Raw genomic sequence first — 56,394 nt, 5'->3', positions numbered from 1 at the left:
ATCTTGTCAAGCTTTTGCGCCACCTTGAAACCGGGATTGTCCGTCTCGATTATGAAAGCGGAAATGCCCTTGGCACCCTTCGACTTGTCGGTTTTAGCGTAAAGCAGGATCACATCGGCAATCGGCCCGTTGGTGATATAGATCTTCGAGCCGTTGATGACGTAGTCATCGCCGTCGCGGCGCGCGGTGGTCGCCATGGACCCAAGCGCATCGGACCCCGCGCCCGGTTCGGTCAGGCCTAAAGCACCAACCAGCTCGCCCGAGCAAAGACCCGGCACGTATTTCTTCACATGCTCTTCGGATCCATTGCGCAGCAGGTTATTCAGGCACAGGTTGTCATGCGCCCCGTGTGAGAGGCCCACAGCCGGATTCCACTTCGAAATCACCTCGGACACCAGCGCCTGGGTGAACTCGTTCTGTCCCGATCCGCCCAGCTCTTCGGGTGCGGTAATCCCCAGCAGGCCCAGCCCGCCCATCTGCTTGAACAGATCATCGGGCCACCATTCCTCGTCATCCATACGCGCTTGCAGCGGGTGCAGCACCTCGCGCGATACCCGATCCACGTGATCGACAATCTGGCGTTGCTCATCAGTCAACGAATAGTTTGCCCTGATGGCCTCCAGATCAGCCGCGAGAGCCTCTCTTTGAGTGGTCATATCATCCTCCCGAAAAATGTCGTCTGCAGTGTTGACCAAAATCAAACATATGTTAGAAAATAGATCAAGCCAAGCTTTTGACGACCCGACGTATGAATGCGCGGTGCGCTGAATACAGGGGGGAGCTACGGAAATGACTGAGACCGCTGTTCAATCGCAGGCGCTCGGCCAGGAAGTGCGTATCACGATTCGACGTCCTGAAAACCGAAATGCCCTCAACCGTGAAGTCGCAGACGGGATCATTGCTGCCATTTGTGCTGCCGAGAGGGACAGCGATTGCCGCGTGATCGTTCTGACCGGCGAGGGTGAGCGCGCCTTCTGTGCCGGGGGCGACATCAAGGCGGGGGCGGATGGCGGCCCGTTTGTTCAGGATCCGGCAGATCCGGATCACTTTGCCGGAAGGTTGTTTGAAACGATACAGGCGTGCCGCAAGCCAACCATCGCGCGCATCAATGGAGCCGCGATGGGGGCGGGGGCTGGCATCATCTGTGCCTGCGATCTGGCTGTAATGGCAGAGCATGCCCGCATTGGGACGCCCGAAGTCAAGGTGGGCCTGTTTCCCATGACGATCGTACCACCCATGATGCGCGTGCTGCCCCGGCGCAGGCTGATGGAGATGTTCATCACCGGCGTTCCTCTGACGGCCTCGGAAGCCCTGCAATTCAATCTGGTCAACTATGTGACCGATGCCGCGGAACTGGACAACAAGGTTGCAGAACTGGTCGCCCAGATTGCTGCGCAGTCGCCGAGCGCGATCCGGCTGGGAAAATACGCCTGTCACGCGATGGAGGACATGACCTATCCGCAGCAGATGCGGTTTGCGGAAACACTTTTACCCCGCGTTGCGCAGACAGAAGACGCGCGCGAGGGCTTTGATGCCTTCATTGCGAAACGCAAACCTGAATGGACGGGCCGTTAATCAAGCGGGGAGGAGAAGAATATGTCAGATCGGAAACTGCGCATCGGATGCGCCTCGGGATTCTGGGGCGATACGCCCGAAGCGATCGGTCAACTGGTCTCAAAGGGCGAGATCGACTATCTGGTGTTTGACTATCTGGCAGAGGTGACAATGTCGCTGATGGCGCGGGCCCGCGCCAAAGCGCCCGAGTCGGGCTATGCGCCGGACTTCGTCAAGGCGCTGGCTCCCTGGTTGCCGGATATCAAGGCAAAAGGGATCAAGGTCGTTGCCAATGCCGGGGGCGTGAACCCGCGTGGCTGCAGCGATGCGCTTGCCAAAGCCGCCGCCCAAGCCGGGATCGATCTGTCCATCGGAGTCGTGCTGGGCGATGACCTGTTGCCTAGGGTCGATGAAATTCGCAAAAGCGGTCAGACGGAAATGTTCTCGGGTGTTGAGTTTCCAGACGATATCTGGAGCATGAATGCCTATCTGGGTGCCCGCCCCATCGCGGCCGCGCTGGATGCCGGGGCCGAGATCGTGATCACCGGGCGCTGCGCCGACAGTGCGGTGGCGCTCGGTCCCTTGATGCATGAATACGGCTGGGGCGATGACGACTGGGACAGGCTCAGCCAGGGGTCGCTGGCCGGGCACCTGATCGAATGCGGCCCTCAGGGGACGGGCGGCAATTTCACCGACTGGCAGGACGTGCCGGGTTGGGACGATATGGGGATGCCCATCGTCGAGGTGTCGGAAGACGGCAGTTTCGTCATGACCAAGACGCCGGATACCGGCGGGCTGGTCGTGCCCGGCGCGGTCGGCGAACAGATGCTTTATGAAATCGGCGATCCGCGCGCCTATCTGCTGCCTGATGTGATCTGCGACTGGTCGCAGGTCACGCTGGAACAGGTGGGCCCCGACCGGGTGCTGGTGAAGGGCGGCAAGGGGCTGGGGCGCACCGGCAGTTACAAGGTGTCGGCGACCCATGCCGATGGCTGGCGCGCCGTCACCACGCTGACCCTCGCCGCCATCGACGCGCCCGCCAAGGCCGAGCGCGTGGCCGAGGCCATCCTGACCCGTTGCCGCCGGATATTCCGCGAAAAGAACCTGGGCGATTTCCGGCAGGTCAGCGTCGAGGTGCTGGGCGCCGAGGCCGCCTATGGGGCCAATGCATGCGCCCAAACCCGCGAGGTCGTGCTCAAGATCGGCACGGTGCATGACGACCGCGCGGCGCTCAACATCTTTGCGGGCGAGATCGCGCCGATGGCGATTTCCACCGCGCAGGGCCTGACCGGGTTCTTTGCCGGGCGGCCCAAGGTGCAGCCGGTGGTCCGTCTATTTTCCTTCCTTCAGAGCAAGGCCGATACCCCCGTCGCGGTCGAGGTGGACGGCAAGGAGGTTCCAGTCACCATCGCTACGAATGCAGTGAAGCTCGACCCGCCCGCTGCACGGCCCGCAGATAGCCACGAGCCCGGTCCGGACGTTGTCAAGGTCCGCCTCGTCGATCTGGCCTGGGGCCGCTCGGGCGACAAGGGGGATATCGCCAATATCGGCATCCTCGCGCGCAAGCCGGACTACCTGCCTTATATCCGCTCGGCTCTTAGCGAAGAGGCGGTGAAAGACTATTTCGCCCACGTCTGCGAAGGCAAGGTCGAGCGGTTCGACCTGCCCGGAAGCCATTCGCTGAACTTCCTGCTGCATGAATCGCTTGGTGGTGGCGGCATCGCCTCGGTCCGCATCGACCCGCAAGGCAAAGGGTTCGCGCAGATGCTGCTTGATATTGAAATTCCTGTGCCGGTCGATCTGGCCGCCCGCGACGGGCTGAACGCCTCGGACCGGAACTAAAAGGACAATACCATGACCATTTCGAAACTCCTGGTCGCCAATCGGGGTGAAATCGCGGCGCGCGTGTTGCGCACCGCCAAGGCCCGCGGGCTTGCGACGGTCGTGTTGCGCCATGTCGCCGAGCAAGAGGGGCCGGCCCATCTGATCGCGGATGAGGTCGCGATGATCGACGGCCCGACGCCCGTGGCCGCCTATCTCGATATTTCGCAGATCGTCGCGGCTGCAAAGAAAATCGGCGCCGACGCGGTGCATCCCGGCTATGGTTTCCTGTCGGAAAATGCCGGGTTCGTCGCGGCGCTGGAAGAGGCCGGTGTGACATTTGTCGGCCCGACCTCCCAAGCCATCGACCTGATGGGCGACAAGGTGCGCGCGCGCGCCTTTGTCGAGGAGCGCGGCTTTCCCGTCGCGCCGTCGGCGATTGAGGATGACGACCCCGCCACCTTTGTGGACCGCGCCCGCGCCGTGGGCTACCCGCTGCTGATCAAGCCCTCAGCCGGCGGCGGCGGCAAGGGGATGCGCGTCGTGCGCGAGGACAGCGCCCTGGAGACCGAGATCGAGACCGCGCGCCGCGAGGGCGAGCGTTATTTCGGCGATGGCCGGCTGTTCGTCGAACGCTACATCGAGAGCCCGCGCCATATCGAGGTGCAGGTGATGGGCGACGGGCAGGGCAACGTGGTGCATTTCTGGGAACGCGAGTGCTCGATCCAGCGCCGGTTCCAGAAGATCATCGAGGAAACGCCGTCACCGGCGCTCTCGCCCGAGCAACGTCAGGAAATCTGCGAAACCGCCGCCGGGATCGCCCGCGCGGTCAAGTATCGCGGGGCCGGGACGGTCGAGTTCATCTATGCGCGGGACGGGGCGTTTTACTTCCTGGAAATGAACACCCGCCTTCAGGTCGAACATCCGGTGACCGAGATGGTGACAGGCTTCGATCTGGTCGCCGAACAGTTGCGCGTCGCGGCGGGCCAGGGGCTGAGCGCCGCGCAAGGTGATATTCCGCAAAACGGCCACTCGATCGAGTTGCGCATCTGCGCCGAGGATGCCGGGGCCGATTTCCGCCCCGCCATCGGCGACATCCTGCTGCTGGATGAGCCCACAGGCGAAGGCGTTCGCGTGGACAGTGGCATTCTGGACGACGGCAAGGTGACAACTGATTTCGACCCGATGCTGTCCAAGCTGATCGTGCATGGAGCCGATCGCGCAGAGGCCATCGCCCGTGCGCGCCAAGCGGTGCAAAACTATGTGGTTCTCGGGGTGACGACCAATACCGGTTACCTGGATGCAATCCTTGCACATCCCGATTTTGCCTCGGGCGAGGTTTCGACCGGCTTTCTGGCCGAACAGGCCGAGACACTGACCGCACCGGGCGCGGATATCTCGGACCTTCTGATGGCGGCGGCGGCCTTGTCGGACGCGCGAATGGTGGACGAGGTGATGCAGATACCGCAAATGCACCGCAAGATGGGTGGGTGGACAAACTGATGCGGCGGATTTTCCAGATCGACGGGGAAGAAAGCGAATGCTGGCTGGCACATGACGGCAGCCGGTTCGTGCTGACGACGCCCGATGGCGCGGTGCCCTGCCAGTTGGACCCGACGGGCCTGCCGGGCGGCCATATCTTGCGCGCGGGGGGGCGAGCGCATGAACTGCGTTTGGCGGTTGGGCCGGAAGCGACCTTTGTGCACATCAGCGGGCGAACCTACGAGGTCGGGCGCGTCGATCCCGCCGAACGCCTGGCCGGGCGCGATGCCGGTGCAAGCGGTGATCGGCTGGTGGCCCCGATGCCCGGCGTCGTGGTTACGGTCGCGGTCAGACCCGGCGATACGGTTGCGGAAGGCCAGCCGCTTCTGGTCATCGAAAGCATGAAGCTGGAAACCACGCTGACCGCGCCACGCGACGGGGTGATTGCCGAGATGCCGTTTGCCGAAGGCGACAGTTTCGGGCTGAAAGACGTGCTTGCCCAGCTGGCCCCGGAGGAATGAGAATGCGCAGGATTGAAAGTCTGATCGACACCAACGCCCCCGATTACAAGGCCAACCACGCCGCCATGACCGCGCGGCTGAAGGAGTTTCACGCCCGCCAGCACGCGGCGCGCCATGAGCGGCCCCAACGCGACATCGACCGGCTTGCGCGGCAGAACAAGCTGGGCGTGCGCGAGCGGCTGAAGCTGCTGCTGGATCCCGGCACGCCGTTTCTGGAGTTTTCGACCCTGGCCGCCTGCCGGGAATACGAAGGTGCGGTGCCGGGGGCTGCCGTGGTCACGGGGATCGGCATCGTGCAGGGACGCGAGGTGGCCATTCATGCCAATGACGCCAGCGTCAAGGGCGGTGCCTGGTATCCGCATACCGTGAAGAAGATCGTGCGCCTTCTGGATGTGGCGTTGGAGAACCACCTGCCGGTCATCCATATCTGCGACAGCGCCGGGGGCTTCCTGCCGCTGCAACACGGGGTGTTTCCAGACCGCTACCTGGGCGGGCGGGTGTTTCGCAACCAGGTCAAGCTGAGCCAGGCCAATATCCCGCAACTCGCCATTGTCGGCGGGCATTGCACGGCGGGCGGCGCCTATGTGCCGACACTGAGCGACTATAACATCATCATCGAGGGCACCGGGGCGATCTTTCTGGGCGGCCCGCCGCTGGTCAAGGCGGCCACCGGCGAAGAGGTCGGCGTGCAGGAACTGGGCGGGGCGGTCATGCACACCTCGATCTCGGGGACCGGCGACTACCGCGCCGCGAGCGAACAGCAAGCCTTTTCGCTGGCGCGCGAAATTGTCAGCCAGTGGAAGCGCAAGCCGAAAACCCTCATCGAGACCGCCGCTTTCGAAGACCCTTATTACGACCCGACCGAACTTTACGGGATCATCCCCAAGGACCGTAAGACCCAGTTCGACATGCGCGAAGTGCTGGCCCGGATCGTGGACGGTTCGCGGTTTCACGAATACCAGCCGGATTACGGCACCACGATGATTTGTGGCTTTGCCCATATCTGGGGCTACAAGGTCGGCATCCTTGCCAATAACGGGGTGCTGTTCAACGACAGCTCGCTCAAGGCGGCGCATTTCATGCAACTATGCAACCAGAACCGGACGCCCCTGGTGTTCTTCCAGAATATCACCGGCTACATGGTCGGCCGCGAATACGAGGAACGCGGCATCGCCAAGGACGGCGCCAAGATGCTGATGGCGCAGGGCGGCTCGGTCGTGCCGAAGTTTACCGTGATCGCCAATGCCTCTTACGGCGCAGGCAATTACGGCATGTGCGGACGGGCCTGGGATGCACGCACGCTGTTCATGTGGCCGCAGGCCGAGATCGGGGTGATGGGGGCGGATCAGGCCGCCAATACCATGGCGGACGTCAAGATCCGGCAGCTTCAGCGCGAAGGCAAGGAGTTGAGCGAAGAAGAGATCGCCGCGATCCGAGATCCGGTGCTGGAAAAATTCAAACGCGATGTCGAGGCCTATACCTCGACCTCGGAATTGTGGGATGACGGCATCCTCGACCCGGCGGACACGCGCAATGCGCTTGGCATGTCGATCTCTGCATCGTTGAACGCGCCGATAGACGAGCCGCATTACGGGATCTTCCGGCTGTGACGGCCTGAGGGGCAGGGCGGCACGCCGGTATTCCGCAGGGGCCGCCCCCGCGCCAAGACGATACCACCCGGCGCTTTCGGCACCGGGGAAGACCGCGAAGCTGTCAACTCAGGACGGCGTCTGCCGCGCTTCCTGTATGGAAACGACGTCAGAGGCCGACATTTCCGGGCGGTCCGGCTCGACCGCTTTCAGCGGCGTGACGGGCCTCAATCCGACCAGGCAGTCGCGCGCAAGTTGCTGATACTCGGCAGTGCCGCGTGTCTTCCACGCAACCTCTTTCTCGCTGACTTCTCGGATCACCTTCGCCGGCGATCCGACCACCATCGAACGCGGCCGTATCACCGTTTCGCCCCGCACGAAGGCCTGCGCCCCGACGATTGATTCCGCCCCAAGCTCCACGCCGTCCATGATGACGGCATTCATCCCGACAAGAGCGTTCCGGCCAACCGTGCAACCGTGCAGGATCGCGCCGTGACCGATATGACCATCGGTCTCCACCACCGCGTCGCGGCCGGGAAAGGAATGGATGATGCAGTTGTCCTGCACATTGGCGCCATCCCCGATCACGATTTTGCCGAAATCGCCCCGCAGACTTGCTCCGGGTCCGATATAGCATCCATGACCGAGGATGACGTTTCCGATCAGAACCGCCTGGGGATGGACATATGAATCCTCGGGCACGACAGGCACAAACCCTTTGAATTCGTAACAATAAGCCATTCTCGTTACCTTCTGTGGACTCTGTGTCGGCGGAACACGTATCAATCGTTCACCGCGCGTGTTGCCGGGCTCGCGTCCAGAACGTGTACCCGCCAGAATATGCGGTTAAAATTATCAAGCATATGTTAGAAAATAGCGCAAGCACCCAACGTCAAACAGTGACGATGTTGACAGTTTCCAATGCCGGAAGCTAAAATCTAACAAGCGGTAGAAAATGGACATGGCGCAGCATTCGAAACAGCCATTCCAAGCATGGGAGAGTGAGAAATGACAGACAAGGCTCATGTCGTCGGCGTCGGAATGGTCCCGTTCCAGAAGCCGGGAAAATCAGAAAGCTACGATGTGATGGCGACCGCGGCGACCAAGGCTGCCCTGGCCGACGCGGGGTTGGACTACGAGAGGGTCCAGCAGGCCTATGTGGGCTATGTCTATGGCGACAGCACCTGTGGCCAGCGGGCCTTGTACCAGGTCGGCATGACCGGCATCCCGGTTCTGAATGTGAACAACAACTGCTCAACCGGGTCGTCGGCCCTGTTCCTGGCCCGCCAGGCTGTCGAAAGCGGCGCGGTGGAATGTGCGCTGGCACTCGGGTTCGAACAGATGCAGCCCGGCGCAATCGGCGCGATGTTCCAAGATCGGGTCAGCCCGTTCGCGGCCTTCGACGAAGAAACCGACGATCTGGTCGGTAATTCGGAGATCCCGCTGGCGCTGCGCTATTTTGGCGGCGCGGGCAAGGCGCATATGGAAGAGTTCGGCACGACGCTGGATACCTTTGCAAAAATCCGCGCCAAGGCCAGCCGCCATGCGGCCAGGAATCCGGTTGCCCTGTTCCGGCAGGAAGTGACGGCGGACGACGTCATGGCCGCGCAGGTCGTCTGGCCCGGTGTCATGACCAGGCTGATGGCCTGCCCGCCAACCTGTGGCGCGGCGGCGGCGATCGTCTGTTCCAAGGAATTCGCCGACAAGCACGGACTGGACAGTTCCGTTCGGATCGCGGCGCAGGCCATGACAACGGACGGGCCGGAAACTTTCGAAGCCCATGACATGCGCGAGGTTGTCGGCTTCTCGATGGCCAAGCGCGCCGCCGATCAGGTCTACGAGGCGGCGGGCATCGGGCCTGAGGACGTGGATGTGGTCGAACTGCACGACTGTTTCGCCCACAACGAGCTGATCACCTATGAAGCGCTTGGTCTTTGCGGTCGCGGCGAAGCGGCGAAATTCGTTGATGATGGCGACAACACCTACGGCGGAAAATACGTGACCAACCCGTCGGGCGGTCTTTTGTCCAAAGGCCATCCGCTTGGGGCGACCGGCCTAGCGCAATGTACCGAGCTCGTTCAGCAGCTTCGCGGCCAGGCAGATGCGCGCCAGGTTGATGGCGCACGTCTGGCGCTTCAGCACAATCTGGGCCTCGGCGGGGCCTGTGTCACCACGCTTTACGAAAAAGCGTGAACAATACCTTTCAGGAGGAAACATCATGACAGGAAAACTCGACGGGCGCGTCGCCCTGGTTTCCGGTTCGGGCCGTGGCATTGGCCGCGAAATCGCGCTCAAGCTGGCCTCGGAAGGGGCCCGGCTGGTGATCAACGATCTGGATGCGGACCCGGCCAATGAAACCGCCGAAGCCATTCGCAACACCGGCGGCGAGGCCGTGGTCTGCGCCGGCAGCGTGACCGAAGACGGTTTTGCCGAACGGTTCGTCAAGACCGGCGTGGACAGCTTTGGCGGGCTCGACATCATCGTCAACAACGCCGGCTACACCTGGGACAGCGTTGTTCAGAAGATGACCGACGACCAGTGGCAGGCGATCATCGACGTTCACCTGACCGCGCCCTTCAAGATCATGCGCGCCGCCCAGCCGGTGATCAGCGCCAAGGCCAAGCAAGAGGCCGCCGCCGGGCAGGAAGTGTTCCGCAAGGTGGTGAATATCTCGTCCATCGCGGGGACCGGCGGCAATGCTGGCCAGATCAACTATTCCGCCGCTAAGGCCGGTATCCTAGGGGTCACCCGGACGATGGCCAAGGAATGGGGCCGCTATAAGGTCAACGTCAACGCCGTCGCCTTCGGCCCGATTCGCACCCGCCTGACCGAAGGCAGCGCGGATGGCGACAGCACGATCAAGGTCGAAGAAAAAGAGATCAAGGTCGGCGTGAATCCCGATCTCCTGTCCCAGATGGAGCGCATGATCCCGCTGGGCCGGGTCGGCACTCCGGAAGAAGCTGCCGGTGCCGTCTATCTGTTCTGTGCGCCGGAATCGAACTTCATTTCAGGCCAGCACATCATCTGCGGTGGCGGTTTCGTGATCTAACACTACGAGTCCTGGGTCCTGCAATTTGCACTCAAGCAGACGTGAGGTCACGAGGCATGTACCCCAAGCGAAAGCACTGGATGGCGGCAGTCAACCCGGAGCGGGCGAATAGTCGCCGGTCCTAAACTGAGAGAATTTTCCCGCCGCGCTGGCCTCGAATAAGGCGGATGCAGGGCAGAGTTTGTATTCGCTAGCTGATACCCTATTGGCCACCTCGACTGTTCGACGCAAGTGATTGAACTACATTATTTGCGCTGTCTCTCGATTAGTTCTCATGCGCGTTCAAAAAAAGAGCCCAGGACCAAAAAAGTTTGTCACGCTTTGCCTCCTCGCTTCCTCCTTACCTGTTGCAGACCGAATGATCGGGTGCCTAAATTCCAGGAGGAACCTATGAAAACCTTTGACGTCCAATCCGTGTCAATCGACAAAGCCGCCGCTGCCGTGTTCGATTTCGTCTCGAAGCCGGCCAACCTGCCGAAGTGGACAAATGCCTTTGAACGCGCAGACGATGAGACCGCCGACCTGGTCACTCCCAACGGCGTTGCGCCCATCAAGCTCAACACCGTCACCGATGCCGACCGGGGCACCGTTGATTGGTACATGACCTTTCCCGATGGGTCCGAGGGGGTTTCCTTCTCGCGCGTCACGCCGAACGGTGACAACGGGGCGGTCTATTCGTTTGTCCTCATGGCTCCGCCGGTTCCCCTTGAGGCCCTCGAGGGAACTCTGAGCGCGCAAATGGAACTCCTGGCAAACGAGCTCATCTCGTTGAAAGGCCAATTGGAAGCATGATCAAGCTTGATCCAAATGTGGTCCTGGCGGCGCGGGAGGGAAACCGCGCCGCCCTCGAGGAGATCGCGCGCTGCGCGCAACGGCCGGTTTTCAACCTCGCGATGCGAATGCTTGCGAACCGCTCTGACGCGGAAGATGCAACCCAGGAAATCCTGGTGAAGATCATAACCCACCTGGGAACGGTTCAGGATGTTGGCGCTGCTGGCGGCTGGGCGTTGAAGGTTGCCAGCCGACACCTTGTTCGCGAACGCCGTCGCGGGCAATTGGAATCGATGCGCTTGGAGTTCAACGATTTCGCCGAAGATCTTGCCGATGGCGCGGTTTCCAGCAACGAGAGCGGGCTAAGCGAACCGGAGTTCGCGCTAGCCGTAAACGAGGTCAAGATCGGCTGCACGCTTGCCATGCTGGTGTGCCTCAGTCGTGATCTCAGGATCGCCTATATTCTTGGTGAAATCTTCGAATTGTCCGACACTGAAGCTTCCTCCGCCCTCGAGATCTCTGCGGCCGCTTTCCGTCAGCGCCTGAGGCGTGCGCGGGACAAGGTCACGGGTTTTGTGTCTCAGACATGCGGGATCGCCGGAGCCATTGGTGCGTGCCATTGTGAACGCCGAGTTGTTCCTGCACTCAAGCAAGGGCGGATCGGCTGCCCCGAGGCCAAGAAACTCTCGGCCGCACGCGCCCCTGTCGATATCAATACCCTACGCAGGCAGGTTCAAAGTCTCGAAGGTAGCCGTCGTTCCGCTGGGTTGATGCGGACGAACCCGGATTTCTCGTCCGGCATGGGTGAACTGGTGGCGCGGGTTCTGGACGAACTGAGGGAACCCGGTCCGCAACGGCCCCGTGCTCAACACTGAAGACGACGACCAAATTTAGACCTAGATACATGTCGGGCCACGCCGGTGCCGGGTTTTCGTTTGGTTTTCGATGTTCTCTTTGTCCGTCACTGAAGCGGAGACCGATACGTTGCGCGGCACCTGATTACGCGGGCTCGCTACCCGCTTTTGCCGTGACCGGGTCGAATGACCACTGTCGCGAACCCGTCCAGTCTTAACGATTTCCGATCCAGCCCGCCGTGAACGATTGACTCATTGGCGCCAGCCACCTAACAGTTGTTAGATATTTGCGGAGGCGAATTGCGACCCCATGACAGAGACCACACCAAGCAAGCTTTGCGACACCCCGCGCAACGCGGTCGGGCGAGTCGGTGTGCTGGATATCTCCGCGCGGCTCTTCCGTGAACAGGGCTATGGGGCAGTGTCGCTCAGAAAGATCGCCGGGGCCGCGGGGATCAAGGCGGCCAGCATTTATTACCATTTCGGTTCCAAGGACGAAATCGTTGTGGCGGTTCTCGACAGGGGCATCCGGGTGGTGCATGACAGCATGCGCCAGGCCGTGTCCGCCTTGCCCGAAAACACCGGTGCCGAGGCGATCCTGAGGACTGCGATCCAGGCCCATCTGCGCGCGCTTCTTGACCTGAGCGATTACACCTCGGCCAATGTGCGTATCTTCGGGCAGGTGCCCCAACCCGTGCGGGATGCGAACCTGCCGCTACGGCGCGCCTATGAGGCCGAGTGGGACGCGCTTCTGACCCGGCTTCGAGATGACGGCGCGCTGAAACGCGATGTCGACATCCGCCGCCTGCGCCTGATGCTGATCGGCGCGCTCAACGCCACGCTCGACTGGTTCGACCCGGACCGCGGTAGCGCCGATGCGTTGTCACGCAGCTATGCCGATGTGTTCCTCAACGGGATACTCCAAAGACAGGATACCTGACTTCATGGCACGTCTTGAAACAGCGGTGCTGACCGCATCAGAGACCTACACCCGCAACCACGCCGCACAAAGCGAGCGCGTCGAAACGCTGCGCGCGCGGATCGCCGAAGCAACGGCTGGCGGCCGCCCCGACATGGTCGCGCGGCATCGCAAGCGCAGCAAGCTATTGGTCCGCGAACGGATCGACCTGCTGGTAGATCCGGGCACTGCGTTTCTTGAGCTGTCGTCGCTTGCCGCCTACGGTCAATACGGGGGCGAGGTGCCCGGTGCGGGGATTGTGACCGGTATCGGGATCGTCCACGGGCTGCCCTGCGTTGTGATCGCCAACGATGCTACAGTGAAGGGTGGGTCTTTCTATCACGAAACCGTGCAGAAACACATCCGCGCCCAGGAAATCGCAGCCGAGAACCGGCTGCCCTGCCTCTATCTGGTGGATTGCGGCGGTGCCTATCTGCCAGAGCAGGACAGGGTCTTCCCCGATGCCCGGCATTTCGGCAATTCTTTTTACCGCCAGACCAACATGTCGGCCAGCGGTCTGCCGCAGATCTCGGCCGTGTTCGGCGGCTGCACGGCGGGCGGGGCCTATATTCCCGCCCTGTCGGACGAGGTCATCATGGTGCGCGGCAACGCGCGCATCCATTTGGGCGGGCCGTCGATCGTCAAGGTGGCGATCAACGAAGAGGTTGATGGAGAAACATTGGGCGGGGCCGAGATGCATTCGCGTGTTTCGGGGGTGTCCGACCATCTGGCCGAGGACGAGTACCACGCATTGGCACTCATGCGCGACATCGTGGCCGAGCTGGGCCAGTCGCGCCCGATGGGTCCCGATGCAACCTGCGCGCCGCCGGCGCGCAACCCAGAGGAACTGCTTGGCGTCATCAGCGCCGATCGCAAACAGCCCTATGACATGCGCGAGGTTCTGCTGCGCATGATCGACGCCGGCGAATTCCGCGAATTCAAGCCCGGATGGGGTGAGACGCTGGTCTGCGGCACCGCGCGGATTCACGGCTATCGAGTGGGCATTCTCGCAAATAATGGGGCGCTTGTGTCCGACAGTTCGCTCAAGGGCGCGCAATTCGTGTCGATGTGCGATCAACGCAACATCCCGCTTTTTTTCCTCCACAACATCTCGGGCTTCATGGTCGGCACCGAAGCCGAGCGCGGCGGCATTGCCAAAGACAGTGCCAAGCTGGTCTATGCCATGTCGGTTGCCAAGGTGCCGCGCCTGTCGGTCCTCTTGGGCGGCTCATACGGGGCAGGCAACTACGGCATGTGCGGACGTGGTTTCGCCCCGAATTTTCTCTTTGCCTGGCCCACCGCGGAACTGGCCACCATGTCTGCCGACATCGCCACAAATGTGATGCTGGAACTGCGCCGCCAGAAAGGGGGCGACCCGGGCAAGATGGAGGCCGACATGAAGCTGATCGAGGAGCAGGTTCGGGCCCAGTATGGTGAACAGTCCGATCCCTATTATGCCACCTCGCGGCTTTGGGATGACGGGCTGATCGAACCCGCGCAAACCCGCGATATCCTTGGCCTGTGCCTGGCCATCGTGACATCGGTGCCCGAAGCCGGTCGCCATACGCCTGTATTCAGAATGTGAGGCTTCAAGTTGACCAATACCTACAACACGATCCTTGTCGAAACTGATGCGCGCGGCGTCGCCACGCTGACGCTCAACCGCCCCGACAAACACAACGCGCTGAATGGCGAATTGATCGCAGAGCTATACGATGCCGCAGAAAAGCTGGCTGCAGATGACGATGTGCGTATTGTGGTCCTGACCGGCGCGGGCAAGAGCTTCTGCGCGGGCGGCGATTTCAACTGGTTCGCCTCTAACGTCGAGAAAACCCGTAGTGAAAGGGTCGCACAAAGCGCCACGCTGGCGCGGCTGTTGCGCCGTCTTGACACGCTGCCTAAGCCCTTGATCGGGCGGATCAACGGCCCGGCCTACGGTGGCGGTGTCGGCATGATCTCCGTCTGCGACTACACCATCGGCGCCGAAGGCGCGCGCTTCGGTCTGACCGAGGTCAAACTGGGCCTTCTGCCCGCGAATATATCGCCTTATGTGGTGGCCCGCATCGGCAAGGTGCATTCGCGTGAAACCATGCTGTCGGGGGCGTTGTTCGACACGGCCCGCGCCGAGCGGATCGGTCTGTTGACCGAGGTTGTCGCGCCGGGCGACCTGGACGCCACGGTGAACCGGGTGGTGCATGATCACCTTCAGGCCGCGCCGGGTGCCGTGGCCGATACCAAGGCGCTGATCGCCTATGTCGCGTCCCACGATCTGGAGACCAACATGATCTACACCGCCGACCGGCTGGCCGATGCGTGGGAGACGGAGGAAGGTATCGAAGGCATCAACAGCTTCATCAACAAGGGCGTTCCGTCATGGCGGGTGAAATGAGCTTCACCCGCGTTTTGATCGCCAACCGGGGCGAGATTGCCCGGCGCATCCAGCGCGGGTGCCGCAAACTGGGGCTGGAAAACGTAGCGGTGTTCTCAGAGGCGGACCGCGACGCGCCCTTCGTGGCCGAGGCCGATCATGCCGTCTGCATCGGCGGAGCCGCCCCGTCGGACAGTTATTTGAACGTCGAGGCCATCCTTGAGGCCGCGCGGGCGACGGGCGCGGGTGCGGTGCACCCGGGCTATGGTTTTCTGTCTGAGAATGCCGGTTTCGCGGCGGCGGTCGAGGCGGCGGGCCTTGTGTTCATCGGGCCGGAACCCGATGCAATTTCCATGATGGGGTCGAAAATCGAGGCCAAGGCGGCTGCCGAAGCGGCAGGCGTGCCCGTCTTGCCCGGCTATCGCGGAGAAGATCAATCTGACGCGCGCCTGCTGGAAGAGGTTGAGGCGCTAGGCAGCCCCTTTCTCGTCAAGGCCAGCGCCGGCGGGGGCGGGCGCGGCATGCGTCTTGTCACCGATCTGGGCGAGGCGCCCGAGGCGATTGCCTCCGCCCGGGCGGAGGCCCAGGGGGCCTTTGGCGATCCGGCGGTGTTCCTTGAACGCTACGCGCCCCGTGCCCGCCACGTCGAAGTGCAGGTTCTGGGCGATACCCACGGCACCGTGCTGCATCTGGGCGACCGCGACTGTTCGCTTCAGCGCAACCACCAAAAGCTGATCGAAGAGGCCCCCGCCGCCGATCTGCCCGAGGCTGTGCGCGACGACATGCGCGCGGCGGCTGTGCGGCTGGCGCAGGCGATCGGTTATCGCTCCGCCGGGACTGTGGAATACCTCTATGATCCGGCCCGCGGCGAATATTTCTTTCTTGAAATGAACACCCGCTTGCAGGTCGAACACCCCGTGACTGAGGCAATCACCGGCATCGACCTTGTTGAATGGCAGTTGCGCATCGCGCGGGGCGAGCCGCTGACACTGGCGCAATCGGATGTGAAATTCGACGGGCACGCGATTGAAATCCGCATCGCCGCCGAAAACCCGGCCGAGAATTTCCGCCCCGAAACGGGCGAGATCACCCTTTGGGCACCGCCTGCGGATGTGCGGCTGGACACTGGGGTAGAGTGCGGTTCGGTCGTCGGCCACCACTACGATTCCATGATTGCCAAGCTGATCGTCCACGCGCCGGACCGGGCCGGTGCGATCCGCCGGGCGGTCGTCGCAATGGATGCTTTTGCTGTCGGCGGCATCGGCCTGAACCTGGCCTATCAGCGCGCGTTACTGGCTCATCCGGATTTTGAGGCGTTCCGGCACCATACCTCGGGTTTGCCTGAGATGTTCCCCGATGGCTGGACACGCCCGACCCCCGGTCCCCGGGACATGGCCCTTGCCGCGATTGCGCTGCACCTGCATCTCGCGCCAGCGGCGGCGGGCGCGTCGCCCTGGGAAAGCCTTGGGTCATGGCGGATCACCGCCCCTGGCGGACGGCCCGGTGCGGCATCCTATTGGGATACAACCAAAGACGACCCGATCCGCGTGACCGGCTCCGGAACAGTATTCGCCGCCGTGCCGCCAGGCGGCCAGACCGTCACGGTCGAAACCGCCGCCCTGACAGGGGACCGTCTGAACGGACGCATCGACGGGGTTCCGTTTTCGCGCATCGCTTACGTCGCGCGCGCGCCGAGTCACTGGCGAGTGCACCTGCAAACCCCTGCTGGAATGACCGCGACAGACCTGCGCACGCTGGAAGACCAGCATCTGCAACGTGCCACCGGCGGGTCTGGCGTCGCTGACCTGTTGTCCGCACCCATGCCCGGCGCCGTGGCCGAGGTGCGCGTCGCACTCGGCGACCGCGTCAAAGCCGGTGACACGCTGGTGGTGCTTGAGGCCATGAAGCTGTTGCAAAGCCTGCCCGCGCCGGTCGCGGGCGTGGTGACTGAAATCTATTGTGCACCCGGCGATACGGTCGCCGGGCACGCCCCACTTATCAAACTCGATCCAGAGGAAAACACATGACCAGACAAGACAGCATTACTCAGGTCACCGGCCCGCTCAACGAAGACCTCGAGTTGATCCGCAACCAGTTGCGCCGGTTCATTGAAGCCGAGGTGATCGCCAAGGCCGAGCCTTGGGAGGAGGAGGGCAAGGTACCCCGCGACGTGCTGCGCCGGATGGGTGATCTCGGCGTGCTGGGGATGCGCTATGACGAACAGTATGGCGGCGCGGGGCTGGACGTGATGTCCAGCGTGGTTTTGGCCGAAGAGGTCGGGCGATCCACTTTCGGCGGGTTCTCGGCCACGGTTCTGGTCCACACCGACATGGCCTCGCCGCATCTGGAAAACGCCGGCACGCCCGAACAGAAGGCGCGCTGGATGCCGTCGATCGTCTCGGGCGAAATGATCACCGCCGTTGCTGTGACTGAACCGGGCGCGGGCTCGGACGTGGCCGGCATGCGCACCCGCGCGGTGCAGGACGGGTCGGACTGGGTGCTGAACGGCACCAAGATGTTCATCACCAACGGCGTGCATGGCGATCTCTACTTTGTCGGTGCCAAGACCGATCCCGATGCCAAGGGGTCGCGCGGGATCACCATGTTCGCGGTCGAAAAGGGCACGCCGGGCTTTTCGGTGGGCCGGGCGTTGAATAAGACCGGCTGGCTGTGCTCGGACACTGCCGAACTGATCTTCGAAGAAGTCCGCATCCCGACCGAAAACGTTTTGGGCGAGGTCAACCACGGCTTCTATTCGGTAATGAAGAACTTCCAGAACGAACGCATCGTGCTGGGTGCGATGGCCTGTGCCGAGGCGCAAACCGCGCTGGACATAACTGTGGATTACGTCAAGCAGCGCAAGGCCTTTGGCGGCGCTCTTTGGGACAAGCAGGCCGTGCGCCAGCGACTGGCCGACTGTCAGACGCGGATCGTGGCAGGGCGTCAGCTGGTCTATCACGCCGCCGGTTTGGATGCCGCGGGCCGTGACTGCGTGAAAGAGGTCTCGATGGTCAAAGCCTATTGCGGCGAACTGGTGAACAGCGTGCTCTATGACTGCGTCCAGTTTCATGGCGGTATGGGCTATATGCGCGAAACACCGGTGGAACGCATGTCACGCGATGCCCGTGTGCAGGCCATCGGCGGCGGGGCGAGCGAAGTCATGTTGGAAGAAGTCGCCAAGCGCATGTGAGCTTACTATCCAAAAAAGTAACAATCTACAGAAACAAGGACGAAAAAGATGAATCTGGAAACCACTCAAAGCCGATCAGTCGCAAGACTGACCCGAGAGATCTCGATAATACTCGTCGGCACAATTCTTCTGACAATATCCGCCAAAATCGTGGTGCCGTTCTACCCCGTACCTATGTCTACACAGACCTTGGTTGTCTTGGGTCTGGGTCTTTTCCTGGGGCCGGTGCGTAGTAGTCTTGTTGTTGTGACATACCTTTTTGAAGGTCTGCTTGGCCTGCCGGTCTTCGCAGGCACGCCTCCGGCTCCGGCAGGACTGGCATATATCGCGGGTCCCACAGGCGGATACCTGGTAGGCTTCGCACTTGCAGCGGCGGCTGCCGGTTGGGTTGTTCAAGCACTGCAAGGACTTTGGCCTTCATTCAGAGCATCTGTCGCGGTCTTTTCGGGCTCGATACTCATGTATTGCGCAGGGCTGTTCTGGTTGGGTGGCTTTGTCGGTTATGGCGAGAAATTGCTGAACGCCGGGCTTTACCCATTCCTGATCGGGGATCTGACGAAGGCGACAATTGCTGTAGTTCTGTATTCTGCTTACCATAATCGCCGCGCTGTGTGACTGCCAGCCCAAGACCGTATCAGACTGTTTTAGTCTCATACGGTCTTAGTCCGATATAAGTTGAAATGGTCCGATGCCAGATTTGGTAGGCACCGGACGCCAGCCTGAGGTTTCCGGCGCCATGCGAGAGCAACGCACAAAACTGTGCGAACCGGATTGTTCGCAATCAATAACTGGTCGCACACAATGAAAAGAAGCAGCATGTTTTTCTCAGAGCCGGAGCCTTGCCGCGCGAAGGGAGTCGAATTGGCCCCTGGAATTCTGAGGATCGTCGCGAACAATCCCGGAAAGATGACCTACCACGGGACAAATAGCTACATCATTGATACGCCTGATGGTCGGTTCATAATCGACCCCGGCCCAGCAGAAGACAGTACACATTTCGGGGCAATCATCGAAAATTTGGGGGCCAAACCATCCGGGATTCTGCTCACACACCACCATTCTGATCATTTTGGAGTCGTCCCAGCCCTGCGAGCACGGACAGACGCACCTGTTTATGCCTCACGGGCATTCCCTGACGATGCATTTCGACCTGACCGGTTTCTGGAGGACGGACAGGTCATTGCCGGTCTTACCGTCCTGCACACACCTGGTCACGCGAGCGACCACCTTTGTTTCGCGAGACCTGACGGAGTGCTCTTCACGGGCGACCACGTTATGAGTTGGAACAGTTCGATCGTCAGCCCCCCTGACGGAAACATGCACGACTACTGCGCGCAGCTACAGCGGCTGATTGAGCGCGACGATAGGATCTACTTTCCGGGGCACGGACCTATACTCCGGGATCCGCAACCTTACGTCAAACGGTTGCTTTCCAACCGCATGCGTCGCGAGGCGGAGATCCTCGCCCACCTCTCAAACACCCCGGATTCGGTCCAGAATATCGCCGCTTCCGTCTACCAGAAAACCGACCCACAAATCGCAATGGCCGCAGGACGAAACGTTGCGGCGCATCTGGAGAAGCTGTTGTCTGAGTCGCGGGTGGTACAAGATGGCGGGGTCTGGAAATTAACATAAGAATGATTATGCGCAACACGAAATTCCCCTATTTTCAATAGGTTTCGCCCTCTACCACCTCCCTGTGGGCGAACCTCTGGCGGCACCGACGCGGTCGGTGTCGCCCCTTTTTAACGAGCCAGGAATAAGTTCGACCGAAATCAGATCACGGGAACGTCCCAGCCGAATAGGACTGAAGAACCGAAGCAGAAAAGGCGGACACGAACCGGTGAGCATCGAAAAGGAAGAAGCGGTTCCGGTCGCGCGGCTTGTTGACGGTCGCAGTGATCGAACCGTTGGTTGGGTCTATCGCTGGAATACGTCAGAACTGTCCATCCTCTGGCTCGATCCCAAACGTACGGCACACCATATCGATCCCCCGTTAAGCCGGAACACGATTGCGAATGCAAAGACTGTCACCACCGATGAGGTTACTGACCTTTTGGAGGAGCTGTCGCTCAGGGGCTCAGCCGATCTGCTGTAGCATCAAGGCGCTCCAAGACAGTTCCAAAAATTCGAATTTGACCGATCGACGATAGTATATTATCGTAATCCTCAGATTCTGCATCACAGTCAATCGAGCTCCTGGATATGCGCAAATTCCTTCGTCATTTTTTTCTCGCTGTCGTCGCGGGAACGGCCTCGCTGAGCGGAGGTGGAAACAGCGCGTCGGCGCAGACCTACCCGATCGATTGCGCCATCCTGCTCTGCCTCTCCGGCGGCTGGCCGGCATCAGAGCCCTGTTCCCGGGCACGTGCAGAGTTCATACGACGGATCACGCCATGGCCTGTCGAGCCTCCCCTCCAGATCTGGCGTTGCCCCATGGGGGCCTCCTTCGAACCTGTAGACGACCCCGGTCGCACTCGGCGTGTAATTGACATCCTCTTCTCCAACGCTTCTCCCCTGCCCCAGAGCCTCGCGGAACCTGACTCCGAAAAAGCTGGCGCCCTCTTGCCTGCCGTCGTGCGGTCGAAAGGCGTCGACCCACTACCTCACCCTGACGGGTTTGCGTTACATCTGATCCAGGACCGAGCCGACATCGACATCAGTGGACCGGAGTTCAACTTCATCCGCTCGATCCGTGTCTTCGATGTTCGGTATGCGCGCCAACACGAATCCCGCGACAGCGATTGCAGCCGTTTCGAAACAGTCCTTCTCGGTTCCTATGGAATCCAGGGCGATTTTTCCTGGTCTCGTTCGTCCGTCGCCGCGTTGCCCGAGGCGCATGTCGGCTTGGAATGTTGGGGCGATCATTGCCCCTCCATCTATCACCGCTCGGTGTTCGTCGACTGGCGAGACTATGAGGGCAATTACGGGTTCGAGCAGGTGAACTACTAAGACGTTGTCCTCTGCACCAAACCTGCATTAGAGACCGTGGATCGCAGCGTCCCATAACAATCCTTTGTTATCATTGCCCTTCGGTCCCACCGAGGCTTGATTTCGTCATACCATCCGAGGCGACAGCCCTTCGCCTCGTCTTAAATCCGGTGATCGAGTTCCGTCGCCGCCTCGGCCGCTGCCAGTAGCGTAACCGCATCGATCTGCAGAGCACGCGCGAGTACGATCAACTCAACTACGTCGACCCTACGCTCTCCGCTCTCCAGACGAGCGACGAAGGACTGGTGGCATCTGAGACGTAAAGCGAGCTCGGCCTGCGTTAAGCCAGCCGCCTTCCGCGCCGCAATCAAAGCGTCGCAAAGTGCCTCATGTCCCGAACTCCTGATCGTTTTCGCCACGTGTCACAAACCTCTTGTGACAGGGCTAATCTACCTTATAGATTATCTAAAAAGTGGATAGTGGGCGTTTACATGATGATAGAGACTCCGAACTGCACGCCGCCGATACGGCCAGATTTCACAAGACGGCGGCCCTTCGAAAAGGTCGCGGCCAATTCACTCGTCCATCAATTCCAGGAAGCGTCCGTAGTCCTGGCTCACCTCGCGCGCCTCTTCGAACGCCCGCGCGCGCTCAACCTCAAGGCACCGAAAGTAGCTCTGGATGTCCCGCATGTAGATCTCAAAGTCGCTGCGGATGAGATCGACATAGTCCCGCGCGGCTTGAGAATCGCTTGGCACGAACGGCCTGGGCGGCGGCAAACAGGACGCGGCGGAGACTTCGCCTGCCAGGCACGCGACCAGAAGTATAGCTTGTGCCATGATCGACACGCACAACCTGAAGGCGTCCAAGCCCCTTATTTTCTTGATCAAATGCATGGGAACCGTCTATTCGTCAATTGAGCAACAATCCGCTTGTCGCATCATAAGTTTATCTTGTGCGTCAATACTATATCATCGTATGACTTGGTTTCAACACCTGAAGCCTGGTCATTCGCCCTATTGGAGAACGTGATCCGGGTGATGGACCTAGAAAAAGAAGCCCCGAATGTGGTCACCGAACCCAGATTCCGCGATCTGGTCGCCAGCGGCTATCGCGTCGAAGTTGTCTGCAAGGAAGACGCCTTCAAGAAAGGCCCCAACTGGCATGGGGTCTGGATCATGCGCGCTGTCAGCGACGACGGGATCGAGAAACTTCTGGTCACGGCCCGGACCCGAACCTCACGCAACGACATCAAGATCCGAGAAATCAAGACCGTCACCGGGGTCATCTCCTTCCTGCAAGGGATCGGTTTCTCACACGCCGACGTGCCCCTGGAAGAGGGCAAGCGGACGGTTCACAAGCTTTCCAGCGAAGAGATGGCTGCCAGCCGGGCTTAGCGCCCTTTTCTTTTCCTTCCTGGCCCTCCCGGCATCGGCAGACATGGTTTTGGTGATGGCGGGGGACGGTTCTCTTTCGCCGTCGCGCGCCCAGGAACGGTTCGCGCGCAACTACAATGACGGGGTCGGCGTTGGCTCGACCTCAGACGGGTTGCGCATCTTGGGCGAGGAGCGCCGCGCAAAAGAACGTGAAGGGGTGCGCGTCGCGGCGATGACTCCTCGCGCGCTCACACCACGCCCGGATATCCTCGCCGCGATCGAGGAGACCGGACTGCGCTATGCGAGCCACCCTGGGCTCCGTGCAGCCGATATCACCGTCACGGACTGGCTCCACCTCTATCGAGCCAATATCGAAATCGAGAGTGCGTACAATCCGCACGCCGTCTCCCATGTCGGGGCGGTCGGGCTCGGGCAGTTGATGCCCGATACGGCCCGCGCGCTTGGCGTGGATCCTCACGATTGGAAGCAGAACCTCGACGGCTCCGCGCGCTATCTCGCCTTGATGCTGGCCGAGTTTGGCGACGCGCGCCTCGCGCTCGCCGCCTACAATGCCGGTCCCGACGCCGTGCGCGAGCATTCCGGCATACCACCGTTTCGAGAAACCCAAAACCACGTCCAGCGGGTGCTGGCCGTCTTCAACCGGCTGGAAGGAGCGTCCCCATGAAGCCATTGACGAAATCCCTGATCACCCTCGCCGCTCTCCTCATCGTTGCGGCAGAACCGGCCCTGGCCCAGAGCATCGACCTCTCCCCGATTCAGAGCTTGCTTCAGGGCATCGTGGACGCGCTGACCGGGCCGCTTGGCGTCGTCATCGCCACCCTCGCGGTCCTCGGCGTGTTCCTCAGCTGGTTCTTCAACATCATCGATCTTCGCCAGGCACTCTGGGTGCTGGTGGGCATCGCAGGCGTTGCCGCCGCGCCGACCATCGTTGCCGCCGTCTTCGGGTCGTGAGAGGAGGCGAACGTGGCAGAACGATCGCCGCTCTTTCTGGGCCTCGTACGCCCGCCCAAGCTCCTCGGCCTGCCGATCATGTATGCCATGGTCTGGCTCTTTGGGTCGGTGCTGCTCTTCGTCTGGGTGCAGCATATGCTGGTGCTTGGGATCGCGGCGGTCCTCTATCCGGTTCTCTGGAAAGCGGCCGACTGGGATCCACGCTTCATCGACGTGATGATGACGTCTCTGCAGGAGACCCCACCGACGCGGAACCGGTCCGTCCACGGGGGCGACAGCTATGCGCCATAGTGAAGCCCTGGACGAGACCGTCGATGAACGCACCCTCATGCCAGACTGGTATGCCCGCGAGAAGCGCCTCGCGCATATGCTGCCCTATGTCAGCCTCGTCGATGATCAGACAGTCCGCACCCGGGTCAACGAACTCTTCCAGTGCGTACGGCTGAGCGGGGTCAACAGCTACACCACGGACGATGCCTATCTCGACAAGGTGACGGCGCTCTTTGCCCGGATCATCGCGCAGCTCGGGCCGGAGTTCAGCTACTATGTGCACAAGGTCTCGAAGTCGATCACCCCGGACATGCTCTCGGTCCAGGGTGACGGCTTCGCGGCGGAGGTGGATGTTGCCTGGCGCGCAAAGCTGGCCTCGGCAGGTCTCCGGGACAAGACCCTCACACTCACAATCATCCAACGCCCACCGCCCAGGAGTTTTCTTGGTTTCGTGAACCGTTCCGCGCCGGAACGGTTCAAGGAAGAGACCGCGAAACGAGTCCGGCGGCTTAAAGAGGCAGTCGGGGTTTTCACCTCCGGCCTGGCGGAACTCAAACCCCGCATTCTCTCAGCAGCCTCCGGCGAACTGGTCGGGTTCCTCGGCGCGCTCAACACCGGCCGAGAACTGCCGCTCTATCCCGCCAACCGCTACGGGTTTTTGGCCTACAACGTTGCCAACACGCGGGTGACGTTTCTCGAGGATCATTTCGAGCTCTCTGACGGCGTGGTCGGCCATCGCTTCGGTAAGAGCTTCACCATCGGCGAATATGCCGAAGGTACCACCTGCACCATGTTCGACATGCTGAACCTGCCGGTCGACATGATCGTCACCCATTCCTTCACACCGATCAATTCGAACCTGATGGCGGGCCGGATCAAACGCCAGAAGCGCCAGATGCAAGCCTCGCAAGACGCCGCCCTCTCGCTCCTAGAGGCACTCGACATCGCGCACGACGATCTCGAAGCCAAACGCCAGAGCTTCGGCGAACACCACATGGTGGTGACGGTCTTCTGTGACAGTCTCGACGAGTTGCAGTCCCTCGGAGCCGAGATCGTGAACGCCGCTGCCGCAGAAGGCGTGAAGATGATCGGCGAGCGCATGGCGGCGAAGTCGCATTACTTCAGCCAGCATCCGGGCAACCAGCCGAAGCGGGTCCGCGCCAGCGCCGTTACCAACCGCAACTTCGCGGATTTCGCGGCGCTGCACCGCACCCAGCTCGGTAAAGAGAAACACCAGCTGCCCTGGGGCCAAGAGATCACGCTCTTCCCGACCCCGGAACAGAGCGCCTATCGTTTCTCCTACCACGAGCAAGGCTCGCCAGAGAAAGAGCCCACCAGCGGACATACTCTCATTCTCGGGCGTCCCGGTTCCGGCAAATCCGTCCTCTCGGCCTTTCTGATGACACAGGCGCGGCGGGTCGGTGCGCGCATCTTCGTCTTCGACTACCGGCTCGGCATGGAGATGGCCGTCCGCGCCAATGGCGGGCGCTATGCCTCGATCAAGGCGGGACAGGCGACCGGCCTCAACCCGCTCTGGACCGAGATCGATGAGCGCGGCACGGCCTGGCTCTCGGACTGGCTCGCCTCGCTCCTCTATCGCCCGGACAAGCCCCTGACCCCGGCCCAGACCAACCGCATCCAGGAGGTGGTCCGCCAGAACGCCACTGCCAGTAACCCGGCCTTGCGCAACTGGAAGGACTTCGCCTCACTCTTTGTCTCGACCGACGACAATGGCGACCTTCACCAGCGACTTCTCGAATGGACTGAGGACGGCCGCTACGGCTGGATCTTCGGCCAGAGCTTTGAGGACACCTTCTCCCTCGATGGCGATGTCGTGGGATTTGACCTGACCGGCATTCTGGACAGCGAGAGCGAGAAGGAGCGCATGGCGGTTCTCTCCTATCTTTTCCGCCGGATCGAGCGGGAGATCGAGGACCGTCGCCCCACCATCATCGTGATCGACGAGGCCTGGAAGGCGCTCGACAACCCGTACTTTGCCGAACGGCTCTCGAACTGGCTGGTGACCGCCCGAAAACAGAACACGGTTGCGGTTATGATGACCCAATATGCGAGCCAGCGTAAGCGGTGCGCCGATCACACGGATCTGACGTAATTCCAGGGCAGCAGCTGGTCGATATCGGTCTGTTTGTGCCCCGCGGCGATGGCTGTCATGGCACCAGCCAGATAGCCATGCGGTTCGATCCCATTGAGTTTGCAGGTTTCGATCAGAGACGCGATAACTGCCCAGTTTTGTGCTCCGGCATCGTGACCTGCGAAGAGCGCGTTTTTGCGGTTGAGGGCGATGGGACGGATTGTGCGCTCGACGGGGTTGGAATCCAGTTCGATGCGACCGTCGTCGAGGAACAGGATTAGCCCGTCCCAGTATTTGGCGATGTATTTCAGGGCCTCTCCTGTCGGCGATTTGGCTGAGACGCGTGCACGGCTTTGTGCGAGCCAAAGCTCGAATGCATCGATATTGGGTTTTGAGCGGTCCTGTCGTGCAGCAAGCCGTTGATCGGCAGGCAGACCGCGCAGGTCTTTTTCGATGCGATAGAGCGCCTGGATTTGAGCCAAGCCTTCCTGTGCAATTGGAGCTGAGGTGGATTTGGTTACCTCATGCAGCTTGCGGCGAGCATGCGCCCAGCAATAGGCCAAGGTTACTTCCTGGGTCGGACGTTTGAGCAAGCGATTATAGCCTGCGTATCCATCAACCTGCAGGATGCCGCTGAAGCCTTTCAAGATATTGTCTGCATGCTGGCCGGAACGTCCCGGTGCATAGGTGAAGGCGACCCCGGGTGGGTCCTCGCCGCCCCATGGCCTGTCATCGCGAGCCAAGGCCCAAAAGTATCCGGTTTTGGTGCGTTTGCGCCCCGGGGCCAGGACCGGTGCGGGTGTTTCGTCCATGAAGAGCTTGGTTGAACGTTTCAGGTCAGCCATCAGGGCCTCATAGACCGGGGTCAGTTCAAACGCCGACTTGCCCACCCATGCGGCCAAGGTCGAGCGATCCAGATCAATCCCCTGGCGGCTGTAGATTTGCGCCTGCCTATAGAGCGGCAAGTGATCCGCATATTTTGAGACGAGCACATGGGCGAGCGTTGCCTCGGTCGGCATTCCGCCCGCAATGATGTGGGCGGGTGCCGGAGCCTGGGCGATCCCGCTTTCACAGGAGCGGCAGGCATATTTGGGACGGCGGGTGACAATCACCCGGAACTGGGCGGGGACAACATCCAGCCGTTCGCTGACATCTTCGCCAATGACGTGACGCGCGACTCCGCAAGCGCAGGACAGCTCAGGCTCAATGACCACTTCCACCCGCTCCAGATGTTTGGGCAGTGACCCTCGGTTGGTCTGGCGAGGCTTTGGGGGCCGCACGGGCGCGGTGCGCTCATCGGCATCGATCTCGGCTTCGACCTGCGCGATGGCGGTTTCGATGTCTTCGAGTTCCAGCTCATACTGGGCCGGATCAATCTTCTCGGATTTAGCCCCGAAGAGCGCCTTCTTGAAGGAGGTGACCAGGGCCTCGAGACGCGCATTCTGATCTTGTTGCGCACGGATAATTGCCTTCAGTTCGGCAATGTCATCGGGCAATTCATCAGGTGCGGTCATACCCAATGCCATAACAAAACAAGGGCAGAATGACCCGCGCAAACGCCCCTGTGAGTCACTCCGCCGCAGAAGGTGCTGCGACCTCCAAGGGCTGCACGCGCCGCCAATCCAAACCCGCGAACAGGGCCTCAAACTGTGCCGGTTCCAAACGCATCACCCCGTTCTTGATCGCGGGCCATTTGAAGCTGTTATCCTCCAGCCGCTTATACGCCATCACCAGCCCGCTGCCGTCCCAGTAGATCAGCTTCAGCCGATCCGCCCGCTTGGCGCGGAACACATAAACCGACCCATCAAAGGGCTTCTGTCGCAAATGACCCTGCACCAGAGCGGCCAGCCCGTCATGACCCTTGCGGAAGTCGACCGGATCACTGGCCACAAAAATCCGGACATTGTGGAATGGCGTGATCACGTCCCCATGGCCCGTGCGATTTCCGCGACCCGCGCGGTTGGCGTTGCTGCATCAAGGCGAACGATGACATCGCCCTTGATCACATCAATCGTGCTGGAAGATGTGACAGGCAAAGGCTGGGCAACAGGCGCAGGGGTAATCTCCTCGACCTCAACAGGCACAAAATCTACGCCGTCCAAATTGGGCAAAACCAACTTGCCCTGTCGCGCCATCCGCCGCCAGTCAGACACCGTACTGGGGATCAACTCATACCGCTTGGCAACCGCCTTGACCGTCTCGCCTTCAATCAATGTCTCCGCCACAATCCGAGCCTTCAGCTCTGACGGCTGACCTGCCCCCTGCCGGTCCCTCATTCATAACGAGAGTCTGCAGTTTGGATTTGGGTATTCCGGTTCTCCGTCTGGCGCAAGCGCGCCGGGCGCGGAGCCCTCAATTTGCTCAAGCGCCCGCCGCGCTTGCTGCGGCGTCTGGTTGCCGAGCGACGAGTGTGGCCTGACCGTGTTGTAATCGTAGCGCCACAAGGCCAGCTTGCGGCGTGCATCGTCCAGGCTGTCGAATATCTCCTCGTTCAAGAGCTCGTCGCGCAGGCTGCCGTTGAAGCTCTCGATGAAGGCGTTCTGCTGCGGCTTGCCCGGATCGATGTAGTGCCAGGGCACCCTGTTCTCGTCAGCCCATTTCAGGATGGCCCGACTGGTGAACTCCGTCCCGTTATCACTGACAATGCAGCCCGGCTGTCCGTAGACCCGGATCAGGGCGCTGAGTTCCCGGGCCACTCGTGCGCCCGACAGACTCGTGTCCGCGATGAGGCACAGGCATTCCCGCGTGCAGTCGTCGATTACGGCGAGGATGCGGAACTTCCGCGAGGCGCCGAAACTGTCGGACACGAAGTCCAGGGACCAGCGCGCGTTGGGACACGCGGCAACGGGCATCGGTGCTCTGGTGCCGCGCGTCCGTTTCCGGCCGCGGCGCCGTTTTACCGACAACCCTTCCTCACGGTAAATGCGATACAGCTTCTTGTGGTTCATGATCATGCCCTTGCGTTCCAGCAATATGCCGATCCGGCGATAGCCGAACCGACGCCGCTTGCCGGCGATCTCCTGCATCTCCTTGCGGATCTCAGCACTGTCCGGCGGGCGGTCTCGCCGGACAGTCTTGGGATCGACACCGACCAGCCTGCAGGCCCGGCGCTGCGAGATGTCGTGATCCCGCATCACTCGGAGCGCCGCGTCTCGCCGCTTGGTCAACGTCGTCAGCTCTTTCCCAGCAGGTCTTTCAAGACAACGTTGTCCAGCATCGTATCCGCCAGCAGGCGCTTGAGCTTGGCGTTCTCGTCCTCGAGGGCTTTCAGCCTGGCCGCCTCGGACACTTCCATGCCGCCATACTTGGACTTCAGCTTGTAGAAGGTCGCCGTGCTCAGCCCATGCCTGCGGCACACCTCGGCTGTCGGCATACCGGCTTCCTGCTCCTTGATCATCCCGATTATCTGCGCCTCGGTGAAACGGCTCTTTCGCATTCGTCTGCTCCTTCAGAGTTGGCGCAGACTCTACATCATGGTGAGGGATTTCGCGGGGGGCAGGTCACGTGTAGAGCGACATACCGACCCCGTCGTGCCAAAGAAGTTTGACCAGGTCGCCCTTGCGCCCGCGGAAGCAGAAGATCTCGCCGGCATGCGGATCGCGCCCGAGACCCTGCTGAACCGTCAGCGCCAGGGTGTTCATACCGCGCCGCATGTCCGTCACTCCGCCTGCGATCCACACGCGCACCCCCGCCGGGAAGGCGATCATCGGCACTCCAGGGCAGGTAGCAGCCGCGCCAAAATCTCCGGGTCCACCGAAGACGGGACCAGAAGCCGCCGACCGTTTCTGAGCACGATCTCGAGCTGGACGTCCGGGGTGTCGCGCGGCGCCTCCTGCGCCGTAACGGACACTGCCGCAGGCGCCTTGGGCGAAACCCTCAGCGGGAAAAACGAAGGCGGCGCCTCGTTGCCAAGCTCACCGTCGCGATACTGCCGCCGCCATATCGTCAGCAACGAGCGCGACACACTATGCCGCCGCGCCGTCGCCGAGACCTGGCGGTGCCCCAGAAAGCTCTCCTCTACGATCCGGATCTTGTCCGCATCATCCCAGTATCGCCGACGCGGCACGTCTTCGGCAGAAAGGACTTCGATCTCGGGTCTGAACTTATGGTCGGCCATAAGGTCGGACTTAGCACCGACGCCGAAATCCCGTCAGACGGCCTCCGCCGGAGGGATACGCTGCGGTCCTTACCGGCCGGTTACAAACCGGCAACGAGAGCTGGCGCTTCAAAACCCGAGAATGACCGACACCCACGCTGGCCCGATACGGCTGCGCTGTATGGTGGCTACACCGCATCGGGCCAGCTACCCGTGCGCTCCATGGGGGTCATTTTTGGACGCCGATAGGGGGTCAAGATTGCGTGCCGATTGACATGCCAAGGCATACCGCGTGTTCAACGCCGACCAGATCGAGGGATTGCCCGCTCAATTTTACATCTTGCCCGATCCGCCCCGTGATCTTGGCACCGTAGCTGACCCTGCGTTGGAGACATTCTTTGCCGCGACCGGCGCGCAGATCGACAGCACCGAAGAGCCGCGCGCCTATTACAACATCAAGACCAACCGCATCCACATGCAGCTTCGGGCCCCTTGGGCCTATTTGACGAACCCGTGTCAGCGCGGTAGTTTAATAGTGTCAGGAAACCTGAAAACGTTCATGAGAACGTACTATTCTGCACTCAGCAGGAATCTACCCCAAGTAACCCGCGATACGTTATAAACGGGCAGCTTCAAACCGGCCGGGCGTGAATGCACCCCAGCCGGATGATGTCAGTACGACTTGGGCAGGCCCAACACGCGCTCGGCGATATAACACATCACCAGTTCGCGGCTGACCGGCGCCAGACGTGGGATCATAACCTCCCGCAGGTAGCGCTCGACGTCGAACTCCTTGGCGTAGCCGTAGCCGCCATGGGTCATCACAGCACATTCGCAAGCCCGGTAACCGGCTTCCGCACCAAGATACTTGGCGCTGTTGGCCTCGGCCCCGCAGGGTTCCCCCGCGTCATAAAGCGTCGCCGCTTTCAGCATCATCAGGTTCGCGGATTCGAGCTCCATCCAGCTTTTCGCAAGCGGATGCTGGATGCCCTGGTTCTTGCCGATGGGACGGTCAAAGACCACCCGTTCCTTGGCATATTCTGTGGCTCTTCTCAGAGAGACCCGGCCAAGCCCCACCGATTCCGCAGCCACCAGTATCCGTTCGGGGTTCAGCCCGTCGAGAAGATAGTAAAACCCTTTGCCTTCCTCGCCGATCCTGTCCTCTTCGGGCACTTTCAACCCGTCGATAAAGATCTGGCAGGATTCAACCGCGTTGCGGCCCAGCTTCGGAATTTTCCGGGTCTTCACGTAATCGGGGTCCATCCGCGTGTAGAACAGGCTCAGCCCGTCAATCGGGCGTTCGCATTCCTCGATCGGCTTGGTCCGCGCGATGACCAGCATCCGCTGGGCCATGCTTGCCGCTGTCGGCCAGACCTTTTCGCCGGTCATCACGTAATGGTCACCCTTGCGCACGGCGCGGGTCTGCAACCTGCTGGTATCCAACCCGGAATTCGGCTCGGTAATCGCAAAGCAGGCTCTTTCCTCGCCCTTGATGAGCGGCGTCAGCATCCGCTTCTTCTGCTCCTCCGTGCCATGCACCACAATCGCGTTCGGGGCGAACACATACGAATGGATGGTCGAGGCTCCGGTAAAGCCTGCGCCAGATTCAACGATTGTCTGCATCACCAGCGCCGCTTCGGTGATGCCAAGCCCGGCACCGCCATACTCGGACGGCAGGGTCAGCCCGACCCAACCTCCGTTTACCATCTCGCGATAGAATTCCTCAGGATAGCGTTCGCTCGCATCGCAGTCGCGCCAGTAAGCAAGATCGAACTTCGCACAAACCTTGCCGATTGCCTCCTGAAGTTCTTTTTGTTCGTCATTCAATGCGAAATCCATGTTCGCTCCTTCAAATACTGATTTACCATTCCAAGAAACTCGGGAGCCACAACGTCAGCTCCGGAAAGGCGATCAACAACGCAACCACCACAATATCGGTCGCCACAAACCAGGCGATGCCTCGGAAGATGACGTCCGTAGGGACGGCGCGCCCAACGACGCTCTTGATCACAAAGACATTCAATCCGACGGGCGGCGTAATCAGGCCCATCTCAAGATACTTCGCCAGCAGAATGCCAACCCAGATAAGACTGATGTCCATTGTCTCAAAGAGCGGCAGAAGCACCGGCAGCGTGAGCAGCATGATGCCCAGAACCTCAAGGAACATGCCCAGCACAAGATAAAGAAGAAAGACCACGATCATCAGCCCGACCGGGCCAAAGTTCAGATCCGCAACGATCTGAGAGATATGTGCCGGAAGCTGCGTCAGAGCAAGGAAGCTGGCAAAGAAGGTGGCGCTCATTGCGATGATAAGAATGGCGGCCGAACTCACGAGAGTGTCGGTCACCACACGTTTCGCAACGGTCCAGGACAGGCTGCCTTTCGCGGCCGCGATCACAATCGACAACAACGCTCCGACCGCACCTGCTTCGGTGGCGGTAAAGAGACCGGCAAACAGGCCGCCGAAGACGCTGACGATCAACAGAAGGATCGGCCAGATGTCACGCAGGCCCGTCTTGCCCAGATGGGCAAGCTCTTCCTGAGTGGGACGCGGGGCCAGTGACGGGTTCACCATCACCCGTAGAACCACCATCAGCCCAAAGGCAAAGGCTGTCAGCAAGCCGGGAATGATAGCCCCGATGAACAGCGTCCCGATCGGCACCTGAGCGAAGATACCGAACAAGAGCAGGATCAGGCTGGGCGGGATCATCGACCCCAGGGTTCCGGCGGCGGCGACCACCCCAGTAGCCAAGCCGGGCTGATAGCCCGCCCGAAGCATCTCGGGCACCGCGATCCGCCCCATGGCGGCAGCACAGGCAAGGCTCGATCCGGTGACGGCCGAGAACATGGCCGAGCCACCAATCGACGCCACCGCAAGCCCGCCGGGCAGCCGCATGAGAAAGCTCGCCCTGGCGAAGTCAAACAATTGTGTTGTCATCTTCGCGTAATAGGCAACAAAACCCATTAGCAGGAACATCGGGATCGGGCTGAGGCTGGAGTGAGTGGAAAAATCGAAAGTCACGGCCGTCAGCGTCGCGGAAGCGATCGGATAGCCGTAAGCCATCCAGATGCCGCCAAAGGATACGCTGAGCAGCGCGATGGCGATCGGCATTCGCAGCATCACCAAGAAAACGATAATTGCGAGGGATCCCCCGGCAATTTGCAAGTCTGTCATAAACGGGCTCCCCGGTTCATTAAGGCTTCACACGACCGGAGAAATACCCCACGGCCCGTGCTGCCATTGCAAGAGCGAAAAGAAAGGTTCCCACGGGCATCATGAATCTGCCCGGCCAAGTATAGAACCGTGTTGCGCCCGAAAGATATTCACGCAGTCGCATCTTCTCCAACGCCAATTCCCAGGATTGCCACGCCAGCAAAAGAAAGATGCCGGCCCCCACAACCATGAAGATGCCCATCTTGATCTGTTGCACCCTGATCGGCAGGAACTGCGACACGACCTCGACCGAAATATGCCGGTCGAGCACCGTGATGAAAGCAAGAGGAAGAAAGATCGCTCCGCTGAGAAACCAATGACTTGTCATCAGTTCCGCGTTCTTGATGGCCCCGTGAAAGAGTGTGCGGATGGTAACGTCAGTCACGGTCACAAGCATCATCGCGATCAGCAGCATAGCGCCGCCAACCGCAAGTATCCGTGCCGGCAGGATCAGTGCTTTGTCAAAGATATCTGACATCCCGGTGAGCGGCGGGGGCACCTCATCCGGCAAGATCTCGGACGGATCCTGTTGTTCTATCATGGCGTGCCGCCCCCGGAGTCTTCGAGCGATCTCGCGACCAGCGCATCAAGCGCGACAAAGCGCCCGTTGCGGTCCGCCACGAGAGGGTTGATCTCGATTTCGCTCAGCGTTTCGTCGCTTAGATAAAGGTCGCACAATTCCTTGACGGTGCGGGCCAGTCCGGCAATATCGCAAGGCTTTGCCCCACGGAACCCTTCCAGCAACGGTGCCGCGCGCAGAGAGCGGATCAGATCCTCGATCTGCTCGGCAGTCAGAGGAAGGAAAGCCCGGGTCACATCCGGTTCCAGCTCAACCGTAACCCCGCCACGCCCAAGCACAAGCATCGGACCGAAAACCGGATCACAGCGCAGGCCGACGATGAATTCGTGATCAAAAGGAACCATTTCCTCGACCAGCACACCGTCAACAGAGATGCCGCGTTCAGTTGCGGACTCAATCATTTTACGCGCTGCCTCGGCCGCAGCCTCGACGCTTTCAAGACCCAACGCAATGCCGCCGCTACCGCTCTTGTGGAGCATTTCGGGACTTTGCAGCTTCACCACCAAAGGCGCCGTCAGAGACGCGCCGACCTTCTTCAGCTGATCGGCATCGGTCGCGAACACGCCGACAGGCCGTTGAAGAGAGGTCGCGTCACAGAGCAGGTCCTTGCTCAGATGCTCCACCGCAAAGGGACCGGTCGCCCGCCCCCCCAGTTGAATCGTCGGGGCTTCGGGCGGCACAGGTCTGTCCCAGCCCGCCCCCATACGGAACTGCGCGGCCAGCGCGCGGGCGGCATCGCCGATTTCACCATAGACCGGAACACCCCGATCACGCACATGCTGTACCGTTTCTTCGGGAGCTGCCTGCCAGGTCAGCGCACAAGGCATGTCGCGCGGCAGTTCACTGACCAGCGCATCGGCCAGTTCCTCGGCGATCTGGCTGAGACCCCCCATGAACAGCAGCACACCGTCGAATCCGGAACCATCGCTGATGATCTGAAGAACCTCGCGCAGCATCGTCTTGTGCATCACGATCTGCGCGGTAAGGTCGATCGGGTTCTGCGGCGATGCAAATCCGGGAAGTATCTCGACCAGCCGTGCCTTGGTTTCCGGGGAAAAGTCAGGAACGTCCAGCCCTTCGGCCACTGCGGCATCCGTCATCAGCACGCCGGCACCGCCCGAAACCGAGATGACCACCACCCGCTGCCCGGCGGAGCGGGGCTGCGTCAGAAGGATCTCGGCCTTGTTGGCCATATCGGTCAGGCTGTCACTGCGACAGATGTTATACTGCCGGAAAACCGCGTCATAGGCTTCGTCCTCACCCGCCAGCGCCCCGGTATGCGAGGCGGCTGCGGTGGCACCCTGACGGCTGCTGCCGGATTTGAGCACCAGAACCGGCTTGCGACGTTCAAAGGCTTTTCGTGCCGCGGCGCGAAAGGCAGCCCCATCGCGCACACCCTCGATATAAAGCCCGATCACCTCGGTCTCATCGTCTTCAACCAGATAATCCAGGCAGGCCGCCAAATCGACGTCTGCCTCGTTGCCGGTGGAAATCCAGGAGCTCACACCAAGTCCGGCCTTCATGGACATATCCAACCAGTAAGTGCCGAGCGCGCCACTCTGGGAAATAAAGCCGTAATTGCCACCCGGCAGTTTCCGACCACCCATCACCACCGTCGACGAAGCCAGCATCTTGTGGTTGCCGTTCATGATGCCCAGACAGTTCGGTCCGATCATCGGAATGCCGGCGTCCTGCACGATCTTGGAGATCTCGGCTTGTCGCGCCACGCCTTCCGGCCCGATTTCCGAGAAACCCGAGGCAAAGACGATGAAGCCGCCAACGCCGCAATCGCATCCCATGCGCAGCTGGTTGGGGACATCGTCGGCGGGTACGGACAGGATCACCAGATCGACCGGCTCTGCGATCGCGGCCAGCGATGGATGACATTCCAGACCCTGAATCGTCTCCCGGCCCGGATTCACCGGATAGACCTTGCCCGGGAAACTGTTATGAAGCAGCGCGTTAACCACGCGCCCCCCTGGTTTGCGCAAATCGTCCGAGGCACCCACCACCGCGATACTTCGCGCATTGAGAACCCGGCGGAGCTTTTCAGTATCGGACGGAACGGCCGTGCAATCCTCTTCGGACCCGCCTTGGTTCCTCATTGCGATACCGTGGCCGTGCCGGTGATGACCGGCTCGTCCTTTTGATTGCGTACCCAGACGTCATAGGTGCCGGGCGTATCTTCACGCTCGACGCCGCCGCCGGTCACAACATCGTTCTCGCGCACAGGGCGCACAAAGCGAATGTCCAGACGGGTGCCGGCCACGGCCTCATTTCCCAGCGTCTGCCGCAATGATCTCCAGATCATGTTCAGCGACATCGTACCATGGGCGATAATGCCCTTCATCTCGGTCTTCTCGGCGAATTCCCGATCCACATGGATGGGGTTATAATCGTCAGTAAGATCGGCATAGGCCATGATCGTCGGCATCTCGATCATCAGGCTAACGGGTTCCAGCTGTTTTGGCATCTCGGTTCCTCTCTGCGCTCAGGCCGCCACAAGGGTCGTCATCACGCCGGTGAAGACAACATCGCCTTCGCCGCCACGCGTGGTATAGGTCGTTTCGACCCACTTTCGCCCTTTGCGGATTTCCTTTTTGGTACACTCCACATCGGTGGTCAAAGTCTCGCCCACCTTCGGTAACCGGTGCAGCTCAAAGAACTGGCTTCCGTGCACGTTGCCTTTCGGGCGCGGCGTGATGCAGGCCATGTAGCACTGGATCTGGATCATCGCGGTCATGCCCGGAGGCATCATATCGCCGTTGTCATCATCAGGATAGACGGCAAGCCATTTGCCGATCCGGTCGCGGTCCACAGTAAAGGTATCGCTACCGTAGTTTTTCCCAACCTCGAAGTGGTCGTAATTGAACATAATCACCCCCGGATTTCGACCTGCGGGATCGTCTGATCGCCGCGTTTTTCGTAAATGACGCGCACCGGCGTGCCGATCTCGGCCTCACCTCCGCGCACGTTCGCCATGAAGCGGAAACCCTCATCCATGTCGACAAGCGCGACCTGGTAGGGAGAGTCTTCCTTGAAAGCCACGCTTGGCCCGCGATGGACTGTTGTTACGCTGTGAACGGTGCCCTCGCCGGCAGCTACCTCCCAGCTTAGGTCAGTGGCCTGACAATGGGCACAGACAGCGCGGGAATAGAACTGCGGCTTGCCGCAGCTGTTACAGCGCTGAAACCGGAATTCATGCGCAGCGCAACCTTCCCAGAACGGTGCGGAATCTGCATTCGGACGTGGAACGGGTTTTTCCATCTGTTAGGCCCTCCCCAGAACAACGGAACAGTGAGCGGACAGAATACCGCCATCACCATGAACAAGCGCGAGCTCCGCCCCCTCGACTTGTCGGCCATCGGCCTCGCCGCGCAACTGCTCGACCGCCTCGACCACATGGAACATGCCGCCTGCTGCGCCGGAATGCCCGTATGACAACAGCCCGCCGTGAGTATTGCAAGGCAGTTTGCCGCCAATCTTCAAATCGCCTGCCGCCGCAGCCGCGCCAGCTTCGCCGCGCTCAAAGAACCCCATGGATTCCAGCTCGGCGAGCAGCGTAATGGTAAAGCTGTCGTATATCTCCACCACATCAATGTCAGACGGCTTCAGACCGGCCCGACCCAATGCATCCGCAGCAGAGCGTTTACAGCCGTAATCTGTCAGCGAAGGCGCCGCGACAATATATTCATGCGTATGGCCCTGCCCGGTGCCGAGAATGTCGATACGAGGCTTCTTGAGATCGGCAGCCGCATCCGCAGCGCTGACCACAACTGCGGCCCCTCCGTCAGATATCAGGCAGCAATCAAGCAGGTGCAGCGGTGTGGCAATGAAACGCGAGTTCATCACATCGTCTACCGTGAACGGTGTTTTCATATGTGCCTTGGGATTCAACACCGCATGTTCGCGCATGGTCACCGCGATCGCAGCGAGCTGTTCCGACGTCACGCCAAATTCGGACATGTAGCGCTGTGCCACAAGGGCGTAGGCTGCGGGTATGGTCATGCCGTAGGGCTGCTCGTACTGCTGGTTGCCGACTTCGGCCAAAGCCTGGACAGCGTTGCCGCGCATCCCGCTCAGACGGTTATCGCCGGTCACAACCAGCACGTGACGGCAATAGCCCGCTTCGACCAGAGCCGCTGCCTGCATTACCAACATGCAGGCCGTAACCCCACCCATCGAGACCGCCGAGGCATAGGCCGGCTTCATTCCGACATATTCGGCAAATACCGATGCCAGCATCAGATGCGGTTCGGTAAAGGAATAGGCGCAAAGCAGGCCATCAACCTCGGACACTGCCAGCCCGGCATCGGCCAGCGCGCCTAGCCCTGCTTCGGTATGGAGCGACATGCAGGTGGCGCCCTCCAGCTCTCCGACTTTGGTGCTGTAAGACCCTGTGACGACGGCTTTCTTCATGTGGCTGCCTCTTTCTTGTCCATACTATCCCAGTCAAACAGCGCCGGTTCCTTGTCGAGGAAGCGCTGGACTGCTTCTTTGTGATACGTGCTGTCCATACACAGCGCCTGGGCCATTGCTTCGAGCTCGGCCATCGCGCGTTGATCCAGATTGAAAGACTGGTTGAGAATATTCTTGGCCAGTCCGATCGCCAGGGTCGAAGCGTTGCAGAACCTGCGCGCAAGCGCAAAGGCCGCATCCTGAAGCTGATCAGGCGCATGGACGCTGTGAACGATCCCCATTTCCTTGGCCTCGTCCGGTCGCAACGTCCGGCCGGAAAACACCAGCTCCTTGGCACGTTGCAGACCCACAAGACGCGGCAGCAAAGACATGCCCGCGAGATCGGGGACCAGACCGATACGGCCGAAAACCTGACAGAAACGGGCGTTGTCGCTGGCCAGAACAAAGTCGGCCGCAAGCGCGAGGTTCATCCCCCCGCCAAAGGCCGGGCCATCCACAGCCGCAATCACCGGCTTTTCCAGATTTACCAGACTTGGCAGCCATACGTGAAGGTCGGCAATACGCTTGTAGGATTGCGCTGACGTGCGTTTTTCTTTCAGACCCCGAAGATCTCCGCCTGCGCAGAAGACCCCGCCGGCACCGGTCAGGATCACGGCCTTCACCCGGTCATCGTCGCGGATCTCGGCGATCAGGTCGGCAAGCTCCTGACGCATCGGGACGTCCAGCGCGTTGCGCGCCTCAGGACGGTTCAAAGTGACAATAGCGACCCCTTCGCGCAACTCATAGCTCATAGTAGCCAGGTCACGACGCAGTTCAGAGTCGCCCCCCTCGGGGCGTTCCTTACTCATGCGGATAATCTCCTCCCTTGGCCGCAGATGTTCACAATAGAAATTACCCTGCGGTAGATTTAAGGGCTTGATAGTAGATGGACTCCTTTCGTGTCAAGCGCCCAAACGTGAAATTTATGGGGATACGCTGAGGGCGTGGAACCTGAGTTGACGCCGATAGTACCACTGAGTATTCTTGACTACTTACAATATGGCAAGCCGTGCACTGCTACGCAAGAATAGACAGTCCGGCGAGGAAGAGGACACATTATGCAAGATCCGGCAAACCTAACTTTGGGCGACCTCCTGCGTCGCATCGCCGCTGAAAAACCTGACGCCGACTTCCTTGTGTCCGGAAGCGACAGAATCACCTTTGCGCGCTTGGACGAAGAAGTCGACCGCGTTGCAGAGGGGCTGCTTGCCGCGGGTTTCGAAAGGGGCGACCATGTGGCGCTCTGGCTCACGAACAGTCCCGACTGGGTGCGGATGCTTTTCGCGGCAGCCCGAATCGGAATGGTCGTGATTCCCATCAACACCAGGTACAAATCGGGCGAGCTGGAATATATCCTGCGCCAGTCCAACGCCCGCGGGTTGCTGATGATGGATACCTGCTGGGGCATCGACTATCCGGAACTTCTGTCCACCGTGATTCCCGATCTTGCCAGCCAACGCCCCGGAGACATCCACTCCGAGGCCTTGCCCGACCTGCATGCGATCTTCTCCTGGAAGGATACAAATATCCCGGCCGCAACCTCGATGGCCTCGCTTTTGGACACCCCGGCAAACCCCGAACGCCTTCGCGCCGCGACCGAGGCGGTCAAGCCCGAAGATCCGGTGCTGATTTGCTACACGTCCGGAACAACCGGACGGCCGAAAGGCGCAATGCATTCCCACGCGGTCATTCGCCAGTCGATGAACGTCGCGCAGGTCATGGGCATGAAAACCGGAGATGCGGCGCTTGCCCATATGCCCTTTTACCACGTGGCCGGGCTCTTCATGGGCGTTTTGCCGGCGGTCATCCACGGGATGAGCCTCATCGTAATGCCTGATTGGAGCGCCGAACGCGCGCTCGACCTTATAGAAACCGAGAAAGTGGCGCATTTCGGTGGGATTCCGACACACTTTCTCGACTGCTTCGATGCGCAGGCAAAGCGCCCGCGCGATCTGAGTACGGTGCGCGCGGCATGGATCGGTGGCGCCGCGATCAGTCCCGGCGTGGTTCGCGAGGCCCGCGAGGTCTTCTCGACACCGCATATCCTGACTTCCTACGGAATGACGGAAACCACAATCTCGACCACCTTCGCGCACTACGATGATCCCCCTGAGGTCGCCGAAGAGAACACAGGCAAACTGATTGGCGATTACGAGGCAAGAATTGTCGATCCGGGGAACGGCGCGACGCTGGGCGCCAACGAGATCGGCGAATTGCAGGTGCGTGGCCATATCGTCACCATGGGATATTACAACAACCCCGAGGCGACCCGCGAGGCGATTACCTCGGACGGCTGGTTCCGCACCGGCGATCTTGGCGTCTTCGACGCGCGCGGCTATCTGAAGATTACAGGTCGCATCAAGGAGATGTTCATCGTGGGTGGCTCAAACACCTACCCGGCCGAGATCGAGGCGCATCTGGAAACGCATCCCGCAATCCGTCAGGCAATGGTGGTGGGGGTTCCACACGAACGGCTTGGTCAGGTGGGATTTGCCTTCATTCGCCGGGTCGAAGGGGCCGATCCGATTGACGAAAAATCAGTGATCGACCATTGCCGCGGGGTGATCGCCGATTACAAAGTGCCGAGATATGTGCGCTTCGCGACCGATTTCCCGATGACCGAAAGCGGCAAGATCCAGAGACATGTACTGGTCGCTCAGGCAGAAGAAGCAGTCGGCAACGGGGCTTCCGCCCCTAAATAATGCCCATCCGCCGCAGGACGTCCCGACTAAACAGATTGGTCGGGACGACGGCGGGCATCAACCATGTTCAACGTCAGATCAGCCAGGAGTTGGGATACGTCCTCAAGCGTGAGCCGGCCTCCGGGCTTGAACCAGGTGAAGATCCAGCAAACCATCCCGGCGATCGCACGTGCCGTTACCGGCACGTCATCTATGCGGAAATCACCCGTTTCGACACCCTTCAGCAGCAGTTCCTCAAGGCGTGCGTCGAACTTCTTTCGCTGCGCAAGTACATAACGGGAAACCTCGGGCGACAGGTTCAGTTCCTCGCGGAAAAAAACAGATACGTAATTTTGATTTTGGCCCTGCACCCAGGCAAAGCGGCGCACAAACTTGTAAAGCGACACGGTAGCCGAGAGATCTTCGGAAAAGACCTCGTTCATGACCAGATGCGGCAAATCAATCGTGGCAATACAGATCTGCTCGAGGATGTCCTGCTTGTTCTTCGTGTAGTAATAGATGAAGGGTTTGGTTACCCCGATCATATTGGCCAGTTCACTGACCGACGCACCACTGTATCCCTTCTGGCTGAAAAGCTCGGCCGCCGTGCTCAGAATGCGCTCGCGGCGGTACGAGTGCAGTTCTTCACGGATTGAACCGCTGCTGTCCGCCTTGTCGTCGGGCACCGCAGGTGTCTTCGTTCCTTCGGAAAGGCCCGCTTCATCGAGGTTCAGGATCGATGGGATATCTCGCCTTGACGTGCGCACTTTTGCAATGCCTCCGTTGCGCTGCCAAGCCGTTCATATACCCTACGTCGCGATAAGCAACCCGAATATGCCAGTCTACCCCATCAGTCGCAGGGAAGACCAAGCTGTTTTGCGATCGCGCGCAGCTGGATCTCGAAACTGCCGACCGTGACCGGCGCCACGAGCGCGTCAAGCGCCATGCGCATGACGGGCAGCTCCTCGGTAAGCCCCCAGCCGCCGCCAATGTGCAAGGCAGACTGGGTGACCCGCACGACCGCCTGGGTCACAAACAGCTTGGCGCAGGATACCTGCTGAATCAGATCGCCAATCGGGCATCCGCTGTCCCAGCGGTCAGCCGCCTCATAGGCAAGAAGGCGCGCCGCTTCGATGTCGGTCTGGTTCTGCGCCAGCATAAAGGCAATGGACTGGTTGGCCCCGATCGGACGTCCGAACTGGTGGCGGGTCTTGGCATAATCCAGCGCCCAGTCCTGGGCGTGCTGCATGTGTCCCAGCCAACGCGCCGACACAAGGATACGCTCGCGATTGAACCCCGCCATGATCTGACGAAAGCCCGCCGGAACCCGCCGGGCCTCGGGAACACGCACCCCGTTCAGGTGCACCCGGTAGGTGGGGGCAGGACGGTTGGCATAGGTGGGGATGCGCGACACCTCGACACCGGGGCTGTTCCGATCAACGGCAAAAAAGCTCATGCCTTCGCGACCGCGCTCACGGTCGGTCTGTGCCAGCAGCACCAGAACATCGGCCTCACCGGCCAGCGTGATAAAGGACTTGATCCCGTCGAGAACCCAGTCGTCACCGTCACGTCGCGCCGTGGACTTCACGTTCTGGACGTCGTTACCGGCATCGGGTTCGGTCACCGCGATGGCCAGGATCTTCTCGCCATTGATCGAGGCCCGTGCGAGGTCCTGCTGCTCGGGAGTCCCGAAGTCATGCAGAATCCCGCCAGCCACACCCTGAATGATCAGCGCGTTGGGAAGCCCTGGATTGACACGTGCACATTCCTCGATGCAGATCGCCTCTTCGTACACACCAAGATCGGCCCCCCCCACGTCGGCAGGGGCGGCAATACCAATGAGACCCGCCTTCGCGGCAGCGGTAAAGAACGGCCTCGGAAATTCGCTTTCACGGTCGGCCTTCTCCCAGATCGGGCCAATCTCACGCTCGGCGAAACGCCGACATGTATCGCGAAACATGACACGGTCTACGGTTTCGCCGGGGCGGCGACGTTCGGTTGTCATTGTGCTGCCCCCGCGTTTTTGGTTTTCGACGACAACCGCGCCCGGTGACGTTCAATCGCCTCATCCACGCCGGGCGCTGCAAAGTTGCGGTGCATCATGCCCCCGGCAAGCTTCATCTGTTCGCCAAATGGCAGGCCGGCAGCATTTTCAGAGAATTCACGCCCCAGCGCAAGCGAAGCACGAATATCCAGATAATGGCTGACCCGTTCCTCGGCCCGGTCGCGAAATCCTTCTACCGGCAATACTTCCGTGACCAGCCCCAGCCCAAACGCCTCATCGGCCGCCAACGCACGTCCGGTGGCGCACAGCCGCCAAGCCAGGGAGCTTGGGATCTTTTGGATCAACAACGCGTGCAGCAAAAAGGGATACATGCGGAACTGGATCTCGGGGTAGCTGACGGACAAATCGTCCCGCGCAATCACAATATCGCTGAGACAGGGGAAAATGGTGCCGCCGCCCTTGGCGTAACCGTGCGCCACGGTGATGATCAGCGCCGGGCAGGTCTCGATCGCCTCGGACAGGCCAAGGATCACCTCTTCCTGGCGCTCAAGACCCTCGCGTCCGGCTCGCAATTCCGAGATATCGGCGCCGGCCGAAAAGCCGCGATCACCCGCCGCGTCAATGATCAGGGCGTTCTCACCTGGTGCGCCGCCGATGCCGCGCACGATGCCCGCGATCTCCTCCATCATGTCGGCTGACAGGGCATTCGACTTTGCCGTACGGTCGATGGTGATGCGCGTTACGGCACCGTCGTTCTGGAGTTTTAGGTCGGTCATCTTGGGTCTTTCGGGGGATCAACGGAAAGTACCCTGTCTACCGCAACGCAGCAGGGTCATGAAAAGGGGCGCGCTCGAACGCATGGTTCAACGCTTGCTTGCGCGCGACAAAGCCTTCGCCTGCGGCGTCCGCCAGACGGGCAGCGACATCCCGCGCCACGGATTCAAGCCGGTCAGCGGGGACAATTTCATTCACAAAACCCCGCGAAAGGGCTTCATCAGATCCCATGCGACGCGCGGTCATGATCAGCTCACGCGCGGCGGGCAACCCGATCCGGCGCGGCAAAAGGTAAAGCGACGCCATGTCGGGAATGACGCCAATTCGTCCGAATATCTGGCAAAACCAGGCGCGCGGTGTGCAAAGGATCGCATCCCCCGCCATCGCCAGGCTAAAGCCCGCACCCGCACAGGGGCCATCGACGGCCACGACAACAGGTTTCGGGAAATCCACGAAATCGGCGAACCAGGCGTGCAGACCCTGAATGCGATGCCGCGTGGCGATCGCCCGGTCTGCCCCCTCGCGCAGGCTTTTCAGGTCGCCCCCGGCGCAAAAGGCACCGCCGCGCCCGGTAAGAACCACCGCGCGAACGCTGTCATCGTCACGGCCCTGCGCAATCGCCTCGGCCAGTTCCGCACGCATCCCTAGGCTCAGGGCATTGCGTTGCGTAGGTTCGTTGAGCGCGATCAGCAGGACGCCGTCGGCCTCTTCGGTCTGTATATGCCAGTAGGCCATGTGTTTCGGGAATCTGGTATTATGTTCTGTATTGCGTTCTGGTCGGGCGCCGCAGCGTGGCGGCGCCCAGTGTCACGCTTCAAAGGCCGTAGCTCGACGCATCGAGGTTGGAATAGACGTCGTCCCGCAGACGCTCACCCATCTTCTGGGCGTCGCGTCCGGTTTCTTCGGCGATGCCTTTCCACTTTTCGACCAGAGTGATGAAATCATCCCGGATCGTTTCTGGGTCTTCGATCTTGTATTGCTCGCGGGCAATCCGATAGATCGTGTCGAGATCCTGCTCCTGGAACTCGGTCATCTTGGCCTTAAGTTCTTCGCTCGGCTCGATGACCTCGAGGTCGCCACCCGCCCGAGCCGCATCCAGTGCTGCTTCGGATTCTTCCAGATAAGCTCCGGTGATGCGCATCATCGCGGCCGACGTCGAATCGAGGAATGCACGGCGCTCCTGCTCTGACAGATCAGCCCAGCTGCCTGCAGCGAACACGAAGGGGGACGAAACCCGGTGCATTGCTACGGGCATTGTGATCACGCTCTTGGCAACGTCAGCAAGCGAATGGGTCTGAAGGATCGCGGCGGGATTGAGGGTGATGTCCACCGCACCGCGGTTCATCATCTCATAAATTTCCGAACCGCCCACATTGATCGGCGACAGGCCAAAATAATCCGCCCAACGCGAGTTGTAGTCACCGCCCGGAATCCGTACCCGCTTGGCCATCAGATCCTCGGGAGTGCGATAGACCTCGCGGTTGACAAGAAGGAGCGGCGCAGCTGTGTAAGAACCTGTAAAGACCACACCTGCCGCCTTGAATTCATCCAGGCAACGTTGGCACTTGGTCATAACGTATTCGTTAAACGCACCGGCAACGACAAGCGTGTCATCTGTAGGCGCCGCCAGATCGTTGAGATATTGTATCACCGGGAACTCGGCGGGATGATAGGTCAAAATCACCATCCCGGCATCGACTGCGCCCGCCTGCAGGCCGCCAAGCGTTGCCTGCGCACTCAGCGGTGTACCACCGGTAAAGAGCTTGATATCAATCTCGCCGTCGCTGGCCTCTTTTATCTCTTCGATCAGCGGAATAGAACCCTTGGTGACAACCACGTGTTTGGGAAGCACATATTGGTTCAATGTAAGTGACTTCGCCGCCGCATCATCTGCGGTAAACGCCCCTGCCAAAAGCAGCGCCGAGGCGGTTAAAGCGGTTCTATTTAGTGCCCTGTAAAACAAAAATCCGTTCCTCCGTTGTGTGTGAGCTAAACCGCCCAAGCCATTTTTTAGTATCGCGACCTCCCCTCCAGGAGATCGCTCTTCCAGAACATCTTCCCTCCAGAAAATGGTCAAAAAACCATACGGTAGTATTAACTTCCCTGTCAAGGCGGTTTCCGATCAGTTTGAGCGCCTCCCGCCCGAAAGAGTCGCATCAACAGCAAATCATGGCGCTTTTTACGTGTTATCAGCAAAATATGCGGCTGAAACGGCCGCGTTGACAACCTAAAGCTTCGCTTGTACTACCTCTGAGTAGAAAAACGTAACACTGACGCGAGACGCGCGCCTTGGCGATCTGGAGACATACACAGGCCACCGAGATGGAGAATTTGATGACACAACGCCAGACTCAAAGCCTAACGCCCCGAACCGAGCCTTCTTCGGATCAAGAAAGCGCTCCCGTGGTGCGGACCGAAGTTCTTGTAATTGGTGCAGGCGTATGCGGCATCTATACATTGTATCGCCTGCGCGAACTCGGCTTTAAAACGATTGTTCTGGAAGCGGGCGATGCGCCCGGCGGCACCTGGTACTGGAACCGCTATCCCGGCTGCCGCTTTGATTCCGAAAGCTACACCTACGGCTACTCCTTCTCGCCCGAACTCCTTCAGGAATGGGACTGGAAAGAGCGTTTCGCCCCGCAGCCGGAAACCCTTTCCTACCTCAATTATGTCGTCGAAAAGTTCGACCTGCGCCGCCATATGGTGTTTGGCAGCCGGGTAAGCGATGCTATCTTTGACGAGGCCGAGAACGAGTGGGTGGTGCAGACCGAGGATGGCGCTGTCTACCGCAGCACCTATCTGATGACCGCCGTCGGCATGCTGTCCGCGCCGACCCTGCCGCGCATCGAGGGCCGGGAATCCTTTGGCGGCACGGCGTTTCATACCTATGACTGGCCGCAGGAGAAAACCGATTTCACCGGCGAACGCGTCGGCGTCATCGGAACCGGTGCGACCGGTGTCCAAATCATTCCGGTCGTCGCCAAACAGGCCAAAGAGCTTTACGTGTTCCAGCGGCGCCCGAACTGGTGCGCCCCCTTGCATAATTCGCCGATTCCGCCCGAAGAAATGGCCCGAATCAAAGCGCGTTATGACGAGATATTCGAGAAGTGCAGCAAGACGCCCGGGGGTTTCCTGCACGGCCCGGACCGCCGCAAATTCAACGAAGTTTCCGAAGAAGATCGCCTTGCTTTCTGGGAAGAGCTTTACGCCTCGCCCGGGTTCGGGGTCTGGGTCGGAAACTTTGTCGAGGTGCTGACCGACCCCGAGGTGAATGCCGAATACACCGCCTTCATCGCCGACAAGATCCGCCAGCGGGTCCACAATCGCGAAGTGGCCGAAAAACTGATCCCGAAAGATCACGGATTTGGCACCAGACGCGTACCGCTCGAAACGCGCTATTACGAAGCCTACAATCAGGACAATGTTCACCTTATTGATGTCAAGGAATCCCCGATCGAACGGATCACGCCCAAAGGGGTTCGCACTGCGGACGGGGAATACGAACTCGACAGCTTGATTTACGCCACCGGCTTTGACGCCATCACCGGCTCTTTCGACCGGATCAATATCATCGGCCGGAACGGGCAAAGCCTGCGCGACCAATGGAACGAAGGACCGCTTACTTTCCTCGGCGTCCAGTCGCACGGGTTCCCGAATTTGTTCACGCTGGCCGGTCCTCAGGGCGGTTCGGTGTCGACAAATTTCCCGCGCGGAATCGAAGACATCGTGGACTGGGTTGCCGACTTCCTTGTGACGCTTCGCGACAAGGGCGTTCAGCGGGTCGAACCGCAGCAGGATGCGGTTGACGCCTGGCAAAAGGAAGTCCGCGACCTTTACCAGATGACGCTGTTCCACACCGCGAAATCCTGGTTCACCGGGTATAACTCAAACATCGAAGGCCGCGACGGAATCCGCTACCTCATCTATAATGGCGGCTCTCCCCGGTATCGGCGCCGCCTGGAAGAGGTGGCGAACAAAGGCTACGAAGGTTTCGATCTGCAATAAACGCTGGCGCACCGCCATCCCTCGCGAAAAGATCGCCACCATATCTTTTCGCGGGCCTGTCATCTTTTCGTGGGCCTGTTTGCGGGCCTGTCGGCCTTGATGACGCAAAAAATGAGATGTCATTCGCTCCCCTGAAACGATATCTCGCCTTGAAGCCACCTTGTTGCATGGGTCGCAGATTTCGGCGACGACGCGAGCGCTGACATCGGCTCTGATGATGTGACCGCCCCCCGACGGCATCTCTGTGCCAAGGTGGGTCTGCGATGATCCACAAAGGAGGACGGTCATGTCGGAGATTATCACGGTCGGGCTCGATCTGGCGAAGAATGTGTTCCAGGTGCATGGGGCGGACGCCGCAGGCGGTGCGGTGCTACGGAAGAAGCTGCGGCGCACGCAGGTGCTGGGGTTCTTTGAGGCTTTGCCGCCTTGCGTCGTGGCGATGGAAGCCTGTGGTGGTGCACATTACTGGGGTCGAGAGATTGGCAAGCTTGGACATGAGGTCCGGCTGATCCCTCCGGCCTACGTGAAGCCCTTCGTCAAACGGCAGAAGAATGACGCCGCCGACGCCGAGGCGATTTGCGAAGCTGCACAGCGTCCGACGATGCGCTTCGTGTCGGTGAAGAGCGAAGAGACCCAAGGGGCGGCGATGGTGTTCCGCGTGCGCGAGTTACTGATCCGGCAGCGCACCCAGGCGATCAACGCCCTGCGCGGTCACCTTGCCGAGTTCGGGCAGGTTGTGCCGCAGGGCGCTGCCAATGCCTCGAAGCTGATCGCCATCGTCGAAGATCCAGAGAGCGGGTTGCCCGCCGAGGCGACAGCCACCCTGCAGGTTCTGATCGGATCCTTGGCGCACCTCGAGGCGCAGATCGGGAGGCTCGATGCCGAGATCTCACGCTGCGCCAAAGAGAACGAGGTCGCCCGACGGCTGATGACGGTGCCGGGCATCGGCCCGCTGATCGCGACGGCCATCGCGACACTTGCGCCGCCTCCCGAGACCTTCCGGAAGGCCCGGGATTTTGCAGCCTGGCTCGGGTTGGTGCCCAGGCAACACTCGACCGGTGGCAAGCAGCGCCTCGGAGCGACGACGAAGATGGGCGAGCGGTCTCTCAGGCGGCTGCTGATCATTGGCGCCAACAGCGTGATCATCAAGCGCCACGTCCATCGTGAAGCTCAACCCGGCACATGGCTGGGGAACATGCTGTCGCGCAAGCCGTCGATGCTGGTGCGTGTCGCGCTGGCGAACAAGATGGCGCGGATTGTCTGGGCTTTGATGGCCCGCGGTGGCGTATACCAGTCTCCGGCCGTGGCAGCGTAAGCAGCCGTCGGTCGCGAGGACGTCGGAGCGGAAGAGGGCAAGGAGCAGTTTGGCGCAACAGTCGTGAGACGGGATCGGGAGAACCAGTGTGCAACAGAGTGCCTTTGAGCACGCGGCTTTGATCTGGACCCGACCTTCGAACACCATACGGGCCCGCGGCATGACCAAGGCCGCATCAGAGGCCGGACACATGTCAGCACCCGGTGACGCGCGGAAAGCAGCTCTGAAATTACCCCTTGCGCAAGGGGCGGTTACACATGTTGCACAAATCGTGTGAGGGATTCATCTCGTGAATCCAGCGTGGTAGCTGGGATGCATGAGCAGACCTACACCCCCAACCTACAGAACCAGGAACTGGCCAGCCTACAATGAAGCGCTCAAACGCCGGGGCTCGCTGACGATCTGGTTCGACCCTGAGATGAGCGTATCCCTCCGGCGGAGGCCGTCTGACGGGATTTCGGCGTCGGTGCTAAGTCCGACCTTATGGCCGACCATAAGTTCAGACCCGAGATCGAAGTCCTTTCTGCCGAAGACGTGCCGCGTCGGCGATACTGGGATGATGCGGACAAGATCCGGATCGTAGAGGAGAGCTTTCTGGGGCACCGCCAGGTCTCGGCGACGGCGCGGCGGCATAGTGTGTCGCGCTCGTTGCTGACGATATGGCGGCGGCAGTATCGCGACGGTGAGCTTGGCAACGAGGCGCCGCCTTCGTTTTTCCCGCTGAGGGTTTCGCCCAAGGCGCCTGCGGCAGTGTCCGTTACGGCGCAGGAGGCGCCGCGCGACACCCCGGACGTCCAGCTCGAGATCGTGCTCAGAAACGGTCGGCGGCTTCTGGTCCCGTCTTCGGTGGACCCGGAGATTTTGGCGCGGCTGCTACCTGCCCTGGAGTGCCGATGATCGCCTTCCCGGCGGGGGTGCGCGTGTGGATCGCAGGCGGAGTGACGGACATGCGGCGCGGTATGAACACCCTGGCGCTGACGGTTCAGCAGGGTCTCGGGCGCGATCCGCATGCCGGCGAGATCTTCTGCTTCCGCGGGCGCAAGGGCGACCTGGTCAAACTTCTTTGGCACGACGGGGTCGGTATGTCGCTCTACACGAAGCGGCTGGAGGCGGGGAAGTTCATCTGGCCGACCAGCGGAAGTGGTGAAGCGGTGCAGATCTCCGCAGCCCAGCTCGGGTATCTCCTGGAGGGGATCGACTGGCGCAATCCGCGTTGGACACAACGCCCTGCAAAGGCTGGATAAATCGGCCTCCTCAGACTTATTTACATAGGCTTTCTGGTGGCCGCATGGTAGGTCTCGCCCATGTCAGATGCCGCTTCCGAGATCGCCAGATTGCGCGCTGCACTCGCGGCCACGGAGGCCCGTGCCGCGGCCGCCGAGAGTGAACTGGCGCAGACCCGGGCGATGGTCTCGACCTCCGAGGCGATGATCAAGCATCTCCGGCTCGAGATCGCCAAGCTCCGGCGCGAGCAATACGGCCATAGCTCGGAACGTCGCGCCCGCCTGATCGACCAGATGGAATTGCAGCTCGAGGAACTCGAGGCCGCGGCCACCGAAGACGAGATCGCTGCCGAGAAGGTGGCGAAGACCACGACCGTCTCCGGGTTCGAGCGCCGTCGCCCGGCGCGCAAGCCCTTTCCGGAGCATCTGCCGCGCGAGCGCGTTGTGATCGAAGCCCCAACCTCCTGCACCTGCTGCGGCTCGGATCGCATCGTGAAGATGGGCGAGGACATCACCGAGACGCTCGACGTCATTCCACGGCAGTGGAAGGTGATCCAGACGGTGCGTGAGAAGTTCACCTGCCGGCAATGCGAGAAGATCAGCCAGCCGCCGGCGCCGTTCCACCCCACGCCCCGTGGCTGGGCCGGTCCGAACCTGCTGGCGATGATCTTGTTCGAGAAGTTCGGCCAGCACCAACCCTTGAACCGTCAGGCCGAGCGCTATGCGAAGGAAGGCGTCGAGATCAGCCTCTCGACGCTGGCCGATCAGGTCGGGGCCTGCGCCGTCGCGCTCGCGCCGGTCCATGCGCTGATCAGGGCCCATGTTCTTGAGGCCGCGCGGCTGCACGGCGACGACACGACGGTGCCGCTGTTGGCGAAGGGTGGCACGCAAACCGCGCGGCTCTGGACCTATGTCCGGGACGACCGCCCCTTCGGCGGCGGTAGCCCACCTGCCGCGCTGTTCCACTTCTCCCGCGACCGCGGCATGGCCAACCCCAACCGGCATCTCGCCGGATGGCAGGGCATCCTGCAAGCCGATGCCTATGGCGGCTACAATGACCTCTACCGCACCGACCGCGATCCGAGGCCAGTCGAGTCTGCGCTGTGCTGGAGCCATGCCCGGCGCAAGTTCTTCGAACTCGCCGACATCAAGGGGAACACCCGGAAGGGCAAGCCCGCCCATGACATCTCCCCCGTCGCGCTGGAGGCAGTGGCCCGGATCGACGCGATCTTCGACATCGAGCGAGGCATCAATGGGCTGACGGCGGCGGAGCGCCAGGCGGTCAGGCACCAGCTGTCCCGGCCTCTGATCGAGGGTCTTCAGGGCTGGCTGCGCGCCGAGCGCGACCGGCTGTCGAAGCACAACCCGGTCGCCAAGGCGATCGACTACATGTTCAAGGCGGAGCGCTGGCCCGCCTTCACCCGGTTCCTCGACGATGGCAGGGTCTGCCTGACGAACAATGCGGCGGAGCGGGCGCTGCGCGGTGTCGCGCTTGGCCGGAAGTCCTGGCTCTTCGCTGGCTCAGAGCGTGGTGGTGACCGCGCCGCCTTCATGTATTCCCTGATCGTCACGGCTAAGATGAACGATGTCGATCCTCAAGCCTGGCTCGCCGATGTCCTGGCCAGACTGCCCGGGACGACAGCTTCTCGGGTGCCGGATCTCTTGCCCTGGAATTGGAAGGCGTCCGAACTTCGCCGAGCGGCCTAAACCGCGGCCCACGCCGGATGGTTACAGATGAGCTGGGATGGCGCGCCGACAGGCCGGCGTGGCCGACAGCAAACCTACAGCGATGCCGCTATCCAGACCTGCCTTTCAATGAAGGTCTTGTTCGGCATGGCGCTCCGGCAGACGACCGGGTTCGTCGAAAGTCTGCTGCGACTGGTTGGCCTCGACTGGACGGTGCCCGACTTCAGCACGCTGTCGCGCCGCCAGAAGACCTTGGCTGTCAACATTCCATACCGTGGATCGAAAGGCCCGCTGCACCTGCTGATCGACAGCACCGGCATCAAGGTCGAGGGCGAAGGCGAATGGCACGCCCGCAAGCATGGTGGCCCGAAACGTCGCGTCTGGCGCAAGATCCACCTCGGGATCGACGAGGAAACGCTGGAGGTTCGGGCCGTTGAGATCACCGGGAGCCACATCGGCGATGCGCCGGTCTTGCTTTCAACGCCGACTGAACTTTCCCCAGAAGTGCCGAAGTAAAATTCCCCACTTCGGCGGGTCCGGTAATCAGCCGGTCTCAGTGATCGGCGGCTCCGTTTTTGGCTTTCGGCGGGCGGCCCCTGCGCCTGGGCGGCGGTGGCGGCGAGATGGGTGCGTTGGCGCGGACGTGCTCGGGGATCAGATCGGCGTGCGCGCGCAGGCGGTAGCTGGCGCCTTCGATCTGGATGACGACGGCATGGTGGAGCAACCGGTCGAGCAGAGCGGTCGCGACGACGGGATCGCCGAACACCTCGCCCCATTCGGCGAAGCCGCGGTTGGATGTGAGGATCATGGCACCCTTTTCGTAGCGGGCGTTGACGAGCTGGAAGAACAGGTTGGCGCCGCCGCGGGTGATGGGCAGGTAGCCGATCTCGTCTACGATGAGCAGAGACGCCCGGGCATAGAACCGGATCTTCTCCGGCAGGCGGCCCTCGCGCTCGGCCTGGGCCAGCCCCTCGATCAGCTCGGCCAGGGTGGCCCGGTAGACGCTGCGCCCGGCCTTCACCGCGGCGACGCCGAGGGCGGTGGCCAGGTGCGACTTGCCAGTGCCCGGCGGGCCGAGGAAGTGCACGACCTCGGCGCGGCGGATAAAATCGAGCTGTGCCAGGGCCGCGATCCGTTCCCGGTCGAGCGAGGGCTGGAAGCTGAACTCGAAGCTTTCCAGCGTCTTGACCGGCATCAGCTTGGCGGTGCGCAGGGCGACGTCGATGCGGCGGCTCTCGCGCGTCGCGTATTCCTCGCTCAGCAGCCCGTCGATGGCCTCGATGGCGCTGATCTCGCCCTTCTCCAGCTGCTGGAGCGTGTGGTCCAGCGCCTCCAGCGCACGAGGCATCTTGAGCCCGACCAGCGCGCCGCGGATGCGGTCGAGGAGCTCGCTCATTGCGGGGCCCCTGCGGCAAGGCGGCGGCCGACGGCGTCATAGAACTCCAGTGGCCGGCGCAGCCCCTGGCTGGGCAGCTGGTGCGGCGGTCGCGGTGGTGGCGCCCTTCGGTGGGCCGGATCGACCCGGCGCAGGGCCTTGCCCTCGAGCACGGGATGGCGGGCGATCAGCTGGCCGTCCTCGAAGATCCTGAGTTCCGTGGCATGGTGCCGGACCTCGAGCGTCCGGCGCCGGGTGGTGTCGGGGACGGAGTAGAGGTTGCCGCCGACCGAGACCATGCCGTCCTTGCTGACGCGGCGCTCGACAGTCAGCACCGCGTTGTAGGCGATGGCGGGGAGCGGGGTCAGGCTCGGCATTTCCTCGGCGAAGGCCTCGTCGACGACACGGCGGGTGGTGGCGTGGACACGCGGATTGGCGACCTCGGCCCGCCAGACGTCGAACTGGGCGTTGAGATCGTCCATGTTGCGGAAGGTGCGCGCCAGGAAGAAATCCTGCCGGATGTAACGGAACGGCCGCTCGATCTTGCCCTTCGTCTTCGCGCGATAGGGCCGGCAGGCCCGCGGCACGGCCCCATAGTGGTTCAGCAGCGCCACCAGCGCGGCGTTGTAGGTGATCACGCCGGCCTCGTCCTCGCCGATCACCGCTGTCTTCATGCGGTCGTAGAGGACCTCCTCCGGCACACCGCCAATCGCTTCGAAGGCGCCGATGTGACAGCGGAGAACCGATTGCAGGTTCTGGCTGGCAACGAACCGGCCCCAGAGCCAGCGGCTGTGCCCGAGGATCATGCTGAACAGCCAGACCTTTCGGACAACGCCGGGCTCGTCAGTGAATTCGACGGCGAACTCGGCGAAGTCCATCTGGGCCTGTCGGCCCGGAGCGGTCTCGAACCGGCGTTCGAAGGCAGTTTGCCGTGGCGGCCGGACTTCGCGCAGGAAATCCGTCACCGCGGTGTAGCCACCCTCGTATCCCATATCGCGTATCTCCCGCAGAAGCCGGGCGCCGGTGAGATCGGGAAAGGACAGCACGCGCTCCCGCAGATATGCCTCGAAGGGCTCGATGGCCCGCGGCCGCGGCGCACGCGGCCCGTAGACCGGAGCTTCAAGTCCCCGGTCGAGATGTCTGCGGACGGTCTTGCGGTCGCAGCCGACCTTCCGCGCGATGGCGCTGATGCTCAGCCCCTGCTTCCTCAGATCATGGATCAAGACGATCTCCCTCAGTCCTTTCACCTGATGGCCCCCACTGCTCTTTTTGGGGGAAGCATCCGCCAGGTGGCCCGCGGCGCCGCCGATTTTCGAATAGATGAGGTTCGAAAACGCCAGCACCGCTCACGTCTGGGGAAATTTCAAACGGCGCTTCTGGGGATATTACGAGCGGCGGTTACACTTGCCCGACCTCCTCAGCCAGATCCCGGATGACCAACAGATCGGCAGTGTCACGGCAGACGGTGCCTACGACACCCGCAAGTGCCACGATGCCATCGCTGACCGCGGTGCCCATGCCGTCATCCCGCCCCGCAGGAACGCCAAGCCGTGGAAGGTGATCACAGCTGGCGCGGCCGCACGAAACGAGGCCCTGCGCGCCGCGAAATACCTCGGCCGGGCCCTCTGGCGACGATGGAGCGGATACCACCGCAGGAGCCGCGTCGAGACCAAGATGCATTGTGTGAAACTGCTGGGCCAGCGGCTCATGGCGCGAGACTTCGACCGACAGGTCGCCGAGCTCCAGGTCCGCATCGCTGTCCTGAACGGCTACACCGCGCTCGGCATACCCGTCACGGAAGCTGTGGGATAAGTCTGTCCGGGGAAAGGGGAACCTCGGCGTTCAGCCGATTTGTGCAACATGTGTAACCGCCCCTTGCGCAAGGGGTAATTTCAGAGCTGCTTTCCGCGCGTCACCGGGTGCTGACATGTGTCCGGCCTCTGATGCGGCCTTGGTCATGCCGCGGGCCCGTATGGTGTTCGAAGGTCGGGTCCAGATCAAAGCCGCGTGCTCAAAGGCACTCTGTTGCACACTGGTTCTCCCGATCCCGTCTCACGACTGTTGCGCCAAACTGCTCCTTGCCCTCTTCCGCTCCGACGTCCTCGCGACCGACGGCTGCTTACGCTGCCACGGCCGGAGACTGGTATACGCCACCGCGGGCCATCAAAGCCCAGACAATCCGCGCCATCTTGTTCGCCAGCGCGACACGCACCAGCATCGACGGCTTGCGCGACAGCATGTTCCCCAGCCATGTGCCGGGTTGAGCTTCACGATGGACGTGGCGCTTGATGATCACGCTGTTGGCGCCAATGATCAGCAGCCGCCTGAGAGACCGCTCGCCCATCTTCGTCGTCGCTCCGAGGCGCTGCTTGCCACCGGTCGAGTGTTGCCTGGGCACCAACCCGAGCCAGGCTGCAAAATCCCGGGCCTTCCGGAAGGTCTCGGGAGGCGGCGCAAGTGTCGCGATGGCCGTCGCGATCAGCGGGCCGATGCCCGGCACCGTCATCAGCCGTCGGGCGACCTCGTTCTCTTTGGCGCAGCGTGAGATCTCGGCATCGAGCCTCCCGATCTGCGCCTCGAGGTGCGCCAAGGATCCGATCAGAACCTGCAGGGTGGCTGTCGCCTCGGCGGGCAACCCGCTCTCTGGATCTTCGACGATGGCGATCAGCTTCGAGGCATTGGCAGCGCCCTGCGGCACAACCTGCCCGAACTCGGCAAGGTGACCGCGCAGGGCGTTGATCGCCTGGGTGCGCTGCCGGATCAGTAACTCGCGCACGCGGAACACCATCGCCGCCCCTTGGGTCTCTTCGCTCTTCACCGACACGAAGCGCATCGTCGGACGCTGTGCAGCTTCGCAAATCGCCTCGGCGTCGGCGGCGTCATTCTTCTGCCGTTTGACGAAGGGCTTCACGTAGGCCGGAGGGATCAGCCGGACCTCATGTCCAAGCTTGCCAATCTCTCGACCCCAGTAATGTGCACCACCACAGGCTTCCATCGCCACGACGCAAGGCGGCAAAGCCTCAAAGAACCCCAGCACCTGCGTGCGCCGCAGCTTCTTCCGTAGCACCGCACCGCCTGCGGCGTCCGCCCCATGCACCTGGAACACATTCTTCGCCAGATCGAGCCCGACCGTGATAATCTCCGACATGACCGTCCTCCTTTGTGGATCATCGCAGACCCACCT

At 61.2% G+C, this 56,394-nt stretch carries 56 protein-coding genes and 4 pseudogenes (1 of these 60 only partly in view); 33 read left to right on the top strand and 27 right to left on the bottom strand.

Annotated elements, in window-relative coordinates; genetic code table 11:
- Positions 1 to 695, bottom strand: the 5' portion of a protein-coding gene (locus tag OB2597_RS00290; RefSeq protein ID WP_238529672.1) for an acyl-CoA dehydrogenase family protein. Its footprint begins 559 nt before the window's first position; the window shows 695 of its 1,254 coding nt (coding positions 1-695); the start codon lies at positions 693 to 695; the stop codon falls past the left edge of the window.
- Between the two features lie 94 nt (positions 696 to 789).
- Here OB2597_RS00290 and OB2597_RS00285 point away from each other — a divergent pair, with 94 nt between their 5' ends.
- From OB2597_RS00285 to OB2597_RS00265, 5 genes are read left to right on the top strand one after another with little or no spacing between them, the layout of a single operon-like run.
- Positions 790 to 1,575, top strand: a complete 786-nt coding sequence (locus OB2597_RS00285; RefSeq protein ID WP_040608656.1) for an enoyl-CoA hydratase-related protein — start codon at positions 790 to 792, stop codon at positions 1,573 to 1,575.
- 21 nt (positions 1,576 to 1,596) lie between these two features.
- Positions 1,597 to 3,396, top strand: a complete 1,800-nt coding sequence (locus OB2597_RS00280; protein WP_009803490.1) for an acyclic terpene utilization AtuA family protein — start codon at positions 1,597 to 1,599, stop codon at positions 3,394 to 3,396.
- Between the two features lie 12 nt (positions 3,397 to 3,408).
- On the top strand, positions 3,409 to 4,878 hold the full coding sequence (locus OB2597_RS00275; protein WP_009803489.1) for an acetyl-CoA carboxylase biotin carboxylase subunit: 1,470 nt from the start codon (positions 3,409 to 3,411) through the stop codon (positions 4,876 to 4,878).
- Complete coding sequence (locus tag OB2597_RS00270) at positions 4,866 to 5,378, top strand: acetyl-CoA carboxylase biotin carboxyl carrier protein subunit (protein ID WP_009803488.1); 513 nt, start codon at positions 4,866 to 4,868, stop codon at positions 5,376 to 5,378. The genes OB2597_RS00275 and OB2597_RS00270 overlap by 13 nt, the downstream gene beginning before the upstream one ends.
- 2 nt (positions 5,379 to 5,380) lie before the next feature.
- Positions 5,381 to 6,988, top strand: a complete 1,608-nt coding sequence (locus OB2597_RS00265) for an acyl-CoA carboxylase subunit beta (RefSeq protein WP_009803487.1) — start codon at positions 5,381 to 5,383, stop codon at positions 6,986 to 6,988.
- Positions 6,989 to 7,096: 108 nt separating this feature from the next.
- Here OB2597_RS00265 and OB2597_RS00260 read toward each other — a convergent pair whose 3' ends face one another.
- Positions 7,097 to 7,753 carry an acyltransferase gene (locus OB2597_RS00260; protein ID WP_238529671.1) on the bottom strand — a complete coding sequence of 219 codons (657 nt, stop codon included), beginning with the start codon at positions 7,751 to 7,753 and terminating at the stop codon, positions 7,097 to 7,099.
- Positions 7,754 to 7,975: 222 nt separating this feature from the next.
- Here OB2597_RS00260 and OB2597_RS00255 point away from each other — a divergent pair, with 222 nt between their 5' ends.
- The 13 genes from OB2597_RS00255 to OB2597_RS00205 all read left to right on the top strand — a co-directional run bounded on the left by OB2597_RS00255 (position 7,976) and on the right by OB2597_RS00205 (position 21,109).
- Positions 7,976 to 9,160, top strand: coding sequence for a lipid-transfer protein (locus OB2597_RS00255; protein WP_009803485.1), 1,185 nt, complete (start codon positions 7,976 to 7,978; stop codon positions 9,158 to 9,160).
- Positions 9,161 to 9,185: 25 nt separating this feature from the next.
- Complete coding sequence (locus tag OB2597_RS00250) at positions 9,186 to 10,016, top strand: SDR family NAD(P)-dependent oxidoreductase (protein ID WP_009803484.1); 831 nt, start codon at positions 9,186 to 9,188, stop codon at positions 10,014 to 10,016.
- Between the two features lie 390 nt (positions 10,017 to 10,406).
- A complete protein-coding gene (locus OB2597_RS00245; RefSeq protein ID WP_009803483.1) occupies positions 10,407 to 10,808 on the top strand; it encodes an SRPBCC family protein in 402 nt (133 codons plus the stop codon).
- The gene (locus OB2597_RS00240) at positions 10,805 to 11,662 is read left to right on the top strand and encodes an RNA polymerase sigma factor (RefSeq protein WP_009803482.1); all 858 of its coding nucleotides are present in this window, start codon (positions 10,805 to 10,807) and stop codon (positions 11,660 to 11,662) included. Before OB2597_RS00245 ends, OB2597_RS00240 begins: the two co-directional genes overlap by 4 nt.
- Before the next feature lie 289 nt (positions 11,663 to 11,951).
- Entirely contained in the window at positions 11,952 to 12,581 is a 630-nt protein-coding gene (locus OB2597_RS00235) for a TetR/AcrR family transcriptional regulator (RefSeq protein WP_009803481.1), read from the top strand.
- A 4-nt stretch (positions 12,582 to 12,585) separates the two neighbouring features.
- On the top strand, positions 12,586 to 14,184 hold the full coding sequence (locus OB2597_RS00230; RefSeq protein ID WP_009803480.1) for an acyl-CoA carboxylase subunit beta: 1,599 nt from the start codon (positions 12,586 to 12,588) through the stop codon (positions 14,182 to 14,184).
- Between the two features lie 9 nt (positions 14,185 to 14,193).
- Positions 14,194 to 14,988, top strand: a complete 795-nt coding sequence (locus OB2597_RS00225; RefSeq protein ID WP_009803479.1) for a crotonase/enoyl-CoA hydratase family protein — start codon at positions 14,194 to 14,196, stop codon at positions 14,986 to 14,988.
- Positions 14,973 to 16,994, top strand: a complete 2,022-nt coding sequence (locus tag OB2597_RS00220; RefSeq protein ID WP_009803478.1) for an acetyl/propionyl/methylcrotonyl-CoA carboxylase subunit alpha — start codon at positions 14,973 to 14,975, stop codon at positions 16,992 to 16,994. The genes OB2597_RS00225 and OB2597_RS00220 overlap by 16 nt, the downstream gene beginning before the upstream one ends.
- On the top strand, positions 16,991 to 18,157 hold the full coding sequence (locus tag OB2597_RS00215; protein ID WP_009803477.1) for an acyl-CoA dehydrogenase family protein: 1,167 nt from the start codon (positions 16,991 to 16,993) through the stop codon (positions 18,155 to 18,157). Before OB2597_RS00220 ends, OB2597_RS00215 begins: the two co-directional genes overlap by 4 nt.
- Before the next feature lie 48 nt (positions 18,158 to 18,205).
- Entirely contained in the window at positions 18,206 to 18,772 is a 567-nt protein-coding gene (locus OB2597_RS21125) for a biotin transporter BioY (RefSeq protein WP_078522930.1), read from the top strand.
- 201 nt (positions 18,773 to 18,973) lie between these two features.
- Positions 18,974 to 19,792 (top strand): MBL fold metallo-hydrolase, encoded by an 819-nt coding sequence (locus OB2597_RS00210; RefSeq protein ID WP_040608652.1) that lies wholly within the window; start codon positions 18,974 to 18,976, stop codon positions 19,790 to 19,792.
- Positions 19,793 to 20,000: 208 nt separating this feature from the next.
- Complete coding sequence (locus OB2597_RS21685) at positions 20,001 to 20,255, top strand: hypothetical protein (protein WP_141102078.1); 255 nt, start codon at positions 20,001 to 20,003, stop codon at positions 20,253 to 20,255.
- 107 nt (positions 20,256 to 20,362) lie between these two features.
- Positions 20,363 to 21,109 (top strand): hypothetical protein, encoded by a 747-nt coding sequence (locus OB2597_RS00205; RefSeq protein ID WP_040608650.1) that lies wholly within the window; start codon positions 20,363 to 20,365, stop codon positions 21,107 to 21,109.
- A 140-nt stretch (positions 21,110 to 21,249) separates the two neighbouring features.
- Here OB2597_RS00205 and OB2597_RS00200 read toward each other — a convergent pair whose 3' ends face one another.
- Positions 21,250 to 21,507, bottom strand: coding sequence for a helix-turn-helix domain-containing protein (locus OB2597_RS00200; RefSeq protein ID WP_009803472.1), 258 nt, complete (start codon positions 21,505 to 21,507; stop codon positions 21,250 to 21,252).
- 156 nt (positions 21,508 to 21,663) lie between these two features.
- Positions 21,664 to 21,927 (bottom strand): hypothetical protein, encoded by a 264-nt coding sequence (locus OB2597_RS00195; protein ID WP_202076281.1) that lies wholly within the window; start codon positions 21,925 to 21,927, stop codon positions 21,664 to 21,666.
- Between the two features lie 201 nt (positions 21,928 to 22,128).
- Between OB2597_RS00195 and OB2597_RS00190 the strand changes: the two genes are divergently transcribed.
- The 5 genes and pseudogenes from OB2597_RS00190 to OB2597_RS00170 all read left to right on the top strand — a co-directional run.
- Positions 22,129 to 22,485: a hypothetical protein gene (locus OB2597_RS00190; protein ID WP_028093938.1), complete on the top strand. Its 357-nt coding sequence runs from the start codon at positions 22,129 to 22,131 to the stop codon at positions 22,483 to 22,485.
- Between the two features lie 43 nt (positions 22,486 to 22,528).
- Positions 22,529 to 23,149, top strand: coding sequence for a lytic transglycosylase domain-containing protein (locus tag OB2597_RS00185; protein ID WP_009803469.1), 621 nt, complete (start codon positions 22,529 to 22,531; stop codon positions 23,147 to 23,149).
- A complete protein-coding gene (locus OB2597_RS00180) occupies positions 23,146 to 23,436 on the top strand; it encodes a TrbC/VirB2 family protein (protein WP_009803468.1) in 291 nt (96 codons plus the stop codon). Before OB2597_RS00185 ends, OB2597_RS00180 begins: the two co-directional genes overlap by 4 nt.
- A 12-nt stretch (positions 23,437 to 23,448) precedes the next feature.
- Complete coding sequence (locus OB2597_RS00175) at positions 23,449 to 23,727, top strand: type IV secretion system protein VirB3 (protein ID WP_009803467.1); 279 nt, start codon at positions 23,449 to 23,451, stop codon at positions 23,725 to 23,727.
- Positions 23,717 to 25,792 (top strand): annotated as a pseudogene (locus OB2597_RS00170) (VirB4 family type IV secretion/conjugal transfer ATPase); the annotation flags it as partial. The gene OB2597_RS00175 and the pseudogene OB2597_RS00170, both read left to right, overlap by 11 nt.
- Positions 25,793 to 25,800: 8 nt before the next feature.
- On the opposite strand, the gene tnpC (OB2597_RS00165) reads toward OB2597_RS00170, so the two are convergent.
- The 6 genes from tnpC (OB2597_RS00165) to tnpA (OB2597_RS00135) form a co-directional block, all read right to left on the bottom strand.
- On the bottom strand, positions 25,801 to 27,312 hold the full coding sequence (gene tnpC / locus OB2597_RS00165; RefSeq protein WP_040608808.1) for an IS66 family transposase: 1,512 nt from the start codon (positions 27,310 to 27,312) through the stop codon (positions 25,801 to 25,803).
- A gap of 55 nt (positions 27,313 to 27,367) precedes the next feature.
- Positions 27,368 to 27,721: an IS66 family insertion sequence element accessory protein TnpB gene (gene tnpB, locus OB2597_RS00160; protein ID WP_009803464.1), complete on the bottom strand. Its 354-nt coding sequence runs from the start codon at positions 27,719 to 27,721 to the stop codon at positions 27,368 to 27,370.
- Positions 27,718 to 28,074 (bottom strand): transposase, encoded by a 357-nt coding sequence (locus OB2597_RS00155; protein WP_009803463.1) that lies wholly within the window; start codon positions 28,072 to 28,074, stop codon positions 27,718 to 27,720. The genes tnpB (OB2597_RS00160) and OB2597_RS00155 overlap by 4 nt, the downstream gene beginning before the upstream one ends.
- Positions 28,075 to 29,234 (bottom strand): IS3-like element ISOba2 family transposase gene (locus tag OB2597_RS00150; protein WP_238529670.1). Its coding sequence is split into 2 segments (ribosomal slippage): positions 28,075 to 28,985 and positions 28,985 to 29,234, totalling 1,161 coding nucleotides; the frame shifts between segments, so codons are not numbered across the junction. It lies immediately after the preceding gene.
- A gap of 64 nt (positions 29,235 to 29,298) precedes the next feature.
- Positions 29,299 to 29,505, bottom strand: a complete 207-nt coding sequence (gene tnpB / locus OB2597_RS00140) for an IS66 family insertion sequence element accessory protein TnpB (protein ID WP_009803460.1) — start codon at positions 29,503 to 29,505, stop codon at positions 29,299 to 29,301.
- Positions 29,502 to 29,915: an IS66-like element accessory protein TnpA gene (tnpA, locus tag OB2597_RS00135; protein WP_009803442.1), complete on the bottom strand. Its 414-nt coding sequence runs from the start codon at positions 29,913 to 29,915 to the stop codon at positions 29,502 to 29,504. The genes tnpB (OB2597_RS00140) and tnpA (OB2597_RS00135) overlap by 4 nt, the downstream gene beginning before the upstream one ends.
- 271 nt (positions 29,916 to 30,186) lie before the next feature.
- Here tnpA (OB2597_RS00135) and OB2597_RS22410 point away from each other — a divergent pair, with 271 nt between their 5' ends.
- Positions 30,187 to 30,516, top strand: coding sequence for a hypothetical protein (locus OB2597_RS22410; RefSeq protein ID WP_009803459.1), 330 nt, complete (start codon positions 30,187 to 30,189; stop codon positions 30,514 to 30,516).
- 50 nt (positions 30,517 to 30,566) lie between these two features.
- Here the strand turns inward: OB2597_RS22410 and OB2597_RS00125 are convergent, their stop codons facing one another.
- From OB2597_RS00125 to OB2597_RS00085, 9 genes are read right to left on the bottom strand one after another with little or no spacing between them, the layout of a single operon-like run.
- On the bottom strand, positions 30,567 to 31,733 hold the full coding sequence (locus OB2597_RS00125; protein WP_009803458.1) for an acyl-CoA dehydrogenase family protein: 1,167 nt from the start codon (positions 31,731 to 31,733) through the stop codon (positions 30,567 to 30,569).
- Positions 31,734 to 31,755: 22 nt separating this feature from the next.
- Positions 31,756 to 33,069: a TRAP transporter large permease gene (locus tag OB2597_RS00120; RefSeq protein ID WP_009803457.1), complete on the bottom strand. Its 1,314-nt coding sequence runs from the start codon at positions 33,067 to 33,069 to the stop codon at positions 31,756 to 31,758.
- A 19-nt stretch (positions 33,070 to 33,088) separates the two neighbouring features.
- Positions 33,089 to 33,649 (bottom strand): TRAP transporter small permease, encoded by a 561-nt coding sequence (locus OB2597_RS00115; RefSeq protein WP_009803456.1) that lies wholly within the window; start codon positions 33,647 to 33,649, stop codon positions 33,089 to 33,091.
- Positions 33,646 to 35,793: an acetate--CoA ligase family protein gene (locus OB2597_RS00110; protein ID WP_009803455.1), complete on the bottom strand. Its 2,148-nt coding sequence runs from the start codon at positions 35,791 to 35,793 to the stop codon at positions 33,646 to 33,648. The genes OB2597_RS00115 and OB2597_RS00110 overlap by 4 nt, the downstream gene beginning before the upstream one ends.
- Entirely contained in the window at positions 35,790 to 36,161 is a 372-nt protein-coding gene (locus OB2597_RS00105; protein WP_040608648.1) for a MaoC family dehydratase, read from the bottom strand. Before OB2597_RS00105 ends, OB2597_RS00110 begins: the two co-directional genes overlap by 4 nt.
- 18 nt (positions 36,162 to 36,179) lie before the next feature.
- Positions 36,180 to 36,563, bottom strand: coding sequence for a hotdog family protein (locus OB2597_RS20755; protein ID WP_009803453.1), 384 nt, complete (start codon positions 36,561 to 36,563; stop codon positions 36,180 to 36,182).
- Between the two features lie 2 nt (positions 36,564 to 36,565).
- Positions 36,566 to 36,955, bottom strand: a complete 390-nt coding sequence (locus tag OB2597_RS00095) for a Zn-ribbon domain-containing OB-fold protein (protein ID WP_040608646.1) — start codon at positions 36,953 to 36,955, stop codon at positions 36,566 to 36,568.
- A gap of 3 nt (positions 36,956 to 36,958) precedes the next feature.
- Positions 36,959 to 38,107: a thiolase family protein gene (locus OB2597_RS00090; protein ID WP_009803451.1), complete on the bottom strand. Its 1,149-nt coding sequence runs from the start codon at positions 38,105 to 38,107 to the stop codon at positions 36,959 to 36,961.
- Positions 38,104 to 38,955, bottom strand: a complete 852-nt coding sequence (locus tag OB2597_RS00085; RefSeq protein ID WP_202944562.1) for an enoyl-CoA hydratase/isomerase family protein — start codon at positions 38,953 to 38,955, stop codon at positions 38,104 to 38,106. Before OB2597_RS00085 ends, OB2597_RS00090 begins: the two co-directional genes overlap by 4 nt.
- Before the next feature lie 249 nt (positions 38,956 to 39,204).
- Between OB2597_RS00085 and OB2597_RS00080 the strand changes: the two genes are divergently transcribed.
- Positions 39,205 to 40,848, top strand: coding sequence for a class I adenylate-forming enzyme family protein (locus OB2597_RS00080; RefSeq protein ID WP_084658438.1), 1,644 nt, complete (start codon positions 39,205 to 39,207; stop codon positions 40,846 to 40,848).
- Between the two features lie 26 nt (positions 40,849 to 40,874).
- Here OB2597_RS00080 and OB2597_RS00075 read toward each other — a convergent pair whose 3' ends face one another.
- From OB2597_RS00075 to OB2597_RS00055, 5 genes are all read right to left on the bottom strand, one after another.
- Complete coding sequence (locus OB2597_RS00075) at positions 40,875 to 41,513, bottom strand: TetR/AcrR family transcriptional regulator (protein ID WP_009803448.1); 639 nt, start codon at positions 41,511 to 41,513, stop codon at positions 40,875 to 40,877.
- A gap of 164 nt (positions 41,514 to 41,677) precedes the next feature.
- Positions 41,678 to 42,832, bottom strand: coding sequence for an acyl-CoA dehydrogenase family protein (locus OB2597_RS00070; protein WP_084658433.1), 1,155 nt, complete (start codon positions 42,830 to 42,832; stop codon positions 41,678 to 41,680).
- Positions 42,829 to 43,608 carry an enoyl-CoA hydratase/isomerase family protein gene (locus OB2597_RS00065; RefSeq protein WP_009803446.1) on the bottom strand — a complete coding sequence of 260 codons (780 nt, stop codon included), beginning with the start codon at positions 43,606 to 43,608 and terminating at the stop codon, positions 42,829 to 42,831. Before OB2597_RS00065 ends, OB2597_RS00070 begins: the two co-directional genes overlap by 4 nt.
- A gap of 37 nt (positions 43,609 to 43,645) precedes the next feature.
- Entirely contained in the window at positions 43,646 to 44,341 is a 696-nt protein-coding gene (locus OB2597_RS00060) for an enoyl-CoA hydratase/isomerase family protein (protein ID WP_009803445.1), read from the bottom strand.
- 79 nt (positions 44,342 to 44,420) lie between these two features.
- The gene (locus OB2597_RS00055; RefSeq protein WP_161601019.1) at positions 44,421 to 45,569 is read right to left on the bottom strand and encodes a C4-dicarboxylate TRAP transporter substrate-binding protein; all 1,149 of its coding nucleotides are present in this window, start codon (positions 45,567 to 45,569) and stop codon (positions 44,421 to 44,423) included.
- Between the two features lie 371 nt (positions 45,570 to 45,940).
- On the opposite strand from OB2597_RS00055, the gene OB2597_RS00050 reads away from it, so the two are divergent.
- From OB2597_RS00050 to OB2597_RS00025, 7 genes and pseudogenes are all read left to right on the top strand, one after another.
- Positions 45,941 to 47,611 (top strand): flavin-containing monooxygenase, encoded by a 1,671-nt coding sequence (locus OB2597_RS00050; protein WP_084658489.1) that lies wholly within the window; start codon positions 45,941 to 45,943, stop codon positions 47,609 to 47,611.
- Between the two features lie 286 nt (positions 47,612 to 47,897).
- Positions 47,898 to 48,926, top strand: coding sequence for an IS110 family RNA-guided transposase (locus OB2597_RS00045; protein WP_009803435.1), 1,029 nt, complete (start codon positions 47,898 to 47,900; stop codon positions 48,924 to 48,926).
- Positions 48,927 to 49,242: 316 nt separating this feature from the next.
- Positions 49,243 to 49,350, top strand: a pseudogene (locus OB2597_RS21680) (IS5/IS1182 family transposase); the annotation flags it as partial.
- A 59-nt stretch (positions 49,351 to 49,409) separates the two neighbouring features.
- On the top strand, positions 49,410 to 49,823 hold the full coding sequence (gene tnpA / locus OB2597_RS00040; protein WP_009803442.1) for an IS66-like element accessory protein TnpA: 414 nt from the start codon (positions 49,410 to 49,412) through the stop codon (positions 49,821 to 49,823).
- Entirely contained in the window at positions 49,820 to 50,170 is a 351-nt protein-coding gene (gene tnpB / locus OB2597_RS00035; RefSeq protein ID WP_009803441.1) for an IS66 family insertion sequence element accessory protein TnpB, read from the top strand. Before tnpA (OB2597_RS00040) ends, tnpB (OB2597_RS00035) begins: the two co-directional genes overlap by 4 nt.
- A 60-nt stretch (positions 50,171 to 50,230) precedes the next feature.
- Positions 50,231 to 51,856, top strand: coding sequence for an IS66 family transposase (gene tnpC / locus OB2597_RS00030; RefSeq protein ID WP_009803440.1), 1,626 nt, complete (start codon positions 50,231 to 50,233; stop codon positions 51,854 to 51,856).
- Between the two features lie 27 nt (positions 51,857 to 51,883).
- Positions 51,884 to 52,339 (top strand): annotated as a pseudogene (locus OB2597_RS00025) (IS5 family transposase); the annotation flags it as partial.
- A 49-nt stretch (positions 52,340 to 52,388) separates the two neighbouring features.
- On the opposite strand, the gene istB reads toward OB2597_RS00025, so the two are convergent.
- Together istB and istA are read right to left on the bottom strand one after the other, a co-directional pair.
- The gene (gene istB, locus OB2597_RS00020) at positions 52,389 to 53,231 is read right to left on the bottom strand and encodes an IS21-like element helper ATPase IstB (RefSeq protein ID WP_009803438.1); all 843 of its coding nucleotides are present in this window, start codon (positions 53,229 to 53,231) and stop codon (positions 52,389 to 52,391) included.
- Entirely contained in the window at positions 53,228 to 54,457 is a 1,230-nt protein-coding gene (istA, locus tag OB2597_RS00015; RefSeq protein WP_040608797.1) for an IS21 family transposase, read from the bottom strand. Before istA ends, istB begins: the two co-directional genes overlap by 4 nt.
- 157 nt (positions 54,458 to 54,614) lie before the next feature.
- Here istA and OB2597_RS00010 point away from each other — a divergent pair.
- Positions 54,615 to 55,022: pseudogene (locus OB2597_RS00010) on the top strand (IS5 family transposase); the annotation flags it as partial.
- Positions 55,023 to 55,329: 307 nt separating this feature from the next.
- Here the strand turns inward: OB2597_RS00010 and OB2597_RS00005 are convergent.
- Positions 55,330 to 56,358, bottom strand: coding sequence for an IS110 family RNA-guided transposase (locus OB2597_RS00005; RefSeq protein ID WP_009803435.1), 1,029 nt, complete (start codon positions 56,356 to 56,358; stop codon positions 55,330 to 55,332).
- Between the last annotated feature and the right edge of the window lie 36 nt (positions 56,359 to 56,394).

It is taken from the genome of Pseudooceanicola batsensis HTCC2597, assembly GCF_000152725.1.
In the GTDB taxonomy this organism is placed as follows: Bacteria; Pseudomonadota; Alphaproteobacteria; order Rhodobacterales; family Rhodobacteraceae; genus Pseudooceanicola; species Pseudooceanicola batsensis.
The sequence above is the reverse complement of the archived record's forward strand: the minus strand, read 5'-3'. Positions and strand labels throughout refer to the sequence as shown.

Excerpts from the sequence above, each read along its gene's own strand:
- OB2597_RS00285 (WP_040608656.1), top strand. The coding sequence starts at position 790 with ATGACTGAGACCGCTGTTCAATCGCAGGCGCTCGGCCAGGAAGTGCGT.
- OB2597_RS00280 (WP_009803490.1), top strand. The coding sequence starts at position 1,597 with ATGTCAGATCGGAAACTGCGCATCGGATGCGCCTCGGGATTCTGGGGC.
- OB2597_RS00275 (WP_009803489.1), top strand. The coding sequence starts at position 3,409 with ATGACCATTTCGAAACTCCTGGTCGCCAATCGGGGTGAAATCGCGGCG.
- OB2597_RS00265 (WP_009803487.1), top strand. The coding sequence starts at position 5,381 with ATGCGCAGGATTGAAAGTCTGATCGACACCAACGCCCCCGATTACAAG.
- OB2597_RS00255 (WP_009803485.1), top strand. The coding sequence starts at position 7,976 with ATGACAGACAAGGCTCATGTCGTCGGCGTCGGAATGGTCCCGTTCCAG.
- OB2597_RS00250 (WP_009803484.1), top strand. The coding sequence starts at position 9,186 with ATGACAGGAAAACTCGACGGGCGCGTCGCCCTGGTTTCCGGTTCGGGC.
- OB2597_RS00245 (WP_009803483.1), top strand. The coding sequence starts at position 10,407 with ATGAAAACCTTTGACGTCCAATCCGTGTCAATCGACAAAGCCGCCGCT.
- OB2597_RS00240 (WP_009803482.1), top strand. The coding sequence starts at position 10,805 with ATGATCAAGCTTGATCCAAATGTGGTCCTGGCGGCGCGGGAGGGAAAC.
- OB2597_RS00235 (WP_009803481.1), top strand. The coding sequence starts at position 11,952 with ATGACAGAGACCACACCAAGCAAGCTTTGCGACACCCCGCGCAACGCG.
- OB2597_RS00230 (WP_009803480.1), top strand. The coding sequence starts at position 12,586 with ATGGCACGTCTTGAAACAGCGGTGCTGACCGCATCAGAGACCTACACC.
- OB2597_RS00220 (WP_009803478.1), top strand. The coding sequence starts at position 14,973 with ATGGCGGGTGAAATGAGCTTCACCCGCGTTTTGATCGCCAACCGGGGC.
- OB2597_RS00215 (WP_009803477.1), top strand. The coding sequence starts at position 16,991 with ATGACCAGACAAGACAGCATTACTCAGGTCACCGGCCCGCTCAACGAA.
- OB2597_RS21125 (WP_078522930.1), top strand. The coding sequence starts at position 18,206 with ATGAATCTGGAAACCACTCAAAGCCGATCAGTCGCAAGACTGACCCGA.
- OB2597_RS00210 (WP_040608652.1), top strand. The coding sequence starts at position 18,974 with ATGTTTTTCTCAGAGCCGGAGCCTTGCCGCGCGAAGGGAGTCGAATTG.
- OB2597_RS00205 (WP_040608650.1), top strand. The coding sequence starts at position 20,363 with ATGCGCAAATTCCTTCGTCATTTTTTTCTCGCTGTCGTCGCGGGAACG.
- OB2597_RS00195 (WP_202076281.1), bottom strand. The coding sequence starts at position 21,927 with ATGGCACAAGCTATACTTCTGGTCGCGTGCCTGGCAGGCGAAGTCTCC.
- OB2597_RS00190 (WP_028093938.1), top strand. The coding sequence starts at position 22,129 with ATGGACCTAGAAAAAGAAGCCCCGAATGTGGTCACCGAACCCAGATTC.
- OB2597_RS00185 (WP_009803469.1), top strand. The coding sequence starts at position 22,529 with ATGGTTTTGGTGATGGCGGGGGACGGTTCTCTTTCGCCGTCGCGCGCC.
- OB2597_RS00180 (WP_009803468.1), top strand. The coding sequence starts at position 23,146 with ATGAAGCCATTGACGAAATCCCTGATCACCCTCGCCGCTCTCCTCATC.
- tnpC (WP_040608808.1), bottom strand. The coding sequence starts at position 27,312 with ATGACCGCACCTGATGAATTGCCCGATGACATTGCCGAACTGAAGGCA.
- OB2597_RS00155 (WP_009803463.1), bottom strand. The coding sequence starts at position 28,074 with ATGAGGGACCGGCAGGGGGCAGGTCAGCCGTCAGAGCTGAAGGCTCGG.
- tnpB (WP_009803460.1), bottom strand. The coding sequence starts at position 29,505 with ATGATCGCCTTCCCGGCGGGGGTGCGCGTGTGGATCGCAGGCGGAGTG.
- tnpA (WP_009803442.1), bottom strand. The coding sequence starts at position 29,915 with ATGGCCGACCATAAGTTCAGACCCGAGATCGAAGTCCTTTCTGCCGAA.
- OB2597_RS00125 (WP_009803458.1), bottom strand. The coding sequence starts at position 31,733 with ATGGATTTCGCATTGAATGACGAACAAAAAGAACTTCAGGAGGCAATC.
- OB2597_RS00120 (WP_009803457.1), bottom strand. The coding sequence starts at position 33,069 with ATGACAGACTTGCAAATTGCCGGGGGATCCCTCGCAATTATCGTTTTC.
- OB2597_RS00115 (WP_009803456.1), bottom strand. The coding sequence starts at position 33,649 with ATGATAGAACAACAGGATCCGTCCGAGATCTTGCCGGATGAGGTGCCC.
- OB2597_RS00110 (WP_009803455.1), bottom strand. The coding sequence starts at position 35,793 with ATGAGGAACCAAGGCGGGTCCGAAGAGGATTGCACGGCCGTTCCGTCC.
- OB2597_RS00105 (WP_040608648.1), bottom strand. The coding sequence starts at position 36,161 with ATGCCAAAACAGCTGGAACCCGTTAGCCTGATGATCGAGATGCCGACG.
- OB2597_RS20755 (WP_009803453.1), bottom strand. The coding sequence starts at position 36,563 with ATGTTCAATTACGACCACTTCGAGGTTGGGAAAAACTACGGTAGCGAT.
- OB2597_RS00095 (WP_040608646.1), bottom strand. The coding sequence starts at position 36,955 with ATGGAAAAACCCGTTCCACGTCCGAATGCAGATTCCGCACCGTTCTGG.
- OB2597_RS00090 (WP_009803451.1), bottom strand. The coding sequence starts at position 38,107 with ATGAAGAAAGCCGTCGTCACAGGGTCTTACAGCACCAAAGTCGGAGAG.
- OB2597_RS00085 (WP_202944562.1), bottom strand. The coding sequence starts at position 38,955 with ATGAGTAAGGAACGCCCCGAGGGGGGCGACTCTGAACTGCGTCGTGAC.
- OB2597_RS00080 (WP_084658438.1), top strand. The coding sequence starts at position 39,205 with ATGCAAGATCCGGCAAACCTAACTTTGGGCGACCTCCTGCGTCGCATC.
- OB2597_RS00070 (WP_084658433.1), bottom strand. The coding sequence starts at position 42,832 with ATGACAACCGAACGTCGCCGCCCCGGCGAAACCGTAGACCGTGTCATG.
- OB2597_RS00065 (WP_009803446.1), bottom strand. The coding sequence starts at position 43,608 with ATGACCGACCTAAAACTCCAGAACGACGGTGCCGTAACGCGCATCACC.
- OB2597_RS00060 (WP_009803445.1), bottom strand. The coding sequence starts at position 44,341 with ATGGCCTACTGGCATATACAGACCGAAGAGGCCGACGGCGTCCTGCTG.
- OB2597_RS00050 (WP_084658489.1), top strand. The coding sequence starts at position 45,941 with ATGACACAACGCCAGACTCAAAGCCTAACGCCCCGAACCGAGCCTTCT.
- OB2597_RS00045 (WP_009803435.1), top strand. The coding sequence starts at position 47,898 with ATGTCGGAGATTATCACGGTCGGGCTCGATCTGGCGAAGAATGTGTTC.
- tnpA (WP_009803442.1), top strand. The coding sequence starts at position 49,410 with ATGGCCGACCATAAGTTCAGACCCGAGATCGAAGTCCTTTCTGCCGAA.
- tnpB (WP_009803441.1), top strand. The coding sequence starts at position 49,820 with ATGATCGCCTTCCCGGCGGGGGTGCGCGTGTGGATCGCAGGCGGAGTG.
- tnpC (WP_009803440.1), top strand. The coding sequence starts at position 50,231 with ATGTCAGATGCCGCTTCCGAGATCGCCAGATTGCGCGCTGCACTCGCG.
- istB (WP_009803438.1), bottom strand. The coding sequence starts at position 53,231 with ATGAGCGAGCTCCTCGACCGCATCCGCGGCGCGCTGGTCGGGCTCAAG.
- OB2597_RS00005 (WP_009803435.1), bottom strand. The coding sequence starts at position 56,358 with ATGTCGGAGATTATCACGGTCGGGCTCGATCTGGCGAAGAATGTGTTC.